General features: G+C 60.2%; 59 protein-coding genes and 2 tRNA genes (1 of these 61 running past the window's edge). 35 read left to right on the forward strand and 26 right to left on the reverse strand.

What is annotated here, in order from left to right:
- Nucleotides 1–54 precede the first annotated feature (54 nt).
- Complete coding sequence (locus JK208_RS07655; RefSeq protein WP_211575303.1) at nt 55–438, reverse strand: DUF6538 domain-containing protein; 384 nt, start codon at nt 436–438, stop codon at nt 55–57.
- Nucleotides 439–726: 288 nt separating this feature from the next.
- Between JK208_RS07655 and JK208_RS07660 the strand changes: the two genes are divergently transcribed.
- The 5 genes from JK208_RS07660 to JK208_RS07680 all read left to right on the forward strand — a co-directional run bounded on the left by JK208_RS07660 (nt 727) and on the right by JK208_RS07680 (nt 4479).
- Nucleotides 727–2052: a site-specific integrase gene (locus tag JK208_RS07660; RefSeq protein ID WP_211575304.1), complete on the forward strand. Its 1326-nt coding sequence runs from the start codon at nt 727–729 to the stop codon at nt 2050–2052.
- 5 nt (nt 2053–2057) lie between these two features.
- Nucleotides 2058–2447 (forward strand): hypothetical protein, encoded by a 390-nt coding sequence (locus JK208_RS07665; RefSeq protein WP_249202023.1) that lies wholly within the window; start codon nt 2058–2060, stop codon nt 2445–2447.
- Nucleotides 2448–2552: 105 nt separating this feature from the next.
- A complete protein-coding gene (locus JK208_RS07670) occupies nt 2553–2744 on the forward strand; it encodes a helix-turn-helix domain-containing protein (RefSeq protein ID WP_211575310.1) in 192 nt (63 codons plus the stop codon).
- Between the two features lie 93 nt (nt 2745–2837).
- Entirely contained in the window at nt 2838–3359 is a 522-nt protein-coding gene (locus tag JK208_RS07675) for a hypothetical protein (RefSeq protein ID WP_211575312.1), read from the forward strand.
- Between the two features lies 1 nt (nt 3360).
- Nucleotides 3361–4479 (forward strand): AAA family ATPase, encoded by a 1119-nt coding sequence (locus tag JK208_RS07680; protein WP_211575314.1) that lies wholly within the window; start codon nt 3361–3363, stop codon nt 4477–4479.
- Here JK208_RS07680 and JK208_RS07685 read toward each other — a convergent pair.
- The 11 genes from JK208_RS07685 to hisB form a co-directional block, all read right to left on the reverse strand.
- The gene (locus JK208_RS07685; RefSeq protein WP_211575316.1) at nt 4452–4610 is read right to left on the reverse strand and encodes a hypothetical protein; all 159 of its coding nucleotides are present in this window, start codon (nt 4608–4610) and stop codon (nt 4452–4454) included. The two genes, JK208_RS07680 and JK208_RS07685, sit on opposite strands and share 28 nt — an antisense overlap.
- An 808-nt stretch (nt 4611–5418) precedes the next feature.
- The gene (locus JK208_RS07690) at nt 5419–5805 is read right to left on the reverse strand and encodes a hypothetical protein (RefSeq protein ID WP_211575317.1); all 387 of its coding nucleotides are present in this window, start codon (nt 5803–5805) and stop codon (nt 5419–5421) included.
- Nucleotides 5786–6235, reverse strand: coding sequence for a Panacea domain-containing protein (locus tag JK208_RS07695; RefSeq protein ID WP_211575319.1), 450 nt, complete (start codon nt 6233–6235; stop codon nt 5786–5788). The genes JK208_RS07690 and JK208_RS07695 overlap by 20 nt, the downstream gene beginning before the upstream one ends.
- A gap of 279 nt (nt 6236–6514) precedes the next feature.
- Nucleotides 6515–6590: transfer RNA gene (locus tag JK208_RS07700), tRNA-Glu, on the reverse strand.
- 48 nt (nt 6591–6638) lie between these two features.
- Entirely contained in the window at nt 6639–7007 is a 369-nt protein-coding gene (locus JK208_RS07705; protein WP_211575321.1) for a histidine triad nucleotide-binding protein, read from the reverse strand.
- A gap of 14 nt (nt 7008–7021) precedes the next feature.
- Nucleotides 7022–7423 (reverse strand): phosphoribosyl-ATP diphosphatase, encoded by a 402-nt coding sequence (locus JK208_RS07710; protein ID WP_194262235.1) that lies wholly within the window; start codon nt 7421–7423, stop codon nt 7022–7024.
- Between the two features lie 4 nt (nt 7424–7427).
- Nucleotides 7428–8189, reverse strand: coding sequence for an imidazole glycerol phosphate synthase subunit HisF (hisF, locus tag JK208_RS07715; protein WP_211575323.1), 762 nt, complete (start codon nt 8187–8189; stop codon nt 7428–7430).
- Complete coding sequence (gene hisA / locus JK208_RS07720) at nt 8183–9541, reverse strand: 1-(5-phosphoribosyl)-5-[(5-phosphoribosylamino)methylideneamino]imidazole-4-carboxamide isomerase (RefSeq protein WP_211575326.1); 1359 nt, start codon at nt 9539–9541, stop codon at nt 8183–8185. The genes hisF and hisA overlap by 7 nt, the downstream gene beginning before the upstream one ends.
- Nucleotides 9538–10176: an imidazole glycerol phosphate synthase subunit HisH gene (gene hisH / locus JK208_RS07725; RefSeq protein ID WP_211575328.1), complete on the reverse strand. Its 639-nt coding sequence runs from the start codon at nt 10174–10176 to the stop codon at nt 9538–9540. The genes hisA and hisH overlap by 4 nt, the downstream gene beginning before the upstream one ends.
- Complete coding sequence (locus tag JK208_RS07730; RefSeq protein WP_211575329.1) at nt 10161–10562, reverse strand: hypothetical protein; 402 nt, start codon at nt 10560–10562, stop codon at nt 10161–10163. Before JK208_RS07730 ends, hisH begins: the two co-directional genes overlap by 16 nt.
- Nucleotides 10559–11155 carry an imidazoleglycerol-phosphate dehydratase HisB gene (gene hisB / locus JK208_RS07735; RefSeq protein ID WP_211575331.1) on the reverse strand — a complete coding sequence of 199 codons (597 nt, stop codon included), beginning with the start codon at nt 11153–11155 and terminating at the stop codon, nt 10559–10561. Before hisB ends, JK208_RS07730 begins: the two co-directional genes overlap by 4 nt.
- A gap of 211 nt (nt 11156–11366) precedes the next feature.
- On the opposite strand from hisB, the gene JK208_RS07740 reads away from it, so the two are divergent.
- Nucleotides 11367–11969, forward strand: coding sequence for a nitroreductase (locus tag JK208_RS07740; RefSeq protein WP_194267884.1), 603 nt, complete (start codon nt 11367–11369; stop codon nt 11967–11969).
- Between the two features lie 4 nt (nt 11970–11973).
- Nucleotides 11974–13158: a 5-demethoxyubiquinol-8 5-hydroxylase UbiM gene (gene ubiM / locus JK208_RS07745; RefSeq protein WP_211575332.1), complete on the forward strand. Its 1185-nt coding sequence runs from the start codon at nt 11974–11976 to the stop codon at nt 13156–13158.
- A 15-nt stretch (nt 13159–13173) separates the two neighbouring features.
- On the opposite strand, the gene JK208_RS07750 is transcribed toward ubiM, so the two are convergent.
- The 3 genes from JK208_RS07750 to JK208_RS07760 form a co-directional block, all read right to left on the reverse strand.
- Nucleotides 13174–13659: a hypothetical protein gene (locus JK208_RS07750; RefSeq protein WP_194262242.1), complete on the reverse strand. Its 486-nt coding sequence runs from the start codon at nt 13657–13659 to the stop codon at nt 13174–13176.
- 93 nt (nt 13660–13752) lie between these two features.
- Nucleotides 13753–16185 carry a DUF3772 domain-containing protein gene (locus JK208_RS07755; RefSeq protein WP_211575334.1) on the reverse strand — a complete coding sequence of 811 codons (2433 nt, stop codon included), beginning with the start codon at nt 16183–16185 and terminating at the stop codon, nt 13753–13755.
- A gap of 146 nt (nt 16186–16331) precedes the next feature.
- Nucleotides 16332–17405: a quinone-dependent dihydroorotate dehydrogenase gene (locus JK208_RS07760; protein WP_211575335.1), complete on the reverse strand. Its 1074-nt coding sequence runs from the start codon at nt 17403–17405 to the stop codon at nt 16332–16334.
- 113 nt (nt 17406–17518) lie between these two features.
- Between JK208_RS07760 and JK208_RS07765 the strand changes: the two genes are divergently transcribed.
- On the forward strand, nt 17519–17758 hold the full coding sequence (locus tag JK208_RS07765; RefSeq protein WP_211575336.1) for a hypothetical protein: 240 nt from the start codon (nt 17519–17521) through the stop codon (nt 17756–17758).
- A gap of 2 nt (nt 17759–17760) precedes the next feature.
- Here JK208_RS07765 and JK208_RS07770 read toward each other — a convergent pair whose 3' ends face one another.
- On the reverse strand, nt 17761–18705 hold the full coding sequence (locus JK208_RS07770; RefSeq protein WP_249202024.1) for an alpha/beta fold hydrolase: 945 nt from the start codon (nt 18703–18705) through the stop codon (nt 17761–17763).
- Here JK208_RS07770 and dusB point away from each other — a divergent pair.
- From dusB to hflX, 6 genes are read left to right on the forward strand one after another with little or no spacing between them, the layout of a single operon-like run.
- A complete protein-coding gene (gene dusB / locus JK208_RS07775) occupies nt 18704–19819 on the forward strand; it encodes a tRNA dihydrouridine synthase DusB (protein ID WP_211575340.1) in 1116 nt (371 codons plus the stop codon). The two genes, JK208_RS07770 and dusB, sit on opposite strands and share 2 nt — an antisense overlap.
- A gap of 15 nt (nt 19820–19834) precedes the next feature.
- Nucleotides 19835–20560, forward strand: coding sequence for a sigma 54-interacting transcriptional regulator (locus JK208_RS07780; RefSeq protein ID WP_211575344.1), 726 nt, complete (start codon nt 19835–19837; stop codon nt 20558–20560).
- On the forward strand, nt 20557–22956 hold the full coding sequence (locus JK208_RS07785; RefSeq protein ID WP_211575347.1) for a PAS domain-containing sensor histidine kinase: 2400 nt from the start codon (nt 20557–20559) through the stop codon (nt 22954–22956). The genes JK208_RS07780 and JK208_RS07785 overlap by 4 nt, the downstream gene beginning before the upstream one ends.
- Nucleotides 22946–24358 carry a sigma-54 dependent transcriptional regulator gene (locus JK208_RS07790; protein WP_194267891.1) on the forward strand — a complete coding sequence of 471 codons (1413 nt, stop codon included), beginning with the start codon at nt 22946–22948 and terminating at the stop codon, nt 24356–24358. The genes JK208_RS07785 and JK208_RS07790 overlap by 11 nt, the downstream gene beginning before the upstream one ends.
- Nucleotides 24359–24406: 48 nt before the next feature.
- Nucleotides 24407–24658: an RNA chaperone Hfq gene (hfq, locus tag JK208_RS07795; protein WP_211575348.1), complete on the forward strand. Its 252-nt coding sequence runs from the start codon at nt 24407–24409 to the stop codon at nt 24656–24658.
- A complete protein-coding gene (gene hflX, locus JK208_RS07800) occupies nt 24655–25968 on the forward strand; it encodes a GTPase HflX (protein ID WP_211575349.1) in 1314 nt (437 codons plus the stop codon). The genes hfq and hflX overlap by 4 nt, the downstream gene beginning before the upstream one ends.
- A gap of 6 nt (nt 25969–25974) precedes the next feature.
- On the opposite strand, the gene JK208_RS07805 is transcribed toward hflX, so the two are convergent.
- On the reverse strand, nt 25975–27138 hold the full coding sequence (locus JK208_RS07805; RefSeq protein WP_211575351.1) for an OpgC family protein: 1164 nt from the start codon (nt 27136–27138) through the stop codon (nt 25975–25977).
- A 106-nt stretch (nt 27139–27244) separates the two neighbouring features.
- Nucleotides 27245–28699, reverse strand: a complete 1455-nt coding sequence (locus JK208_RS07810; RefSeq protein ID WP_211575353.1) for a SulP family inorganic anion transporter — start codon at nt 28697–28699, stop codon at nt 27245–27247.
- A 232-nt stretch (nt 28700–28931) separates the two neighbouring features.
- Between JK208_RS07810 and JK208_RS07815 the strand changes: the two genes are divergently transcribed.
- A tRNA-His gene (locus tag JK208_RS07815) sits at nt 28932–29007 on the forward strand.
- A gap of 29 nt (nt 29008–29036) precedes the next feature.
- Here the strand turns inward: JK208_RS07815 and JK208_RS07820 are convergent.
- Nucleotides 29037–29972: a DMT family transporter gene (locus JK208_RS07820; RefSeq protein WP_211575355.1), complete on the reverse strand. Its 936-nt coding sequence runs from the start codon at nt 29970–29972 to the stop codon at nt 29037–29039.
- 252 nt (nt 29973–30224) lie between these two features.
- On the opposite strand from JK208_RS07820, the gene JK208_RS07825 reads away from it, so the two are divergent.
- Nucleotides 30225–31646: a mannose-1-phosphate guanylyltransferase/mannose-6-phosphate isomerase gene (locus JK208_RS07825; protein ID WP_194262255.1), complete on the forward strand. Its 1422-nt coding sequence runs from the start codon at nt 30225–30227 to the stop codon at nt 31644–31646.
- Nucleotides 31647–31676: 30 nt separating this feature from the next.
- Here the strand turns inward: JK208_RS07825 and JK208_RS07830 are convergent, their stop codons facing one another.
- Both JK208_RS07830 and JK208_RS07835 read right to left on the reverse strand, forming a co-directional pair.
- Nucleotides 31677–32600, reverse strand: a complete 924-nt coding sequence (locus JK208_RS07830) for an SDR family oxidoreductase (protein ID WP_211575356.1) — start codon at nt 32598–32600, stop codon at nt 31677–31679.
- The gene (locus JK208_RS07835) at nt 32597–34003 is read right to left on the reverse strand and encodes a hypothetical protein (protein WP_211575357.1); all 1407 of its coding nucleotides are present in this window, start codon (nt 34001–34003) and stop codon (nt 32597–32599) included. The genes JK208_RS07830 and JK208_RS07835 overlap by 4 nt, the downstream gene beginning before the upstream one ends.
- Nucleotides 34004–34329: 326 nt before the next feature.
- Here JK208_RS07835 and rplM point away from each other — a divergent pair, with 326 nt between their 5' ends.
- From rplM to JK208_RS07850, 3 genes are all read left to right on the forward strand, one after another.
- Complete coding sequence (rplM, locus tag JK208_RS07840) at nt 34330–34803, forward strand: 50S ribosomal protein L13 (protein ID WP_062028977.1); 474 nt, start codon at nt 34330–34332, stop codon at nt 34801–34803.
- 10 nt (nt 34804–34813) lie between these two features.
- Nucleotides 34814–35305, forward strand: a complete 492-nt coding sequence (rpsI, locus tag JK208_RS07845) for a 30S ribosomal protein S9 (protein ID WP_062028979.1) — start codon at nt 34814–34816, stop codon at nt 35303–35305.
- Nucleotides 35306–35505: 200 nt separating this feature from the next.
- On the forward strand, nt 35506–36585 hold the full coding sequence (locus tag JK208_RS07850) for a branched-chain amino acid aminotransferase (RefSeq protein WP_211575358.1): 1080 nt from the start codon (nt 35506–35508) through the stop codon (nt 36583–36585).
- A gap of 35 nt (nt 36586–36620) precedes the next feature.
- Here JK208_RS07850 and JK208_RS07855 read toward each other — a convergent pair whose 3' ends face one another.
- Both JK208_RS07855 and JK208_RS07860 read right to left on the reverse strand, forming a co-directional pair.
- Nucleotides 36621–37217: an NTP transferase domain-containing protein gene (locus JK208_RS07855; RefSeq protein ID WP_211575359.1), complete on the reverse strand. Its 597-nt coding sequence runs from the start codon at nt 37215–37217 to the stop codon at nt 36621–36623.
- Nucleotides 37214–38185, reverse strand: a complete 972-nt coding sequence (locus tag JK208_RS07860; protein WP_211575361.1) for an XdhC family protein — start codon at nt 38183–38185, stop codon at nt 37214–37216. The genes JK208_RS07855 and JK208_RS07860 overlap by 4 nt, the downstream gene beginning before the upstream one ends.
- Before the next feature lie 168 nt (nt 38186–38353).
- Here JK208_RS07860 and JK208_RS07865 point away from each other — a divergent pair, with 168 nt between their 5' ends.
- The 7 genes from JK208_RS07865 to JK208_RS07895 all read left to right on the forward strand — a co-directional run bounded on the left by JK208_RS07865 (nt 38354) and on the right by JK208_RS07895 (nt 43325).
- On the forward strand, nt 38354–39550 hold the full coding sequence (locus JK208_RS07865; RefSeq protein ID WP_211575363.1) for a molybdopterin molybdotransferase MoeA: 1197 nt from the start codon (nt 38354–38356) through the stop codon (nt 39548–39550).
- On the forward strand, nt 39540–40565 hold the full coding sequence (moaA, locus tag JK208_RS07870) for a GTP 3',8-cyclase MoaA (RefSeq protein WP_211575364.1): 1026 nt from the start codon (nt 39540–39542) through the stop codon (nt 40563–40565). Before JK208_RS07865 ends, moaA begins: the two co-directional genes overlap by 11 nt.
- Before the next feature lie 31 nt (nt 40566–40596).
- Nucleotides 40597–41079 carry a cyclic pyranopterin monophosphate synthase MoaC gene (gene moaC, locus JK208_RS07875; protein ID WP_194267904.1) on the forward strand — a complete coding sequence of 161 codons (483 nt, stop codon included), beginning with the start codon at nt 40597–40599 and terminating at the stop codon, nt 41077–41079.
- The gene (locus JK208_RS07880) at nt 41076–41915 is read left to right on the forward strand and encodes an NTP transferase domain-containing protein (protein ID WP_211575366.1); all 840 of its coding nucleotides are present in this window, start codon (nt 41076–41078) and stop codon (nt 41913–41915) included. Before moaC ends, JK208_RS07880 begins: the two co-directional genes overlap by 4 nt.
- Entirely contained in the window at nt 41912–42406 is a 495-nt protein-coding gene (locus JK208_RS07885) for a molybdenum cofactor biosynthesis protein MoaE (RefSeq protein ID WP_211575368.1), read from the forward strand. Before JK208_RS07880 ends, JK208_RS07885 begins: the two co-directional genes overlap by 4 nt.
- A gap of 113 nt (nt 42407–42519) precedes the next feature.
- Nucleotides 42520–43110, forward strand: coding sequence for a hypothetical protein (locus JK208_RS07890; protein ID WP_206034827.1), 591 nt, complete (start codon nt 42520–42522; stop codon nt 43108–43110).
- On the forward strand, nt 43110–43325 hold the full coding sequence (locus JK208_RS07895; protein ID WP_194262264.1) for a hypothetical protein: 216 nt from the start codon (nt 43110–43112) through the stop codon (nt 43323–43325). The genes JK208_RS07890 and JK208_RS07895 overlap by 1 nt, the downstream gene beginning before the upstream one ends.
- A gap of 39 nt (nt 43326–43364) precedes the next feature.
- Here JK208_RS07895 and JK208_RS07900 read toward each other — a convergent pair whose 3' ends face one another.
- Nucleotides 43365–44504 (reverse strand): type III PLP-dependent enzyme, encoded by a 1140-nt coding sequence (locus tag JK208_RS07900; protein WP_283092417.1) that lies wholly within the window; start codon nt 44502–44504, stop codon nt 43365–43367.
- A 384-nt stretch (nt 44505–44888) separates the two neighbouring features.
- On the opposite strand from JK208_RS07900, the gene JK208_RS07905 reads away from it, so the two are divergent.
- Nucleotides 44889–45938, forward strand: coding sequence for a YihY/virulence factor BrkB family protein (locus tag JK208_RS07905; RefSeq protein ID WP_349291971.1), 1050 nt, complete (start codon nt 44889–44891; stop codon nt 45936–45938).
- A 22-nt stretch (nt 45939–45960) separates the two neighbouring features.
- Here the strand turns inward: JK208_RS07905 and JK208_RS07910 are convergent, their stop codons facing one another.
- Entirely contained in the window at nt 45961–46611 is a 651-nt protein-coding gene (locus JK208_RS07910; RefSeq protein ID WP_211575372.1) for a septal ring lytic transglycosylase RlpA family protein, read from the reverse strand.
- Between the two features lie 153 nt (nt 46612–46764).
- Here JK208_RS07910 and aroQ point away from each other — a divergent pair, with 153 nt between their 5' ends.
- Genes aroQ through JK208_RS07930 form a run of 4 tightly spaced genes read left to right on the forward strand, consistent with a single transcriptional unit; the run spans nt 46765 to nt 49601 of the window.
- Nucleotides 46765–47214 (forward strand): type II 3-dehydroquinate dehydratase, encoded by a 450-nt coding sequence (aroQ, locus tag JK208_RS07915; protein WP_041112562.1) that lies wholly within the window; start codon nt 46765–46767, stop codon nt 47212–47214.
- Nucleotides 47211–47666 (forward strand): acetyl-CoA carboxylase biotin carboxyl carrier protein subunit, encoded by a 456-nt coding sequence (locus JK208_RS07920; RefSeq protein ID WP_211575374.1) that lies wholly within the window; start codon nt 47211–47213, stop codon nt 47664–47666. Before aroQ ends, JK208_RS07920 begins: the two co-directional genes overlap by 4 nt.
- Complete coding sequence (gene accC, locus JK208_RS07925) at nt 47666–49018, forward strand: acetyl-CoA carboxylase biotin carboxylase subunit (protein WP_211575376.1); 1353 nt, start codon at nt 47666–47668, stop codon at nt 49016–49018. Before JK208_RS07920 ends, accC begins: the two co-directional genes overlap by 1 nt.
- Before the next feature lie 13 nt (nt 49019–49031).
- The gene (locus tag JK208_RS07930) at nt 49032–49601 is read left to right on the forward strand and encodes an NIPSNAP family protein (protein ID WP_211575378.1); all 570 of its coding nucleotides are present in this window, start codon (nt 49032–49034) and stop codon (nt 49599–49601) included.
- A gap of 84 nt (nt 49602–49685) precedes the next feature.
- Here the strand turns inward: JK208_RS07930 and JK208_RS07935 are convergent, their stop codons facing one another.
- Nucleotides 49686–50369: a YfdX family protein gene (locus JK208_RS07935; protein ID WP_211575380.1), complete on the reverse strand. Its 684-nt coding sequence runs from the start codon at nt 50367–50369 to the stop codon at nt 49686–49688.
- Nucleotides 50370–50779: 410 nt separating this feature from the next.
- Here JK208_RS07935 and edd point away from each other — a divergent pair, with 410 nt between their 5' ends.
- The 4 genes from edd to purH all read left to right on the forward strand — a co-directional run.
- Entirely contained in the window at nt 50780–52627 is a 1848-nt protein-coding gene (gene edd, locus JK208_RS07940) for a phosphogluconate dehydratase (protein ID WP_211575381.1), read from the forward strand.
- A gap of 12 nt (nt 52628–52639) precedes the next feature.
- Nucleotides 52640–53263 carry a bifunctional 4-hydroxy-2-oxoglutarate aldolase/2-dehydro-3-deoxy-phosphogluconate aldolase gene (gene eda / locus JK208_RS07945; RefSeq protein WP_211575382.1) on the forward strand — a complete coding sequence of 208 codons (624 nt, stop codon included), beginning with the start codon at nt 52640–52642 and terminating at the stop codon, nt 53261–53263.
- Nucleotides 53264–53371: 108 nt separating this feature from the next.
- On the forward strand, nt 53372–53935 hold the full coding sequence (locus JK208_RS07950; protein ID WP_211575383.1) for a metal-dependent hydrolase: 564 nt from the start codon (nt 53372–53374) through the stop codon (nt 53933–53935).
- Nucleotides 53932–55196, forward strand: the 5' portion of a protein-coding gene (gene purH / locus JK208_RS07955) for a bifunctional phosphoribosylaminoimidazolecarboxamide formyltransferase/IMP cyclohydrolase (protein ID WP_211575385.1). The gene runs 313 nt beyond the window's last position; 1265 of the gene's 1578 nt are visible here — the first part of the coding sequence; the start codon lies at nt 53932–53934; its stop codon lies off the right edge, out of view. Before JK208_RS07950 ends, purH begins: the two co-directional genes overlap by 4 nt.

Below are 55196 nucleotides of genomic sequence, written 5' to 3' on the forward strand. Positions count from 1 at the left end.
GCGCTCATACATTCATGTCCGCAATCCACATCGCAGCAAGCGTCATCTTCTACCTCAAAGAATGAGTCCTGAGCCTAGCCAAAACTGGTCCTGGCGATTCTTGGTCGCCTCAAGCCCTCCAATACGGCGCAGGCTGCGAATGAAAGGCTCGGTGAATGAAGTCGGCTGTTTCACCAGCTCGTCCGCGTGGTCCTGCAAGAACTGCCGGAGTTCCGACAATGGCCTCTTGTCGTCCTTCACGCCTGTAATCAGTTCAAGAGCCTGGCGTCTGATGCTCATAAATATCCCGTCCAGTGATGCGGCCATCCCCAGCGCGCGGGCTTGGGCGGTGGATTTATCGCTGGTGCGGAGCGAACGGACAAGATGCTCACCCAGGATGGGGCGGATGTCGGACTGGATACGGATTTTCAGATACCAACCGGAGCCCCGGCGGGTCATGTAAGGCGTTGCCACGCAGTGTCGTCCCATGTGCCACGGTTATGTGCCACACGCCAGAAAACCTGCAAAAAATTGTCTGAAAAATCAATGACTTAGAGTCATGGTGTCCCATAGGGGATTCGAACCCCTGTTGCCGCCGTGAGAGGGACAAAACGTGGGGTTCCGGGGCGTTTGGCGGCGTGCATTTATGCTTTGTGTATCAGTTAGATAGGGCGTATATGCACGGAGGCAACCGTCACCGAACGGCCCCATATACTCCCGATTTGTTACCCTCCTAAGGCTTTGCTCATGGCTCGCACCGTCAAAGACGCCGCCCTTGAAAACCGCACCGCCCGGCAGCGTCTCGCCGTGCAGAAAGAACCTCATTGGAAGATGCTCGATACCGGGCTGGCGCTTGGCTATCGGCGCAATCAGCGGTGCGGTTCGTGGCTGGTCCGCCGGTGGGATGATGAAAGCCGCCGCTACAGGAAGCACCAGCTACCGGGGCAGGCGGATGACGTGCAGGACGCGGACGGCGAAGCGGTGCTTTCGTTCAGCCACGCCCAGACCAAAGCCCGCCAGTGGTGGCAGGACGAACAGCGCCGGGCGATGGGGCATGAACCCGCCCACAGAGGCGCGTATCTCGTTTCTGATGCGGTGCGGGACTATCTGGCAGCCAGAGAGCGGAGGGGATCGAAGGGCGTTGTGCGCGACCGGCAACAGGCGGAGACGCATATCCTGCCCAGTCTTGGCGATGCCGATATTCGGAAGCTGACCGCAAGACGCCTCCGGGCATGGCATGAGGGCCTGACGAAAGAGGCGCGGCGCTTGCGGACGGGGAAGGGCGCGACAAGTCGAAACGTGCTGCCCTTGCCGGAAGCCGGGGACACGGAGGCATGGCGTGCCCGGCGCTCCACGGCAAACCGCATCCTGACCATTCTCAAGGCCGCACTGAACCATGCGAGACATGAAGGCCATGTGACCGGCGATGACGCATGGGCTGCCGTCAAGCCGTTCCGTGCCGTGGATGCAGCGAAGCTGGTCTATCTCACCGCCGAGGAAGCCGCCCGGCTGGTGAACGCCTGCCCGCCTGACTTTCGGGAACTGGTGCGCGGTGCGTTGCTCACCGGCTGCCGGTATGGGGAACTCGCAACGGCAACGGTCGGGGACTTCAACAGGGACGCCGGAACGGTTCTTGTGCGGGAGAGCAAGGGTGGCAAGCCGCGCCATGTGACGTTGACCGATGAAGGCTTTGCCGTCTTTGAGGCGTTGTGTGCCGGACGGCCCAGCGGGGATCGCGTGTTCCTGCGGGCAGACGGCAAGCCGTGGGGCAAGTCGCACCAGCAACGCCCGCTGAAAGATGCCCTTGGCCGCGCCGGGATCGACAAGGCCGCGAACTTCCATGCGTTACGTCACACCCATGCGACGTTGCTTGCAATGGCCGGAACGCCGATGGCCGTCATTGCGGAACAGCTAGGCCACGCAGATACGCGCATGACCGAAAAGCACTACGCCCATTTTGCGCCGTCCTTTGTGTCGGAAACGATCCGGCGCAACATGCCAACGCTCGGCATCGGCGGGGGCAGCAACGTCACCCCGCTTTCCGTGCGGAAGGTGCAAGGGGCTGGACGGTGAGCGGGATGCCGCACTTTCCCTCGTTCTTTGCTCCACTGGCAAAGCTGTCCGAGTATCGGAACGGAAAGTTCATTGGGGGACGAGGCAGGAAAAAACCTTCTTATTTCGCTGGTGCCACATTGCTGGGCTTTCCGGGCATAGCTGCTAAACCCCCGAAGGAGCGTAAGAAGCAAGGCCGTCCGAATGAATGGCCTGACTGCCCGCGTTTATTTGAACTGGCCCGAAAGCACCCGGACAGGTCCATTTCATTTCTTCTCGGCTTGCTTTGGGATGAGAACCCCAACGGCGGCAGAGAAAAATACATCGAAAACCGCCGCTCTCGTCTACCGCCGGGCGTGTGGGAGCATGTGCGCATTATTCAGGAAATTGAGCGGGCCGAGCGGGAGCAGAAATAAACCCTGCCCGATTTTTGAGGGGTCGTTCCAACGGGATCATGCGTGGCAACAAATGCACGTCCCTGATCCATTAACGGACGGGGTTGATCCGTAAAGGAAACAGCCATGACCCCGCTTGCATATTCCATCGAAGAAGTTGCCGAAATGACCGCCATAGGTCGCTCCCGCATCTATGCCGCCATCCGTGAGGGCCGCCTTGTCGCCCACAAGTTTGGGCGGCGCACCGTGATCCGTTCCGAAAGCCTCCGGGCGTTTCTCGACAGTTTGGAACAGGTGCCGCCCTCCGTCGCCACGTGATCGCGCGTGCCGCTACCTGCCTGACAAACGAAAACCCGCCCGCGCTTTTGTCGCCAAACAGCACGCAGGCGGGTTCAAGCGAAAGCCATACTCATGCCTATATCAAAAAACGGCCATCATGTGCCAGCCGTTCCACGTTGCGAAGTCGGACCTTGGAAACCTTCGCCCGACATCCTCCCAAATCTGGACGGTCTCATCGCGCTTTGCCGTGATCTCGCCGCTACGGACCCGCGGACGGGAAAGCCTAACTTCTATCTCGACAATCGGGAGTTTTCACCTGAAAGCCGATATATCGCCTATGGGCGGTTCAACACCGGTTATAAGAATCATCTCGGGGGCACCGACGCACGTTGCCTGATCGAGCCCCTGTTGTGGTTTAACGTGGGCCACAATGGCGAGCCTAACGCCCGCGCTATCGATCTTCCCGAGTTACTTCGCCAAAAAGGCCACCGGAACGGCAAAGATATTCTATCTCGTGCGGAAGCGGTCGAATACGCGGAAAGCCTGTGTCTTCTCTACCGGGCGAAATACCCGTCTCCGTCGTCGCCGTGCGCGCCCATTGCGCCGGGGGCGTTGAAAATAGTTTCCGGTATGCTTGAGGGGCAGGCGTTCTAACATGCCCGAAATCGGCGGCCTCCGCTTCCTCTGGCCCGGCGAAGAACAGACGACGGAGGCCGTTGAGTGGCTCGTGGAAGGACTTATCCCCGCTCGTGGGGTCGGCCTGATGCTAGGCCGTTCCGGGGCAGGCAAGTCCTTCCTAGCCATGCGGCTGGTGTGCTGTGTCGCCTCCCGTGTGCCGTTCCTTGGCCGTGAGGTTCATCTTACGGGCGGCACCGCCATGCTCTTGGGTGAGGCGGCAGACACCTTCGCAGAGCGCCTAGAATGGGCGCTGGAAGGCTTGCGGCGTTCGGATGGTCACAATATGCGGCCCGACAACACCCCGATCCTACGGGCTTCCTGTGGACTCCCCAAGGCCGTTGACGATCTGCGAGCAATAGGGGCGGACCTCCGGCGGAAGATGGAAGCCAGAAACGTGGTCCCGCGCCTGGTGGTGGTGGACACGCTGACTTCCGCTTTCAGCTTCGCCAATGAGAACGACGCTTCGGAGGCGGCCCGCGTCATGAAAGGGCTTGCAGCACTCGGGGAGGCGATGGGTTGCTTCGTTCTGGTGCTGGCGCATCCCGGCAAGGCTGGGGGCAGAGAGATACGCGGGAGCAACGCCTTTACAGGACAAGCGGACGTGGTGCTTTCCGTGGAGCGCGATAGGGCAAAAGGCCACAGAGCCGCGCCCCTGCGAGGCAAGGTTGTGCTGACGAAATCCCGCCGGGCGCCGGAAGGTGACGCGGTGGCGTTCGCGCTCCATCCCACGGAGGACGGAGGCATGTTCGCGGCATTGCCCGATGACACGGCCCCGCCTTCGGGATCGCCTGATGGGGGCAGCGTAAAAGCGGAGAAGCCTCGCCGGGAGAAGCCTGCGGACGCCATAGCGCGGATTGTGGCGGGGCTTGATGAAATCGGGATGCGGTTCTTGCCGGGTAGCGTGCCCCCGCCTCCGGGAATGACCGCCGCGCCCGTGTGCCGCGTGCGGGAAGCCTTTGAGATCGAACGCCCGCCGGTATCGCGGGACGCCGGGCGCAAAGCATGGGAACGGGCGCTCAAAAGCGCGACCGAGGCCGGACGCCTGACGTTGTGGGGCACGGATGGGGCTTATCTGGCGCTTGTCGGCAACGCCTGATGGGAAGGCATGGCCGCCATTCTCGCCCGCGCGCGCGTGGCGCGTGACTGGCTTTCGGGAGTCACACGCCACGCCCGCAACGCCAGAACGTCAACCATGCCAGACAAGCCCACAAGGAAGCTGCCCGACAAGTGCTCATGCCAACGCCCCGGCGAAGCCCCGCCCGGTCTATTCCGACGCCAGAAGCAACGGCAGTTCCGGGCTACATGCAATGCGCCACGACGCATAGCATGTAACGTTATAACATACCATTTATTCCATCCATTCTGCCAAAAGCCATTGCGACGACATGGCGTGCCGTGGCCCCGCCTGTTTTTGGGCGGGCGCGGCGGCGGCGCGTCTCCATCACATGCACGCCATCACTTCCGATCTCTGGGGCACGCCATGTCGTGCCGTTTCGTGACAGACGACAAAACTGACAAAACGATCAAAACAACAGGCGGGGAAAATCTCCGGCACTATCCGAAGGCAAATGCGTGTCGTCTAGGATTTGGCGTATTTGTCGTTTTGGCAGGAATGTCGTTTTGTCCGACACGTCACAGCGAAAGCGCAGACGGCGGGTGTCGGACATTAGGACAGGACCCGCCCCCCTCCCTTTATTCCGGGGGGTGTGTCCGTCCATGTGTCCGTCCGCCTGTTTGATCTGCTTTTCGTGGCCCCGCTTGTATTTTGGCAGAATTGTCGTTTTGCTTTTTAGACGGCGTGACAATTTGCGAGGGCGACGGGATGGGTTTTCTGTCTGATTGCCAAAACGCAAAAAAGTCTGTGGGAATTTTGGCTGGGATTTTTCCGGGTGCTTCAAGGAATGATTGCACGCTGACAGGCGGGGACCGGCATACCCTACCCCCCGGAGGGCTTGGAGTTCGATCTAGGCAGGAATTTCTTTTCACAAGTGGGGCTGGCTTTTGAACACAGTGGCTCTGAAGCAAGCAGTGCGAATTATCCGCCTTTCCGCTTCATCCACCATTTTCCGACTTCGCTGAAGAACTTGGCTACTTTTTGGATACCGCACATCTCAGCGGCAGCTATCAGACCACCGATTTCAATGAGAAACGTGGCGGAATAGACGATGAAGCTTTCATCACACGTTTTATAAATTAAAGGCTGCGCAAATACTCCCAAGCCACAAATCCAAAGAAACCGCTCCTTTTTTCTATCAGCGATCTCTTTTTCAAGGCGCTCTTCCAGACTGACGGAGGTATCCGCCAGTTTTGGGGCTGGAGGCTTTGCGCCAACTTGAAACACCTTGGAAGGTGCCGGAGGTGAAGCGGAGGTGCTTAAGGGGGCGCCTGCCGGACTCGTAGAGTTAGGTGTCTGCGTGGACACGTGCACGGTATTCCTCAAGAATATCGTCTTGAGGAATTTCTATCCCTCGGACACCCGGAACATAGTGCTTAGCCCAAGCTCCGTTTTCCCAGTGTGTCATCGACACCAGTTCAGACGGTGAATAGGCAAGCAAAGCATCCACATATTCATCAAGTGCAGCGGCTTCCGGGGTGCCCTCTATGTCCTCGACATAACCAAAAATGTCTTGGATTGAGCTGCGACCGAAGAGTGACACCCGACGATACACGCAGGGCTCAACCGGGCCATAATCCCAAGCTTCGAAACGCCCATCAATCAAGTGCTGGCCGTTGTGTTCACCCATATAAGCTAGGTGCGCCATATAGAGGATTTTTTGTAGCTTTAGGTTGGTTATATTCCAGCCACTACGTTCGCAAACTCGTTTTGCCGCAGCCATCGAGCTAATCGTCATTGTGCCACTCCTCTCCGGTGAGGGGTAACATTGAGCACGATTAACATGGTCAATTCCTCCAGCTAGGGTTGGCACAAAAAAAGAACAAGAAGGCCGTGCAGGCTTTTCAGTTCGGTTGTCATCTTAAATATGACTGCACCAAATTCATTTTACAATCTGAAGATCATAAAAAGATTAAAAGCCCACAAGCGACGAGGTTTCTCAACCCGCTTACTCCCGATTTGTTACCCTACAAACCGTTTTTCGCTTCGGAGAATGTCGCTAAGGCATTGAAAAGATTGGCGTCCCATAGGGGATTCGAACCCCTGTTGCCGCCGTGAGAGGGCAGTGTCCTAGGCCTCTAGACGAATGGGACGAGGCGAAGGGCTTAATAGGGTGCCCTTCGGATCTTTGCAAGCGTTATTTAGGAGGTTTTTTGTGTCAGCAGAGGGCCGAGGCTTTTCCCGCCGAACAGATGAACATGGAAATGGGGGACTTCCTGTCCGGAATTAGGCCCGGAATTGCTGATGAGGCGGAAGCCTTCTTGGGTCAGGCCTTCGTCTTCGGCAATTTTTGAAACTGCGCGCCAGAAGCCTGTGATTTCCTCTGGAGAGGCTGTTGCGCCAAAATCTGCGATGGAGACGTAAGGACCTTTGGGGATGATCAGAACGTGAATCGGCGCCTGAGGGGCGATATCGTGAAAGGCGAGCACGAAATCATCTTCATAGACCGTGCGTGAGGGGATTTCCTTACGCAGGATGCGGGCGAAGATGTTGTTGGGATCGTATGCCATGGGCAGGCTCCTGTTCAGCCGATCTTTTCCTTGGGGCGGGCAGCTTTTTCTGCGATGCCGCTGGTGCCTTCGCGGCGCTTGAGTTCCGTCCAGACGTCTTCAGGAGAGACGCCGGCGTCCACCCACATGACGATCAGGTGGTACAGAACGTCCGCGCTTTCGCCGATCAGTTCCTTGCGGTTACCATTGACGGCTTCAATCAGACATTCGACCGCTTCCTCACCAAATTTCTGGGCGATTTTGTTGCGGCCGCGGGACATCAGGCGTGCGGAATGGCTGAGAGACGGGTCGGTACCGCGACGGGACTGGACCGTGTCATACAGGCGCTGGAGAATCTGTTCCTGCAGGAGGTCGGATTTCTTGTCATCCTGCTGTTTTGAGGGCTTCGGAGCCGGTTTGGTGGCGGGTTTACCCATGATCTTACTCTCCAAGCCTGACCGGCAGACCGGCCTTGTTCAGCGCGTTCTTGACTTCATCGATGCGGAACTGGCCGAAGTGGAACACACTTGCCGCCAGAAGGCCACTTGCGCCAACTTCCGCGCCCTCCACGAAATGCTGTAATTCGCCCACGCCGCCCGAGGCAACAACCGGAACAGTCACGGCGTTGCAGACCGCGCGCAGCAGATCGAGGTCAAAACCTGAGCGGGTGCCGTCGCGGTCCATGCTGGTGAGCAGGATTTCACCTGCGCCGAGATCCTGCATTTTCCGTGCCCATTCCACGACATCCAGACCTGTGGGTTCGCGGCCGCCCTTGGCATAGACTTCCCATCCACCCTGGCCATTGGAGCGCGCATCGATGGCAACGACGATGCACTGACTACCGAAACGTTCAGAGGCCTCACGGATCAGGTCCGGGTTTTTGATAGCAGCCGAGTTGACGGCGCATTTGTCGGCACCGGCGAGCAGCAGACGGCGCATGTCTTCGCAGGTGCGGACACCACCGCCCACGGTCAGGGGCAGGCAGATGGCTTCGGCCGTGCGGCGAACGACGTCGAGAATGGTGTCCCGGTTTTCAACGCTGGCAGTGATGTCCAGAAAGGTAAGTTCGTCGGCACCGGCAGCGTCGTAAAGTTTGGCCTGTTCGACCGGGTCGCCTGCGTCGCGCAGGGAAACGAAGTTTACCCCTTTGACGACGCGACCGTCCTTGACGTCCAGACAGGGGATGACGCGGAGTTTCAGCATGATCCGAGGACGTCCAGTGCATCTTTGAGCGCGATACGGCCGTCGTAAAGCGCGCGTCCGACGATCGCGCCGGAAATGCCCGGAACGTCGCGGGCGACGTCGCGCAGGGCTTTGAGATGCTCCAGAGTCCCGACACCGCCGCTGGCGATGACCGGAATGGACAGGCGGCGCGCCATATCCGCGGTCTGTTCGAGGTCGAGTCCGGCCAGCATGCCGTCACGGGTAATTTCGGTGAAGATCACGGCGGCGACGCCGGCATCTTCCATACGCAGGGCCAGATCGTTGGCTTCCAGTTCCGATACTTCGGCCCAGCCTTCGGTGGCGACGCGTCCCTGTCGGGCGTCGATGCCAGCAACGATACGGCCCGGGAAGGCACGGGCGGCCTGACGCACAAGTTCAGGGTCCTTGACGGCCACGGAACCCAGAATGACGCGTGAGACACCGGCTTCGAGCCAGCGTTCAATGGCCGCCATGTCTCGGATTCCGCCGCCGAGCTGTACGGGAAGGCTGGTGGCCTTTACGATGGATTCGATCGCCGGAATATTGGTCGAACGGCCTGCAAAAGCACCATTCAGGTCCACGACATGGATGTGATGGCATCCGGCTTCGGCGAACATGCGGGCCTGGGCACCGGGATCGTCAGAGTAATGGGTGGCGTCTTCCATTTCGCCGCGACGCAGGCGGACGCAGGCACCGTCCTTGAGGTCGATGGCAGGGTAGAGCGTCAGGCCGTGTGTCGCAGTCCGGGTTACGGGCTCGGGTGCCGCACCGGAGGCGGAACTGCCGGCGTCAGGCATGGCGATGCTGGACTGCCAGCGGGCGGCCTCGTTCTCGTTTGCCAGAAGTTTTGAGAGAAAAAGTCCGCGCACCGTCTGCCCTCCGATCCGTGCATAATAAGGATGCGTGCCCCAGTGTTCGAACTCGAATGACCGGAACAGCCCGATAGCGGCGACATGCGTTTCGCGGATGTCGCAGTTTACAACCTTGCAGCCAATGGCCTTTGCGCCCTTGAGCATGGCTTCCAGAAGCGCGCGTCCCAGACCGCGGCCTCGGGCATAGGGCGCCACGAAAAAGCCGGTCAGGTTGGCGGTTGCTGCGTGGGCTTCATAGCTTGCAGGCGGGCGGACAAGCTGGCCCGCCCCGCAGATCGTGCCATTGTCACGCACGACATACAGGCTGCGTTCCGGCACAAGCAGCAGGCCCTCGAAATAACGCGCCAATGCCTGATGGCCGGGAGGCTGGAGCCAGCCGAAGCCGCCACCGTCCAGGATACCCGCCGATGTGGCCTCGATCAGGGCGTCCAAATCTTCAGGCGACAGCGACGAAACGACCCGTTCGCAGGTGATCGTCATGAAGTCCACCGCAGGAAGTTGCCGAGGATGGTCAGGCCGACATCCTGGCTTTTTTCGACGTGGAACTGCGTGCCGCAGCGGTTTCCACGGGCGACGATGGCCGGAACCTGCGTGCCGTATTGTGCTGTGGCGACCAGATCGCTGTCCGCGCCGTCATGCAGGGCATAGGAATGAACAAAATATCCATGATTGCCGGGTGTGAGGCCGTCCGTCAGCAGATGTGCGCCGGGTGTGAAATCCAACGTGTTCCAGCCCATATGGGGCAGACGCAGACCGGCACTGGCGGCTTCATCCATGCGCCGGATATTGCCAGAGATCCAGCCCAGCCCCTCGGTCCGGCCATGTTCAAGGCCGTATTCGCTCATGAGCTGCATGCCGACGCAGATGCCGAGAAACGGCGTGCCATTGGAAGTTGCGGTTTCAAGCATGGCGCGCAGTTCGGGGCCAAGGCCTTGCGCGCAATCCGCGAATGCGCCCTGACCGGGGAGGATCAGACGGTCTGCGGTGAGGATATCGTCTGCGTCGCGGGAAATGACGACGTCGGCTTCGATCCCCTTGCGTGTCGCGGCCTTGCGGGCTGCCTGTGCGGCCGAGGCGAGATTTCCGCCATTGTAGTCAATTACGACGACGCGCATGGAAACTCCGGGGATGTGCCGTAGGAAAGGGTGTATTGCTGCTGGTCCATCCAGCGCAGGAGCGCGATGTCCCGACTGGGTGCGGCGATGGGCGTGCCGGGAATGCGGCCGTTCAGGCGCTGTTCCCACAGCCGGATCTCAGCCGTAAAGCTGGCGAGGACGGCGTGAATGGCTACGACCAGATCAAGCCGGGGCCAGAATCCTTTCAGGACATGCAGCACGATCATGGTGACGGCGGCAGCCAGAAGGGCGGAAATCCATGCGCCATAGGTCAGCAGGCCAAACCAGCCGAAAAACAGGACGCGCCATGAAAAGCCGTCCTGCACCATCACGGGGATCTGCGGGCCGGAGGCATCAGGCTTCGTGCAGGGAATATAGAGCTTCACAGCACGCCTTTGGTGGAAGGGATGGCACCGGCCGAGCGCGGATCATGTGAAACGGCAACTTTCAGCGCGCGGGCAACGGCCTTGAAGCCGCTTTCGGCGATATGGTGGGCATTGGTTCCGGCCTTGCAGGTCAGATGCAGGGCGATATGGGCGGACATGGCGAAGGCGCGGAAAAACTCTTCGAACAGTTCCGTGTCCATCGTGCCGATCTTTTCGCGTGGGAAGACGACATTCCACGCGAGATAAGGACGGCCGGAAATATCCACCACGGCTTCGCACAAGGCTTCGTCCAGCGGCACAAGCGCATGACCGAAACGTTCAATCCCACGCTTGTCTCCGATGGCCTGACGAAAGGCCTGTCCGAAAACGATGCCGACATCCTCGACGGTATGATGCCCGTCGATATGCAGGTCTCCCTTGGCCTTCAGGTCAAGGTTGAAGCCGCCATGTTTGGCCAGCGCCGTCAGCATGTGATCGAAAAAGCCAATGCCGCTGTCCACGTTGGAACGGCCTTCGCCGTCGAGTGTGAGGGCAAGGGTGATGTCGGTTTCGCTGGTGGCGCGATGCAGGCTGGCGTGGCGGATGTCGTTCATGACCTCTCTGCTACACCAGCATGGCGCGGATTTCCACGCTATCCGGCTAAGATGCGTACAAAATCCGTCCGTTTGCAGAAAGAAAAAGCCGGAGCGGGGAAAGCGTGTTCCCGGAGGAAACCGTGCGAAAGCACGTCACGTTTCCTTGAAGTGGACCGTGTCAGGAAATTGCCCTTGGCGAGGAGGAGAGATAGGCCCATATTTCTGGATTATGGCACATCATCATTCCCCCCTCGACGTCCTTCTCTCCCGCGCCTCGACGGACCATCTCGTCGAGCCTCCGCCGAAGGGGGATGATCTCCGCACCATTCTCTCTGCTGGCCTGCGGGCGCCAGATCACGGGAAAATGCGGCCCTGGCGCTATACGGTGATCAAGGGCAAGCATCGCGAGGCCTTCGCCGATCTCGTGGTGGAAGCGATGGGACGGCAGGAGCCCGATGCGCCTGAAGCCAAAAAGACCAAGCGTCATCATCGCTTTTCCAACATGCCAATGATCATCGCACTCGGGATGCATCTTAAGCCTGAAGGAAAAATCCCGGTCATCGAACAGGAAATGGCTGTGGCGGCAGGAGCGATGAATGTTCTGAATGCGCTGCACGCATCGGGTTTCGGCGGTATGTGGGTGACGGGGCCGTTCTGCGAAGACCGTATTCTGCTGACGGCTCTGGGGCTACCCGAGCCGCATCGTCTGGCAGGTTTCCTGTTCGTCGGAACGCCCGCAAAGCATTCGGATGAGCGCAAGCGTCCCGAAATCGACGATTACATGGCGGTCTGGAAGGGCGATGCCATCAAGTTCGCCGCGGATGCCGGCTGAACAGATGCGTTACGACGTTATCATCGCGGGTGGTGGTCCGGTCGGGTTGGCTGCTGCCATTTCGTTTGCGCGGGACGGACGTAAGGTCTGCCTTGTCGAGCGGTCCTCTGCGGATGTGCTGGCCGATCCGCCTTTTGATGGGCGGGAAATCGCGCTGACACATCATGCATCGGAATGGCTAAAAGCTGTCGGTGCGTGGGACGAGATCCCCGCCGGTAGCATCTGTCCGATGTATACGGCCCGGATTGAGACCGGGAAGACTGGAAATCCGCCACTTCTCTTTGATGCACCCGCCGATGGCCCTGATGCGCTGGGGCATATGGTGGCGAATCATCTGATCCGCCGGGCGCTTTATCGCGTGGTTTCGAGAACGCCGGGTATAGACCTCAAAGCCGGGGAAGGCATTGCCAGTTCGTGGCACGATACGCGGTCGGCAGGCGTCATTCTGGCCAATGGCGAGCGTCTTGAGGCCGATCTGCTCGTGGCGGCGGATGGGCGTTTTTCACGCCTGCGGACCGAAGCCGGGATCGGGGCGATCGTTCACGATTTCCAGCGGAACATCATGGTCTGCCGGATGCGGCATCCCGAGCCGCATGCCAATACGGCGCTTCAATGGTTCGATGAAGGGCAGACGATTGCTCTGCTTCCGGTCGCAGCGGATGATCGTCCGGGGTCCTGTTCATCGCTGGTTCTGACGTTGGAGCCTGACGAGATCGCGCGTCTCAAGGCGCTGGATGGGAAGGTGTTCAGCGAGGATATCACCGCCCGCACGCAGGGCCGTATGGGGCCGATGACGCTGGAGAGCGCGCGTTGCGTCTATCCCCTCAAGGCCGTTTACGCCCATCGCTTTCAGGCGCCGCGTTTGGCCCTGATCGGGGATGCCGCGGTGGGAATGCATCCGATTACGGCGCACGGGTTCAATCTTGGCCTCAAGGGACAGGAAGTTCTGGCCAAGGCGATTGCAGATGGTCCGGGTGATGCGGGTGATCCGTCCGTTCTGTCGCGTTTTGAACGGACGCACCGTCTGGCGACGGCGCCGCTCTTTGCGGCCACCAATGCCATTGCGACCGTCTATACCCGTGACGAAGCTCCGTTCCTGATGGCGCGTCGGGCCGGGCTGGCGGTAGCCAACCGGCTTCTGCCCTTCAAGGCAGCCGTGACAAATATGCTGATGGATCGTCAGGGCTGAGGCCCTGACCATTTTTCAGTTAAAATGTGCTCGCAGCAGCGGTGTTGACGAAATGCAGAGCATGATCAACCCGAACAGCGCCATGACCTTGATAATAAAAAAGCAGGCATGATGACGGGCATCCGCGCCGGTAGCCAGCATCATGAACGGGTCTGGATCGGGAAAGCCGGTTTTGCTGTTGATCTGCACGAGTTCTAGGGCCCGCTGACGGCTGGGTGCCGCCTGTGCCCGGCGGCGAGCCATTTCCGTCCCGGATATATCGGCTTTTTCGTGCAGGGCCGTAAGATAGAGTTCCAGATCTTCGCGGCGATACGCGATTTTGCCATCCGGGCCCTGCGTATGTGCAGGCCCCGTGCCGAGGAGGGACAGCAGTTTCATCCTGCGTTCAGGTAGCGCGAGATGTGCTGCTGCTTCCGCTCTTGAGAGCGTTTTTGAGCGCACAGGCAGATGAAAGACCTGTCCGCCTGACTTTTCACCGGGAATATGTGTCGGAGACGGCATTGGTCTGAATCCTGATTTCTCTGGACGGACTGACATTATGGTCAGTCCGTTCGGAAATCGAGCATTTCCCGGAGTCCCACTCCTTATTTTTGATCAGGCTGTCGTGATGGCGATGCCTTCGGAGCGGAACCGGCGGAAGACGTCAAAGAGAATGGCGTCCTGCACGCTGCTGGCGTCGCGCGCGGAAGTAAGGGCGACACTCAGGGTCACAGTCAGGCTGTCTGCGGTAATGGCACTGACGCGGACTTTGGGGGCGGGTGTTGCGAGGACATCGTCGCGATGTGCGGCAACTTCCAGCAGCATGGATTTTGCTTTTTCCGGATGGGTCGCCACCGGAACCTGAAATGTCAGGGTCAGGGTGCCCGTCGCACCGCTCAGCGTGGCGTTTTTGACGCTTGTGGTGATGAACTGTGAATTCGGAACGATCATGGTCGAACCGTCGCTCAACCCAATATCGGTCGCGCGGATGCTGATGCGCTTGATATCGCCCCGTGTACCGGCGATTTCGACCATGTCTCCAACGCGCACTGGCCGCTCGGCCATAAGAATAACGCCGGAGACGAAGTTCTGCACGATGGATTGCAGGCCAAAACCGATACCGACCGAGAGAGCGCTGACCACCCAGGTCAGGTTCTGCACGGACACCCCGGCGATGGAGAGAATGCCGAGGCCGACGAGGATCCACGAGCAATAGGTGAAAATGCTGAGGATCGACGTCCGGCTGCCGATGTCGAGGCGGGTGGTCGGGAAAAACCGGTCCCTGATCCAGCTTCGGGTCTGGCGGATGGCGTAATAGGCGACCACGGCCAGCACGATGACCAGGACGACCGTATCGAGAGAAATCTTCACGCCGTGAATGGTGTTGCCGACGAACAGCAGCCAGAGGCGTGTGGTGATATCCGTGACGCTGAAGCTGCCATCTGTCTGGGCAATGGAAAACAGCAGCAGAAGCAGTAGGATATTTCCAAGCCCGGAGAGGATCACTCCGATCTGCGACAGGCGGGGCTGGGGAAGGCCAAGCTGCATCAGGCGGAGGCTGAAGAAACTGCCTTCCGAAAACAGCCGCTCCAGAACATCGCGCCAGCACAGACCCAGAAGTGCCACGATGGCCACGCCCGTGCCCAGCGAGAGCAGCCAGCCATTGAGCGTGAAGGCGAAGGCCACATAGCCCAGCAGGATGGAAATGACCGTGACAGTCAGAAGCAAGCTGGACACACCCAGCGCAGACGGCGCAAAGCCGCGCGTATCGTTCTGGTTGCCCAGTCGGCGGAACGTATCCACGGCACACAGGCCAATGGCGATGGAGAACGCGATTTCCAGCAGGATCTGAAGCGTCTGCCCAAAAGCATCCTGAGCCTGAAACGCACGCAGCAGATCCAGAAGAAGAATGCTGATCGCTAGAATCCAGTCCACACCCCGAAGCGCCTTGCGCTCTCCGGGATTGCCCTGCGCCAGAACGCCGCTCCGTCCGAACACTGGCAGACCGGCGCCAATAATGAAGCCGCAGACAGGAACGGTCTCGCCGATGATCGCACCAATCGGGCCGCCGCCATCAGGCAGGGCTGCCGCAGCCCAGATGAACCATGTCAGGGTAGCGATCAAGGCTTCCAGCGCACCGTTCAGCGTAATGGCAATGACGCTGGCGGAGAGCGCCTCTTTCACGCTGTCTTCGGTAGCGGGCCGGAAATGGGCGCCACAGCGCTTGAGAAGACGCAGGATCAAAGGAGAACTGAGGCCGATGACCGCGAAAGTGATCGCGCAGCCGATCAGAAGGTGGAGCCAGTTCGCCAGAACGCCGCCTTCATGAAACGAAGAGTGGTTTTCGGCGCGCTCGGTCAGGAGCGTGTTCCAGAAGCGCGGAGCCAGCGGTGACACCGTATGTTCGGACAGAGCCGCGTGCTGAAGCTGTGTGCGGCGCGCGTTGATGGCCGTGTTGAGCTGCTGGGCCTGAAGATTATAGAGTCTGGCGCGGATCAGGGCCGATTTCACGGACTGCGCATTCTGTTGCATCCGCTGCCGCTGTGCCGTGACGGACGGGTCTTCATTTTCCGCCGCGCTGGTGCCCAGGATCTTCAGAAAAGATTCGGTGATGTTGTCGTAGGACTGGATCTGCGTGACGGCATCCTGCGTGTTCTGCTGGACCTTCTGGATCCGGGACGACAGGCTGTCGAGCTCGCTGTTGCCCGTATTTTCGTCTTTGCGGTTCAGAACGGCGAAGACCTGGCGCAGAGTGGTGGCGCTGTCGTCGAGTTGGTGAGCGATGGTGCTGGAAACCGCAGCCCAGCCAAGGCCGGATGTGGTGGGATCGGACTGCGCGTCGTTTCCAATGCCTTTCAGTATGGGCTTCGAAGGGGCCGTGTTCGTTTGGGCTGTGGCCTGAGGCGCAGCACGTGCAGCGGGAGGAACCAGTCCTGCAAAAACCAGCGTGAAAGCGACGGACAGAACACTCAGAACACGTCCGCAAACGGCTCCAGACCGCTGTTGTTTAAGAGATGAAGAGGCGCGCGCGGCAGGCCGTGTGGTCATGCGTCGGATGTTCCGTTCAGTGTCTTGATGGGTTTTCAACGGTTTGCAGGGACAGGGGTTCGATTGCGGCGGAGAACACGGATATGAAAAAGGCATCTTTCCCCAAAGAGAAAAGATGCCCGGGAGGCGTAAAGTGCTGCGGAGGATCAGTCCTTCCAGTCCACTCCATGCGCGTCCGCAATCGACTCGAAGCCGTCGCGACGCATGGCGTCCAGAAGTTCCTGTTTCATGCTGCTCAGGATGCCGGGGCCCTGAAGCACGAAGGAGGAATAGATCTGCACCATGTCCGCGCCCATGCGGATGCGGGCCAGAATGTCCTCGCCTGTTTCAATGCCGCCGCAGGAAATCAGCGCCAGCCGGCCCTTGTTCAGTCCGGAGACTATCCGCAGCACATCCCGCGAACGGGCCGCCAGAGGGCGCCCGGACAGGCCGCCGGTTTCGCGGGCTGCCGGATCGCGCAGGCTGCCGGGACGGGCGATGGTCGTGTTGGTCAGGATCAGGCCCTGCGCACCACCTTCGATGGCTGCTTCAAGGATTGGTTCGTAGGAGCTGTCATCCAGATCCGGTGCGAGCTTGACCAGAAGCGGCGGTCGTTCGGGGTTGCGCGTGTTGATCGCTGCCAGAAGCTCTTTCAGCATCGCCGCCGACTGAAGATCCCGTAGGCCCGGCGTATTGGGCGAGGACAGATTCATCGTGATGTAGTCGGCATACGGTCGCACGCGGGCCACGAGTTCCGGATAATCCCGAAGCGGGTCAGAACCGGTCTTGTTGATGCCGATATTCACGCCCAACGGAACGATCGGGCCGCGCGTCCTGCCATTGGGCATCGGACGGTGCAGACGGGCGAGACGTCGGCAGAAGCGGTTCACGCCGCAGCCATTGAACCCCATGCGGTTGATGATCGCGCCGTCCTCGACCAGCCGGAACAGGCGCGGGCCCGGATTGCCGGGCTGGGGGCGGGGCGTCACGGTTCCGGCCTCGATATGCCCGAAGCCCAGCTTTGCAAGCGGGCGAATGGCGCGGGCATCCTTGTCGAACCCGGCGGCCAGGCCGATCGGATTGGGAAAGCGCAGGCCGAGCACACGGGTCGAGAGGGCCGGGACGTCTTTCGGCGCCTGACCGCCGAGGCCAAGAGCGAGAGAGTGAATGGCAAGTTCATGCGCCGTTTCGGTGTCGAAGCGGTGCAGGAGAGGAGTGACGAGCGTTCCGAGATCGATCATGAGTCGTTTCCATACCCTAATCCGTGCTGTGAAGCATCCACCTCACAGCTTTGGGCGATGTCTGGTGGCGTTTTATCTTGGCGGTAACGCAGGGACACGATAGACGCGAATGCATGTCCGATGCCCCTGCTTCTGAATCCTATGACGAGCCTTACCTTGAGACGTGTTGCCGCTCGACGCTGCACCGGCTTCTGCTCTGTGGCGCGACGGGCCGCCCGACCGGATTGAAAGACCAGCCCTGTCTGGAGCGGCTGGAGCGGCTGGGCTTGTCCGAACTGCGTGATGACGGGCGCTTCGTGATTACGCAGGACGGTTTGAAGCGGCATAGTGAAGAAATCGGCCCAACAGGCTGAGGTCAGGTCTTCAGAAACTCCAGAACGGCACGGTTGAACTTTTCCGTTTCGTCCAGAAAAACCATGTGAGCACTGTCTTCGAAGTCCATGCTGGTACAGTTGGGCATGTGCTGTGCGACCCAGGCGGGACCTTCGGGGTTCAGTATCGTGTCTTTTCGGGCCACCATCATCAGGGCCGGAAGCGTGAGATGCGGCAGGACATCGCGCCAGTCCTGCGTGGTGTGATCGGCCATCATGGCGCTGCGGGCATGCGCGGGGCTTTGCGCCATCTCCCGAAGCAGGAAGGCCTTTTCTTCGTCTGGAAGTGGATGGCAGATGCAGTTTTCCAGATTGGCCCGGTCGAAGTCTTCCGGGGTGAGGGTTAGCTGCTGCTGTACGGCCGTCAGGCCCGCCTGATCGTAACAGTCGGCATGGCCGAGCTTCCAATCAGCAGAATAATACTGTTTCGGGGTCTGCTGGACGAATATGGCATTGCGGATGCGCTCTGATCCGAACAGTTCCAGATACGACCAGATGACCGGACAGCCGATCGACCAGCCCAGAACCGTGACGTCCCGCAGGTTCAGCGCCACCAGCAGATCCCGTAGATCGGCGGCCAGACGCGCGATCCTGTAACCGTGTGACGGTTTTTCCGAACGCCCATGGCCGCGCAGGTCCATAGTGATGACACGGGCCTGTTCGGAGATCGGGCCGACATTGCGATGAAAGAAGCGTCCCGAAAACGTCCAGCCATGAATCATGACGATGGGCCGTCCGTGTCCCTGTTCCTCGTAATGGATGCGGATTCCGTCACTGGTCGTGATATGCGGCATGGTCTTCTCCGTAAAAACACTGGCCGGATGGGGCGTGGACATTGTCGCAGGCCATAGCGCGCGGACCGTAAGGCGGGTTGCGTTCAAAGGAGCGTTTGCGCTTGCGGGGGCAGGGCGGTAAATTGGAAGGGCCATGACTGTTTCCTCACCTTCCGTCACGCCTGACGCGCCTGAAACCGCTCCTCCGAACCGTGTTCTGAAACCCATTGATCTGGGGCAGGGCGTGGTGATCGAGGACCCGGTGATCCTCGCCCCGCTCTCGGGGGTGACGGACCTGCCGTTCCGTCAGCTTGCGCGCGATCTGGGAGCAGGGCTTGTCGTGTCGGAAATGATCGCCTCATGGGCGATGATCCGTGAGAACGAAAACACCATGCGTATGGCGCGGATGGCCGAGCGCGGGCCCAATGCGGTCCAGCTTGCCGGGTGTGATCCCGAAGCCATGGCGCAGGCGGCGAAGATTTCGGTCGATGGAGGGGCAAACCTCATCGACATCAATTTTGGCTGTCCGGTGAAGAAAGTGGCGATCGGGCAAATGGCTGGCTCCGCACTGATGCGCGACGAGGTTCTGGCTGGGAAGCTGCTGGAAGCCACGGCGCGGGCCGTGAATGTGCCGGTGACGCTCAAGATGCGCATGGGCTGGGACCATAACTCCCTCAATGCGCCGCGTCTGGCAAAAATCGCGGAAGAGAGCGGCATCCGGCTTGTGACCGTCCATGGTCGTACCCGGCAGATGTTCTATAACGGCACCGCGGACTGGCGTTTCGTCAAAACGGTGAAGGACGCGGTCTCGCTGCCGGTCATCGTTAATGGTGACATCAACACCATCCGCGATGCGCGTGACGCGCTGCACCAGTCTCAGGCCGATGGTGTCATGATCGGACGCGGCTGCTACGGACGGCCTTGGTTCACGGCGCAGGTGGCGCAGTCCTTACGGACCGGCGAGGATGTGCCGGACCCGGATCTGGCGACCGAAAAAGAGATCGCCCTGCGTCATTACCGCATGATGCTTGACCATTTCGGCGAACGTCCGGGGCTGCGCCTCGCACGCAAACATGTCTCCTGGTATTCCGCGGGGCTGCCGGGGTCTGCGACGTTCCGCTCCACGATCAATAATGTAGATAATGCCGCTGAAGCCATTGCGCTGCTCGAAGGCTTCTATGACCGTCATATCGAAGCGGGTGTCGTCCGCAACCGCGAAGCCGGACCGGCAGGCAGTCTGAGCCGCGATGGCACGCGTGAGGCGGCCTGATATCATGCGCCCTTCATGACGGAAGTGTCCGTATCCGGTCTGGTCGAGCAGGGCTGTCATCCGGTTTTCCTTTACGGAGCCTCTCGGCTGGACCGGCAGGACGTGGCCCGCAGGCTGCACGGTCACAGCCCGCGCGCGCAGCATCCTTTCGTGGTTGCGGCCCTGACCGCCACCCCGCGCGCCCTGCGCGAGGCCGCACTGTTCGGAAGCGCCGAGGCGGGCTGGATCCAGCAGGCACAGGGCGGAACTCTTCTGCTGGATGAAATCGACTGTCTGTGTCCCACGATGCAGGACCGGTTCGTGGACTGTCTTGCGCAGACGGATCTGCGCGTCATCGCCGGAAGCCGTCACGATCCGCTCCTGCTTCTACGGCAGGGGGGGCTGGCGGCAGGGCTGCACCAGTGGCTTTCGGCGTTGCCGTCGGCGCAGCGGATGGGGCCTGAACGCATTGGCGCGGTCTGTCGTCTGGCGGCAGGTACGGGCACGGCGCGTCCTCGCGGACTGGAGCGGGCGCTGGAGCGGCCTTTGTCCGAATATCTTGAAGGTGATTTGGAAAACGGCGCGGGCGATCTGCATGCCTGTGTGGTGGGTGAAGTCGAACGGCCACTGATTACGATGGTCCTGCGCCGGACCTGCGGCAATCAGCTTCGGGCTGCTTCCATTCTGGGAGTGAACCGCAACACCCTGCGCAAACGTATCCGCGAACTGGACATCACGATCCCGAAAGGCATCGACGAGTGAAATTTCGTTCCCTGAGGCGCCTGTTTGCAAGGCTGACGAGTGCCAACGGAGCGGTTCTTCTGACAGTTCTGGCGCTCGTACTGGCCTTTGCGACGTTCGTCGTGCTGTCAGGTGGCATGTCTCTGGCGCACCGGCCGCAGGTTCAGGCAATCGTCTTCCTGCTCGATTTCATCACGCTCATGCTGATTGTGGCAGCGGCCGTGGTGCAGATCGGGCGGATGGTGGCCGAACGCAGGCTTGGTCTGGCGGGCGCACGTCTGCATGTGCGGCTTATTACACTGTTCGGCATCGTGGCGGTCGCCCCGACTATTGTCGTGGGGGCAGTCGCGACGCTCTTTTTCCATTATGGCGTGGAAATCTGGTTCTCCAACCGCGTAAACGATGCCCTGACAGAAGCCCGCTCGGTCGCGGTTGGCTATCTGCAGGAGCATAACGACAACGCCCGGACCGAAGCCTTTGCGCTCGCAAACACGCTGATCACGGTCCAGAATGACGAGCTTTTCTCACGCGGGACTGATCTTTTCCACGACCCGGCGCGCCTTCAGGAGTTTCTGGACGATGAAGTCACGGAACGCGGCCTGACGGATGCGGAGGTCTTCGACCCTCTGACTTCCAAAGTTCTGGCCGTCGGTGGCCTTCTGGGTAGCGATGCGGATATGTCCACGGCCCCGCCACTCCCGCCGAAATCGGTTGTGGAACTGGCCCGGCATGGCGAAGCCGTGATTCTTGATCGCCCGGATCAGCGCAAAGTGCGGGCCGTGGTGGCGCTGGGTGGCAATTCGGGGCTCATGCTGGTCATTACCCGGCCGGTCGATCCGGATGTGGTGGAGCACATGCGCCGGACGGACACTCTGGTTGCGGATTATCAGCGGCTGATTGCCAATCGCGGCAAGACGCAGGTTCTGTTTGCAGTCATTTTCGCGCTGATGGGCCTGCTGGTTTTGGCGGTGGGAATGCTGACGGGTCTGGCGCTGGCCAACCGGATCGCCAATCCGCTGGGGCTGCTCATTCTGGCGGCCCAGCGGATTTCCAAAGGCGATCTGGGCGTTCGGGTTCCTGTTCCGGAAGGCGCGGGGCAGGAAAAGGACGACGAGGTGACGGGGCTGTCGCGTGCGTTCAACAGCATGACGGATCAGCTGGAAAGCCAGCGCTCCGAACTGATGCAGGCCTACGACCAGATCAACGAGCGCCGCCGCTTTACCGAAACCGTGCTTGCAGGTGTCTCGGCGGGCGTGATCGGGCTGGACCAAGCGCAGGTGATCGAACTGCCGAACCGCGCAGCCTCCAGTGTGCTCCAGCGCGACCTCCAGCCCGCCATCGGCCGGAAACTGACGGAGCGTGTGCCGGAGTTCTCCGCCCTGCTGGACGCGGCCCGCATGGCGCCGGAGCGCGTCCACACCGCTGAAATTCAGGTGGATACCGAAGGCGCGCAGCGTCCGGGTGGGCCGGGCGAGGGCGCCGGTGCGGGGGCGGGGCGCACGCTTCTCGTGCGGGTCGTGGCGGAACTGCGCGGGCAGGATGTCGCGGGCTATGTCGTGACCTTCGATGACATTACGGATCTTCAGTCCGCTCAGCGCAAGGCTGCGTGGGCCGACGTTGCACGTCGTGTGGCGCATGAGATCAAGAATCCGCTGACCCCGATCCAGCTGGCGGCGGAGCGTCTGAAACGGCGCTTCCTCAAGGAAATCCACTCTGATCCCGAGACCTATACGCAGCTTGTCGATACGATCGTGCGACAGGTTGGGGATATCGGACGGATGGTTGACGAGTTCTCCGCCTTTGCGCGGATGCCACAGCCCGTCATGCAGCCGGAGGACTTCTCACGGCTGTGTCGGGAGGCGCTGGTGCTCCAGCGCAATGCCCATCCCGAAATTGTGTTCGAGACCACCGGATTGCCTCCGTCAGGGCCGATCGTGCGGTGTGACCGGCGACTCATCGGTCAGGCACTGACAAACCTTTTACAGAATGCAGCCGATGCCATCAGCATGGCAGGCCGCGGAAAACCGGGAGAAAATGCTTCCGGACAGCCCGCAGGACAGGCAGTGCAGCCAATAGGACACATTGTGGTGGGCTTGCACATTCGCGGCGGGCATGTCCTGCTAGACATAGAAGATGACGGGATCGGCCTGCCAACGGTGGAACGCCACCGGCTGACCGAGCCTTATGTAACCCACAAGGCGAAGGGCACCGGCCTCGGCCTTGCGATCGTCAAGAAGATCATGGAGGACCATTCCGGGATGCTTCAGCTCACTGATCGGGAACCAGACCTTTCCCGTGGCCCGACATCCGGGCAGCGGGGAACGCGCGTCACCCTGTCCCTGCCGTTATGGGAGCAGGAGAGCCATGTCCCCGGGGAAACGGACCTTCAGACTATGAGGACAGCAGATGGAACATGAGATCCTGATCGTCGATGACGAACCGGACATCCGGTTCCTCATCGAGGGTATTCTGAACGATGAGGGCTACAGAACCCGGACAGCCGGCAACTCGGATCAGGCGCTCGAACTCTTTCGCGCGCATCGTCCGTCGCTGGCAATTCTGGACATCTGGCTTCAGGGCTCCCGGCTGGATGGAATCGAACTGCTCAAGATTTTCCAGACCGAGGAACCCGGCCTGCCGACGCTCATGATCTCGGGTCACGGCACCATCGAGACGGCAGTGTCGAGCCTCAAACTGGGTGCTTATGACTTCATCGAAAAACCGTTCCAGTCGGATCGGCTTTTGGTTGTGGTGCGTCGCGCGCTGGAAGCCGCGCGACTGCGGCGGGAAAATGCCGAGTTGCGTTTGAGGGCAGGGCCGGAAACGACCCTTTCGGGAGAGGGTGCCGTCATTTCGGCCATTCGCGCCCAGATCGAGCGTGTCGCGCCCACCAATTCTCGTGTGCTGATCAGTGGTCCGGCCGGGGCGGGCAAGGAAGTGGCAGCGCGAATGATCCATGCGCGCTCCCGCCGCGCGGAGGGCCCGTTCATTGCCCTGAACTGTGCGACGCTCGCGCCCAACCGCTTCGAAGAGGAGCTGTTCGGTCTTGAGGGCGAAGACGGCCAGCCGATGCGTCGCGGCGTGCTGGAGCGTGCCCATCGCGGAACGCTTTTGCTCGACGAAGTCGCGGATATGCCGCCTGAAACGCAGGGCAAGATCGTCCGCGCGCTTCAGGATCAGACCTTCGAGCGTCTGGGCGGCAATACACGGGTAAAGGTGGATATCCGCGTCATCGCCACCACCAACCGCGATCTTCAGTCCGAGATCGCCGCACACCGGTTTCGGGAAGACCTGTATTACCGGCTTGCGGTCGTGCCGCTGCGGATTCCCTCCCTGCGTGAACGGCGCGAAGACATTCCGGGTCTTGCGCGGCACTTCCTTGACCGCTGCGCCGAGTCTTCGGGCCTGCCGGTGCGGGAACTTTCGGTGGACGCACTGGCCGCGCTGCAATCCTACGAGTGGCCGGGAAATGTGCGGGAGCTGCGCAACCTGATGGAGCGGCTGCTGATCATGATGCCGGGGACGGGCAACGATCCGATCCGCGCGGACATGCTGCCCTCCACCATCAGTCAGGGCGCACCGTCCATGACCCGCCTCAATTCGGGTGCGGATGTCATGAGCCTGCCGCTGCGTGAGGCGCGGGACCTGTTTGAGACGCAGTATCTGCAGGTGCAGCTCATGCGCTTTGGTGGCAACATCAGCCGGACGGCCAGCTTCGTCTGCATGGAACGCAGTGCGTTGCATCGCAAACTCAAGCAGCTTGGCGTGACAACCAATGAAGACCGCGCGCCCGCGTCATCCACGCCGGTGAGTGGCTGAAATGACGCGCCGGTTTTCCTTCTCTTTCCTCTGTCGACTGATAACAGCGTGACTTCAGAACATTCCTCTCCTGCCGGCCCTCGTGCTGTACAGGAGGTTTTCCTCGATCATCTGCGTCGGACGGAAGCCTCCGTGACGGTCTTTCTGGTCAATGGCGTGAAGCTTCAGGGAATCCTGGCCCAGTCGGACGCGCAGACCCTTTTGCTGCGGCGGGACGGCCATGTGCAGCTTGTTTACAAACATGCCGTCAGCACGATCATGCCGGTTACGGCGATGAATTTTGTGGAAGAAGAACTTTGAGCGGTTTCGACACCAAAAAACCCGCAACACGCGCCGCCGTCATTCTGCCGTGGGAAAAGTCGGGGCCGCAGGAAGAAATCCGTGCGGCCGATGCACGGCTTGAGGAAGCTGTCGGTCTAACGGCCTCCATCGGACTTGTCGTGGTGCGTCAGGCCGCAATCCTGCTGCGTGCCCGTCGCCCCGCGACCCTTCTGGGAAGCGGTCAGGTCGAACAGCTCGCCGAGGCGGTCAAGCTCGACGATGTGGATGTGGTCGTCATTGATGCGCGGCTGTCACCCGGTCAGCAGCGCAATCTTGAAAAGGCGCTGGCCTGCAAGGTTGTGGACCGGACGGGGCTGATCCTTGATATTTTTGGCGCGCGTGCCGCCACCCGTGAAGGTGTGTTGCAGGTCGAGCTGGCCCATCTGGAATACCAGCGTTCGCGCCTTGTGCGGCTCTGGACCCATCTTGAGCGCCAGCGGGGCGGCTTCGGCTTCCTTGGCGGTCCGGGTGAGACGCAGATGGAAGCCGACCGCCGGATGCTGGCCGAGCGGATTGGCAAGATTCGCAAAGAGCTGGAACAGGTACGCCGGACACGCGGCCTGCATCGTGAATCCCGCAAGCGCGTACCGTTCCCAGTCGTGGCCCTCGTCGGCTACACCAATGCGGGCAAGTCCACGCTGTTCAATGCCCTGACCGGGGCGTCTGTTCATGCGCAGGACCAGCTTTTCGCGACGCTGGATCCGACTATGCGCGGCATGCGTCTGCCGTCAGGGCGCAATGTGATCCTGTCCGATACGGTGGGGTTCATCAGCGAACTCCCAACCGAACTGATCGCGGCCTTCCGGGCAACGCTTGAGGAGGTGGCGCAGGCGGATGTGATCCTGCATGTCCGCGATATTTCGCATCCCGACAGCTTGGCCCAGCGGGCAGACGTTCTTAATGTGCTGGATGGCATGGTGCGGGACGGCGTGCTGGATTCACACTGGTCGGACCGCACGATCGAGGTTCTGAACAAGGCCGATCTGGTGGGTGGCGTCGAAGCGGTTCCGAAGCGTGAGAATGCCGTCGCGATTTCCGCCATCACAGGCGAAGGTCTGCCAGACCTGTTCGAGGTTCTGGATCAGTATCTGACGCGCTCCATGAAATCCGTTGATGTGCGTCTGCCCATTACGGATGGCGCGGCGCTGGCATGGCTCTACCAGCATGGCGAAGTGGTTGGCCGCACAGACCGGGATGACGGAATCGATGTGCAGGTCCGTCTGTTCTCGGCGGATCTGGAGCGTTTCGAACTGCTTCATCCAGACCGGATCGTGCAGCCGGACGTCTGAGTTTTTCTACTGGGACGCCGGTGTCGCCGGAGCCGCGCTGCGCGAAGAGGCGCGGGCGGCTCTGGCGCGCTGACGGACACGGTCCAGCGGTATGGCCAGCGCATAGGTCAGACCGAGGCCGACCACATTCATCACAAGCTGTTCCCATAGATTGATGCCGAAGCTGGCGAACATCAGCCGTCCCAGCAGGTCGAGCACCGTGCTACAGGCGAAAACTTCCAGTGAGTTCCGTCCAAGCAGGGCGAGGCTCTGGCCAATGCGGTCGGCGGAGATGCGGCGTAGCGCAGCAGAAGACTGCACCAGATAAAAGATCGCCATGATGTCCAGCAGCCGCCAGATGGCTAGCGTGGATTTGCCCGTATTGGGCGGGGCCGGAAAAATCCGCAGAAACGGGACGTGCCAGTATTCGTAGGGAAAGCACAGCACAAACGCGCCTGCGAGATAGGCCAGACACAGAGCTTTGGCCCAGAGGCGATACGGTAGATCGCCGTTATTTTTCGAGGCCCAGACAGCCCCCAGAATCCCGAGAATATAGAGAAACTGCCAGCCGAACGGATTGAGATACCATCCACTGGGATCGAGCCAGTTGGGAATGGTGAGGTGCGGGTCCAGATTGGCGATGGCCCAGATGCCGACGCTGAGCGCAACAAGCAGCCACAGGCTGCGTTTGAGAATCCAGTAAATCAGCGGAAACAGTGCCAGAAGCACCACATAAAGCGGCAGGATGTTCAGGTAGCTGGGGAGCGCATCGAATGTCAGGATACGCCACAGCCAACTATAGCCATGCGCGAGCTGGGGCTCGATCGTATATTCGGGCAACGGCTGATAGTGCCGCCACTGCCGAACTGTCCAGACGAACACCAGCGTCATGCCGGTCTGGTACAGGTACAGCTTCAGGCAGCGGGCCAGAATACGGTGAATACCGGTTTTCCAGCCTTCACGGTCGATCAGGCGCCCATAAGCCAGATAGGAGGCATAACCCGCCAGCATGACGAAAATCTCAGCGGCATCGGCAAATCCGAAATTGCGGATCGTGATGCGATTGAGCAGATCATCCGGAACATGGTCCACCAGCATCATCAGCAGCGCGAGACCGCGCAGGGCATCCACACGATGATCGCGGGGAATCTTTCGCGTTAAAGCTGATGGGGATGCTGGGGACGGCTCCATAATCTCTTCTTATCGTCAGAGCGTGGGCAGGGGTATGGGGCCAGATTACGGCCACATTAAAGATTGGACGGAATTCATCCTCAATCTGCCCCGCCCAGGCTGTATTTTACAGCGCGAGCAGGGCTTCGTTCGACTGGCTTGCCAGAATGCCATGCCGCTCGGGATGCAGCCCCATAACTTCGACGGTACGACCGCGCGCGCGCAGTTTGCCGATAATTTTTTCCAGAACCTGAACGGACGTGATGTCCCACAGACGGGCCTCAGTCAGGTCCAGAACAACACGAGAGGCATCGGTATGGTAATCGATTGCATCGGAGAAGCTGTCGGCAGATGCAAAGAAAACCTGACCGGAAGCGCTATATGTCAGCACATCGCCGGAACGCTTTTCCGTGACGCGCAGCAGGCTCGCGGCGTGCCAGGCGAAGAACACGCCTGAAAGCATGACGCCAACCGCAACGCCTGCGGCCAGATCGTGAGTCATCACGACCACGGCTACGGTGACGAGCATGGTCAGGCTGGACAGACGCGGATGGCGGGCCAGATCACGCAGGCTTCCCCAGGAGAACGTGCTGGCGGAAACCATGATCATGATGGCGACAAGAGCCGCCATCGGAACCTGCCCGACCCAGCGGTGCAGCAGTACCATGAGGGCCAGTAGGAACGCGCCTGCGGTGAAGGTGGACAGACGCCCGCGCCCGCCATAGCGCAGATTGCCAACGGTCTGGCCAATCATGCCACAGCCCGCGATGCCCCCGAAGGCGCCCACAAGAATGTTTGAAATGCCGAGGCCCGTGCATTCCATGCGCTGGTCGCCATGGGTATCGGTGATGTCATCCACGACGGAGGCCGTCATCATGGATTCCAGCAGGCCCACAGCGGCCATAGCCAGCGCATAAGGCAGCACAACGGACCATGTGGCCCAGTCCAGCGCGATATGAGGAAAGGTCAGGCTGGGAAGACCGGTTGGCAGGTCGCCGAGATCGGAGACGGTGTGAACCGGCATCGGATAAAACATCGTGATGGCAGTGAGAACCACGATGCAAATCAGTGGAGAGGGAATGGCATCGGACAGGCGGGGCAGCAGATAGATAATGATAAGGCCCAGCGCGATCAGCGCATAGGTGTGCCAGCTTACTCCAAGCATCTGCGGGACCTGTGCAGAGAAGATCATGATGGCCAGAGCGTTGACGAAGCCTGTCCGGACCTCTGCGGGGACAAAGCGCATGACGGCCTGAAGGCGCAACAGGCCGAACAGAACCTGAAATGCGCCTGCAACCAGTGTCGCGAGCAACATGGCCTGAACGCCGTGAGCATGAACCAGCGGCGCCGCCACCAGAGCGACAGATCCGGCAGCACCTGAAATCATTCCCGGTCGGCCGCCAAAAATGGCGATCGAAACGGAAATGACGAATGACGCGAACAGCGAGACCGCTGGAGAGACCCCCGCGATATAGGAAAAGGCGATGACCTCGGGAATGAGGGCAAAGGTTCCGACCATTCCGGCCAGCACTTCGCGCAGTGGGTTCTGTGTCCACTGGCGACGATAGAGAGCGGCAGTCATGAAAATCCTTGAGGACAGGGCGTGAACGGGGTGCGACGTATTCAGGCCCGGCGCGGCAATGATGCATGCAGTGTAACCCGGCTGGCCTCAGGATTGAAGAGATGGAATTGCCGGGAGAACCGACATGAGCGCGGGTGGAAGCGGCCAAAAAAAAATCAGGAGTGTGAAAAAAAATGCGTCAAAAGACTGGACGAATGCCCCAACCTTCCTCTAGAGAGTGCGTCGCTGTGTGGCGGATGTAGCTCAGTCGGTAGAGCGCCGGTTTGTGGTACCGGTTGTCGCGGGTTCGATCCCCGTCATTCGCCCCAGCACTTCTCCTGAAAATCTGAATGAACATTCATCTGGGCTTGGCAGTATCAGCCTGATGGTTGTGTCTGTGCTCCCAGCGTTCTTCCAGCGCCATGCGCTCGAAGCGTAGTTTCTGCCGGATCCAGTTCAGCATGCCCGACAGCGTCACGACGATGATTCCCATGAATGTCCAGTTGTCCAATGGCTGATGAAACAGCAGGTAACTGAACGCGACGGCCCAGACCATCTGGCTGTATTGCGGCAGCGCGACCCGGTTCGCGGGGGCGACGGCTGTGGCCATCATCATGAACAATTGTCCCAGAGCTGCCAGAAAACCGTATCCGAACAGAAGGGCCCAGACTCGCGGTCCATGTGGCCAGGAGGCGTGGGTGATCATGAGAAGGCCGTCGCCGATCAGCGGTCCGAAAAGGCTTGATCCGAACAGGGAAAGTCGCGCGCTTTTGTCCCCAGCCAGTCGATAAGCCACGACGCTGCTGGCATTGGCGAGCGCGGCGACGATGGCGCAGACATGGCCGAGATGGAACGCCCGGGCGCCGGGACGCAGGACAATCAACACGCCCAGAAAACCGATTCCAACGGAAAGCCACGTCCAGAACGAAACCTTTTCCTTCAGGATCGTGACGGAAATGATGGTGACGAAGAACGGCATCAGAAACATCAGCGACAGCGCTTCTGGCATGGGAAGCAGCATGAAAGCCATGACGCTGGCGGCTGTTGAGACGAATGTTGAAACAGCGCGCAGAATCCACATGCCCGGCCGGTTCGTCGCGAAAATATCAGAATAGGGTTCGTCTGGCCGGCGGATGAAGGGCAGCAGCAGAAAGCCAAAAACGCCACCTGAAAAAGCGACTTCGAAAGGATCGAGGTGCCCCGCAAGCCCTTTGGAGCAGGCATCGCTGATGGCAAAGGCGGCGTATCCGAGAAGTGCCAGCAGGATGCCTGAGGAGAAAATGTTCTGTCTCATGGATCTGTTTCTCCGCAGGCGAGGCTGTTTCCCGTGCGGAGACAAGAAGACCTGCTACTGTCGGTAGTCAATCTCTACCGCTTTCCGGACTCGTTTTTGTGCGTTGTAATCATTAATATTAAATCAATATTGGATTTGGCGAAAGTATCTGTAAAGCAAAATTGGAATAGCTCTCACCTTCATGTATGGTGCCGGTCATTCGGGTAGGCTGTATGGCCCCCATCTCCTGGATGAAAAAGCGTGAGCCCCCTTATGTCTCAGAAGATTGTTCCAGTCATTCTCTCCGGTGGATCAGGCAGCCGCCTCTGGCCAGTGTCGCGCAGCAGCTATCCCAAACAGTTCTGGCCCCTCCTGACGGAACGGACTCTGATTCAGGAAACCGCTCTGCGCGGTGTCCGTGCGGAACTCTCGGCACCGATCGTGATCTGTAATTCCGAGCATCGCTTTATCGTGGCGGAACAGTTGCGGGATGTCGGTGTCGATAATGCCCGGATCATGCTTGAACCCGTCGGCCGCAATTCCGCGCCCGCCATTGCGGCAGCAGCCTTTCTCGTGGCCGAAACCGATCCGGACGCTATTCTGTGGATCATGGCTGCGGATGCCGCGATTACCGACGAAGCTGCGCTTTATGCGTCTCTGGGACAGGCAGTCTCTGCGGCAGCCGAAGGGCGGATCGTGACATTTGGCATGAAGCCGACGCGCGTTGAAACCGGCTATGGCTATATTGAGAGCGGCGCGCCTCTTCCGGGGCTGGATGGTGTTTTCGAAGTGTCGCGCTTTGTCGAGAAGCCTGATGCCGCAACCGCAGAGGCTTTCTTCCGTGATGGCCGCTATCTGTGGAATTCCGGCATGTTCGTGACGCAGGCCAGCGTTTTCCTCTCCGAAATCAAGACGTTCGAGCCGGACATCTATGAGCATGTCGGACAGGCTGTGCAGGCCCGTCACAGCGATCTGGACTTCGACCGGCTGGATGATGCGAGCTTCCGTCAGGCTCCGGATATCTCCGTGGATTACGCCGTTGCCGAGCGCACCAAGCGTGCGGCTGTGGTGCCGGGCACGTTCGGATGGTCTGATATCGGAAGCTGGGATGCGCTCTGGGATCTGTCTTCCAAGGACGATGCGGGCAATGCCACGTTTGGGGATGTTTTCCTTGATGGCGCCAAGAACTGCTATGTCCGGTCGGACGGAATCGTTGCCACGGTCACTGGCGTTGAAGATCTGGTCGTCGTTGTGACGCAGGATGCCGTCATGGTGTCGCATCGTGATCGTGCGCAGGACGTCAAGCACATGGTCAACCGTCTGAAGAAGGCGGGCCGTAAGGAAGCGGTGGCGCATAACCGCATGTATCGCCCGTGGGGCTTCTATGAGAGCCTGATTCAGGCGGACCGTTTCCAGGTCAAGCGGATCGTGGTCGAGCCGGGACAGAAGCTCTCGCTGCAGAAGCACTTCCATCGTGCCGAGCACTGGGTCGTCGTTGGCGGTACGGCGCTCGTGACACGCGATACGGACCAGATCATGGTTCGTGAGAACGAGAGCGTCTATCTGCCGCTGGGCTGTGTGCACCGTCTTGAGAATCCGGGCCGCATTCCGCTGACGCTCATCGAAGTCCAGTCCGGACCCTATCTGGGCGAAGACGATATCGTGCGTATCGAAGACGTTTACGCCCGCAACTGAGGCAGGCCGTGAACCCTGATCTTCAACGGATCAGGGTTTACGCTTCTCCGGGGTGCGGCGCCCGAACAGATGATGAAGCCCGTTGGCAAGCGGGATGGGCGTCACCCCCAGACGATGTTCCATCGGGCCGATATCGAAGTTCTTGTCCTCCAGAAGTCTGCGGATTTCTTCCGGGGCAATCTGGGGCAGCCTGCGGATATGTCGCGTGACATGAGACAGCGCCATGAGCATCCATCCCGGTAGGGAAATGATGGGGCGTCCGCCAAGCTCAGCGAAATATAGAACCATTCGAACAAAGGTCCGGTATGCCACAGCGGTCGGGCCTGCGATGACGATACTCTCAGGGCCTGAGACATCTCCGCTCTGAATGAGGCGGATGGCTGCAACGACGCACCGTGTTACGTCGCGCTGGTCGATGGGCTGCACAAGGGCGCGCCCTCCGCCCGGCAGCGGAATGACCGGCAGACGTTCCAGCAGCTTGGCCAGCCTTTGCACGTTGTCTTCGCCCTGAGCACCGTAAATCATGGTCGGATGTAGCAGAATCGAGGGGCGACCATCTGCCTGGAGTGCAGCCTCACCGGCCAGAACGCCACGTCCGTGATCGTCCGGCCAGTTCGTGAACTTACGCGTACTGCCCAGAGCGACGATGGGCGCTGTCGTGGCTGCGAGAATGGCGGGCAGGTGGCGCGCGTGGGCGGTATTCACGACAATCGCGGCACCTTCGAAGGCCAGCGGCAGCGTGGCGGGGTTCGTCAGGTCGGCAATCCGGACGGCCTGACAGGCCTGTGCGATGTCCGGCGCCAGATTGCCCTGACTGCGGACGACGGCAATGATCTTCTGCCCTTGTGCCAGAAGAGTACGGCACAGGGCCGCTCCTGAGCGTCCGCTGGCGCCGATGATGCAGACCGGGCCGTTACTGAGTGGCGTGTGAGGTGTGATGTCTTCGGGCGTCATTGTGCAAAAGCCTTCAGATCGGGGGAGGCGAGGAACGTCAGCATTGCAGCGGGCGAAGACATGGCCGCATTGAGCGCCGTCAGGGACATCGGCGTTGCGGAAGCATAAGTGACCGTCAGAGTACGGCCTGCGGGATGTTCCACATAATCCGGAATCGCTGCGAGAGCCGGATTGGCGGAAAGGCCCGCCTGCAGGACCTGTGCGGTCTGTTCGCGGATCTGCTCTGCGGTGGTGCCGTTTCCGATCTGTCGCGCTGCAAGAAGGAAACCGGCATCAAGAAGCCGATCGCCTTGCAGAGAGATTGTGATGTTCTGCAGAGCCGTGGACTGAAGCAACTGCTGTTGCGACGGATGTCTTTCTGTGAAGTCCGTCTGGATGGTGCGCGCATCGGCGGTGAGGGTCATGAAACCCGGAACTGCCAGGGTGGCATTGGTTCGGGACGTGTGATCCGCGAGGTTTGAGACCTGTACATAATGCGCGGTCGAGCCCGCACCGTTGATGTGAAAAGGCAGTTTTTCGTCGCTCTGAAAGTGAAAGCCTTTCAGATCCTGCGTCACGGTCGCGATCTGGTTTTCCAGAGTGCCTGTCCCGTGCAGATCGTCCAGCCGGAACAGGCCAGAAGTCATGTTCAGTCTGAAATTATGGGCCGCAAAGCTCTGGGGAGGCGCCATTTGTGATGGGAGAGGAAGATGGTCCCAGAGCGCTGCGACCTGTGCTGCGAGATCGACCTGTTTCAGATCGAGCCGTTCCAGACTGGCCTGACCGCTGACAAGTTGCGGATCATGACCGGGAGCCTGAAGCGTGCGTTCGTAAGCCACTGTTGCAGCATCGGCCCGCAGGGTTGTGAGCAGGGCCGGTCCGTAATTGTCCACTATCAGGCGTCGGGTGAAGAGACTGTGAACGTTCACGGGGGCGGGGGGCGAGGACTGCGCGAGATTCTGGATCGAAAGCTGCTCAATCTGCCCGTGGGCAAGGGTGACATGCGCCAGATCGATGCGGGAATGTCCTTCTGCCGCCTCCCGTGCTTTTGGCAGGATCAGCTTCCGCAGGCTGAGCGTGCTGCCGTGAATGATCTGGGTCGGTGTCTGAAGAAAGGGTTCGCGGACTTCTACGCCGCGGATGGAAAGCCTGCCATCTGGCATCGGGCGGGGGTGCCCCAGTCGCATCCGGGAGGCGCGCAGGGTGATGGACCCGTCGCGCAGAGTGATATCCGTCAGGGTGGCGCCGAGAGCGAGGATGGACGGTGTGGCGGTTCCGTAAGTGAATGTGGTTCCGGGCGGAAGGGCCGCCCGGAAGCTCGACAGACCGCGGACCAGCTCCATATGGGCTTCGTGATGAACACCGGCCAGGCCGATCACAGCCGTTACTGAAATCAGGCTCGCCGCGAGCCAGGGTTTTTTCACGTTGATGTTCCTGTCTAAACGGCCCCGCACAGGCGTCGGGCGCGAACGTTCTGTGTGGCCGCAGGATACCATTGTCGTGACATGGAGCAATGCGGACCTCGTTTTTGTTGCGGTAATGGGGTACCATATTGCCAAAAATGGCTGAAAACTGCTGCGAATCACATAATTCAATGTGTGAACGGGGCTTGACGCGCGCGCCGCAGGCGGCAATAAGGCCCCACCTGATCCGCCTCGTGGGAAGGAGGATGTCTTCGGATATCGTTTTGACCGCAGGCGCCATCCACGGTGCGGCCTTTGTGGGCGCACCCCAAGCTGGAATGTCACTAATGAAGACCACACGTTCGCTGAAGCCAGCGGAGGTGACGAAGAACTGGGTGCTGATCGACGCCGAAGGGCTCGTTCTCGGCCGTCTCGCCACCATCATCGCCACCCGCCTGCGCGGAAAGCACAAGCCGCAGTTCACCCCGCACGTTGACTGCGGCGACAACATCGTCGTCATCAACGCCGAGAAGGTTGTCCTCACGGGCAACAAGGTCGGACAGAAGCTGTTCCACTACCACACGGGTCATCCGGGTGGAATCAAGGAGCGCACCATCACGCAGCGTCTCACGGGCAAGCACCCGGGTGAAGTTGTCGAGAAGGCTGTCGAGCGCATGATCACCCGTGGTCCTCTGCAGCGCGCCCAGATGAAGCACCTGTATGTCTATGCCGGTTCCGAGCACCCGCATGACGGCCAGAAGCCCGTCAAGCTGGACGTTGCTGCGATGAACCGCAAAAACACCGTAACCCACGAGTCGTAAGGCCTGTATCATGTCCGAGACCCAAGAGCGCACCGGCACGCTGCAGGACCTTGCGAGCGTTGCTCCTGCCGTTACCTCCAACGCTGCCCCGGTTCACGAAGTCAAGCGTGACGCCCAGGGCCGTTCCTACGCAACCGGCCGTCGTAAGGACGCCGTGGCCCGCGTATGGATCAAGCCTGGCAAGGGTGACATCATCGTCAATGGCCGTCCGGTCACGACGTATTTTGCCCGCCCGGTTCTGCGTATGCTTCTCACGCAGCCGTTCCTGATTTCCGATCGCTACAACCAGTTCGACGTGTATTGCACGGTCGCTGGTGGCGGTCTGTCCGGTCAGGCTGGCGCCGTCCGTCACGGCATCTCCCGTGCGCTGACGTATTACGAGCCGAGCCTGCGCGGCATCCTGAAGGCTGCTGGCTTCCTGACGCGTGACAGCCGTATCGTCGAGCGTAAGAAGTACGGCCGTGCAAAGGCACGTCGTTCCTTCCAGTTCTCGAAGCGCTGATTTTTCAGCCTTCCCGAACGACGAAAAGCCCGACCAGAAATGGTCGGGTTTTTTTTGTGCCTGATTTAGAGGGTAGCAGATATTTTAATTTCGTAAAAAAATCCAAAAAAGAAATAATCTTCCGTATCGCCAGCGTGAGCCATGTATGGCAGAGTGCGTCCGCTGTTTTAAAAGACCAGAATCTTCGGAAGTGTTTTCCCATGACGCCTTTCATCATCGAAAAGACCGAAACCCCGACCGATCCCGTGAAGCGGACGGAACTGCTGGCCAATCCCTCTTTTGGGCGCGTCTTTACCGACCACATGGCCATCATCCGCTATTCCGTGGACAAGGGCTGGCATGACGCGAAAATCACGCCGCGCTGCCCCTTGAGCATCGATCCGGCCTCGACGGTTTTGCATTACGGGCAGGAGATCTTCGAGGGCATGAAGGCCTATCGGGAAAAGGACGGCCATGTCGCCACGTTCCGCCCGGAAGCCAACGCAGCGCGCTTTGCCGAATCCGCACGTCGTATGGGAATGGCGGAACTGCCGGAAGATCTGTTTGTGCAGGCTGTTGATGAACTGGTGCGCGTGGACCAGGACTGGGTGCCGTCTGGAGAGGGGCAGAGCCTCTATCTGAGGCCGTTCATGATTTCCAACGAGGTCTTCCTCGGCGTGAAGCCAGCGAACGAATATCTGTTTATCGTTATCGCCTGTCCGGTCGGATCTTATTTCGGTTCCGGTTGTGTGTCCGTCTGGGTGTCCGAAAACTATACGCGGGCTGCGATCGGTGGCACGGGTGAAGCCAAGTGCGGCGGCAACTATGCGGGCAGCCTGATTGCTCAGGCTGAAGCCAAGGAGAAGGGCTGCGATCAGGTCCTCTTCCTTGATGCGCGTGAGCGTCGCTTCGTTGAGGAAATGGGCGGCATGAACGTGATGTTCGTTCGCAAGGACGGCAAGATCGTCACGCCGCCTCTGGGCGGGACCATCCTGCGCGGCATCACCCGCAACAGCCTGATCCAGCTTGCTGCGGATCAGGGGATTGAGGTGATTGAAGAGCCTGTCGACATCGACGAGCTTTTTGAAGGTGCGGCTTCGGGCAAATATACGGAAGCGTTTGCCTGCGGCACGGCGGCGGTTCTCTCGCCGATCGGCAAGTTTGTCCGTCCGTCGGGCGAGGCCGTGTTTGGGGATGGAACAACGCCAGGCCCGGTCTCCCAGAAGCTCAAGAAAACCCTGACGGATGTGCAGGGCGGCCGGACGAATGACGTCCATGGCTGGATTCATCGTATTTCCTGAAGTCTGCCAGCCGGGTTCATAACGAGCCCGGCTTTTCAGTCTCGATCAATCCATCCCGCCCGGATCGCAGCATCAAGCTGCTCGGGCGTGTCGATGTCGAAGCCGAGTTCGGGAGCGTGGAGGAAAGCCGGTGTGCTGGCGCCGTTTTTCCAGAGCTGGCGCAGGCCGGTATCACCGCGCAGATCGGCAAGGCGTAGTTGCGTTGCAGGGCTGAGCAGGACTGGGATGCCTCGACCTTCCTCTCCATAAGCTGTGACGACATCCGTATGATTGTTGCCCTGTCTGACAAGGGTGTTGAGATGCTCGCATGTCAGACATGGCTGATCCGTGCCGGCAATCAACAGGAGGCCCGGATCTGTTCCAAGCGCCCGGTATCCGCATTGGAGCGAAGACGCCATGCCGGTTTTCCAGTCGTCATTCTGCACAAGAACACTGTCGAGACCTGCGAGAGCCTGACGTGTCTCTGTGGCCGCGCCACCCGTCACGACAACAAGGCGCTCCGGCCCCGTTTCCAGAAGCAGTTCTGCGATATGGCGCACCAATGGCACCCCATGGGTAGTCAGAAGCTGCTTGGGCCGTCCGAGGCGCGTACTGCCCCCCGCGGCCAGAAGAAGAGCGGAGTGGCGGTTCATTGAGGCTGCTTTGCGATCATCTGGGCAAGGATGGAGAGAGCGATTTCCATGGGAGCTTGTGCGCCGATCTCCAGCCCGGCGGGCAGGTGCAGTCGATCAAAGGCTTCGGAAGGGACGCCCGCTGCCCTGAGAGCTTCCAAACGTCCGGGAATTTTGCGGCGACTGCCGAGAATACTGACGCAAAAAGCGTCTGATTTCAGCGCATATGCCGTCAGCATCAGATCGGAATGGGCATCATGGGTGAGGCTGTAAACCGCCGTCCATCGGTCCAGTGGCAGCGTCGGGAGGGCAGCCTCCAGATTTCCCCGCAAATAACGGGTCGGGGGCAGTCCCGGAGGAGGCTCGGGTGGTCCGTAGGGCCGGATCAGAATGGTTTCGAGTCCCATGGCAGCGGACAGGTTGAGGATCGCGAGCGTGACCGGATCTCCCCCTGCCAGAACCAGCTTTAAGGGCGGCAGGTAGGAACGGAAGAAACGGCCTGCTTCCTGTCCCGTAAAGCGCTCCTCATCCCGGAACGTCATGCTTCCGCTGTCGAGATCCGTGACAAGGGTGAGGGGGCGGCGGTTGTCCCGCGCGGTTCTGCGGATAGTAACATGAGCAGCGAGATCAGGGATTGGGCGTACGAAAATACCGATCCGCCCGCCGCAGGTAAGCTGGATGTCCAGAACCGGACTGCCCGCGCCATAATCCAGCGTTCGCGGTTGTCCATCCTTCAGACATTCCAGCGCCTCGACGCGCACGGCTGCTTCTACACAGCCGCCCGAAACATAGCCCTGAACCTCCCCGTCCTCGCAGATCGCCATTTCGCTTCCCAGCGGGCGGGGCGAAGAACCCGTGATGCTGACCAGTGTCGCCAGAGCCGCCTTTTTCCCCTCAGCGGCCCAGCGTTCCAGTGTGGGAAGCAGGTCGTCTGTCAGGCCATAGTCCGGCCACTGGGGAAGGGGAGAGAGCTGTGCCGCGTCCGTCATGGGGGTCCCTGATGCGCTTTGAAGGCGTCAGGGTAACGCCAAAGACGATTATGACATACCCTTTCACCCACAGACTGTTGATCCGTGGGCCATGAGGTCTATATCGGCAGGAAACGCGGCGTCGGCATTTCAGCCAGCGCAACACACGCGCCAGCGACCGGAGCGGAAATGAGTGATCTCCTGAGCGTTACACGGGCCATGGAACTGGTGCTGGATTATGCCGGCAGCTTCGGGACCGAGACGGTGGATCTGCCGATGGCGGCCGGTCGCGTGCTTCAGCAGACGATCCATGCCGAGCGCGCCCAGCCGCCTTATGACCGTGTGATGATGGACGGCATTGCCTATCGTCACGGCAGCGGCCAGACGCTGGTTTCGCATGGAATCCAGCGCGCCGGTGCGCCGGGGCAGGTCTTGCCGGACGGTCCTGTCTGTCTGGAAGTGATGACGGGCGCGGTCCTGCCGGAAGGGGCGGACACTGTGGTGCCGGTCGAACGTCTTGTCCGCGAAGGACGGCTGATCCGTTTTGAAGAGGGCTATGAGCCGCGCAAGGGCCAGTTCATCCATCGCCGGGGTTCCGATTGTGCCGCCGGAACGGAGCTTTTGGCGCCGGGGCGTCGTCTGGACGGTCCGGCGCTTGCGGTTCTTGCGGGCAATGGGCATGCGCAGGTCAGCGTGTCGCGGATTCCTTCCATCGGGATCGTGGCGACGGGCGACGAACTCGTGGATGTGGGCGCTCCTGTGCGCGAGTGGGAAATCCGCCGGTCCAACGAATTCGCCCTGACTGGCGCGCTCCTGTCACGCGGCTTAAACTGCATTGAACGCTCCGTCGTGCCCGACGATCTCGCGGAGACGATCGTGGCGCTGCGCGAACAGCTTTCGCGGCACGATGTTCTGATCCTGAGTGGGGGCGTTTCGATGGGGGCCTTCGATCACGTTCCTAAAGCGCTGTCGAAAATCGGGGTCGAGCGGGTGTTCCACAAGGTGGCGCAGCGTCCGGGCAAGCCGTTATGGTTCGGGGTCGGGCCGGAGGGGCAGCGCGTGTTCGGGCTACCGGGCAATCCGGTCTCCGCCACGACCTGCGGAGTGCGTTACGTCATGCCGATGCTTCTGGCCGGGCAGGGACTGAGCCGCCCCGAACCCTACACGGTCATGCTGGACGCCGATGCCGAACTGATCCCGACCCTGACGCGTTTTCTGCCTGTAAAACTCCATCACGATGCGACTGGGCAGGCGCGCGCAACGCCGTGTCCAATGCCAACATCTGGGGATTTCAGCTTTCTGGCCTCAACGGACGGGTTTGTGGAACTGTCGCGTGGGGATGGTGTGTCGCCCCGTGGAACGGCCGTGTTGTTTCATGGCTGGTAACGCCCTGACCGATCGCTTCAGCCGTCCGTTGCATGATCTGCGGATTTCCGTGATGGATCGGTGCAATTTCCGTTGCCCGTACTGCATGCCGGAAGCGACCTATCATGAGCATTTCCGCTTTCTGGAACCCAAAGAGCGTCTGAGCTTCGAGGAAATCGAACGCGTGGCGCGCGTGGCCGTATCGCTCGGGGTGCGCAAACTGCGCCTGACAGGCGGCGAGCCACTTCTGCGTCCGAAGCTGCCGGACCTCATAGCACGTCTGGCGTCCATCCCGGGCGTGGAAGATGTTGCTCTGACCACGAACGGCGTTCTGCTGGAGCGGCATGTTCGGGAATTGAAAGCGGCGGGGCTGAATCGTGTAACGGTCAGTCTCGACAGTCTGGACCCGGCGGTTTTTGCGCGGATGAGCGGAGGCCGCGCGCAGCTTGAGCCGGTTCTGGAGGCCATCGATAGCGCTGCGCAGGCAGGTTTTTCAGGCGGCGTGAAACTGAACACCGTCATCCAGCGCGGCCTGAACGATACAGGCGTCGAAGCACTGGCCGAACGCTTCCGCCACAGTGGCGTCGTGCTGCGGTTCATCGAATACATGGATGTCGGAACGCGTAATCACTGGGAGCGGGCGGAAGTGGTTCCGTCGCGTGAACTGCTGGAACGGCTTGACGCCCGCTGGCCGCTCGAACCGGTCGACGCGCACTATCGTGGGGAAGTGGCACAACGATACCGCTACTGCGACGGGGGCGGAGAAGTCGGGTTTATTTCTTCCGTCACTGCGCCGTTCTGTGGAGACTGTTCCCGCGCGCGCCTCTCGTCGGAGGGGCAGATTTATACCTGCCTGTTCGCGTCGGAAGGGACAGATCTGCGAACACTTTTGCGTAGCGACGAAGACGATACGGCCCTGCGTGCGCTGCTGGCCGGGGTGTGGCGCCAGCGGACGGACAGGTATAGTGAGGAGCGGGCTGCGTCTACGGACGCACCAGCACGTCGCCGCATTGAGATGAACTATATCGGCGGTTAGAAACGGTAGTCGGATCGGGAGATCGAACACGATGAAAACGCTCACCCATGTCAACGAGCACGGCGAAGATCCGCGCATGGTCGATATCAGCGGCAAAGACGTGACCGAGCGCAGCGCCCATGCGCAGGCCCGTCTGGTTTTCCCGTCCGACATGGCGCAGACGCTGTCTGACGCCGGGTTCATGACGGCCAAGGGTGCTGTTCTGACCGTGGCGCAGATTGCAGGCGTGATGGGTGTGAAATCGACATCGCAGCTCATTCCACTGTGCCATCCGCTATCTCTCAGCGGCTGCCGGGTAGACATCACGATTGAGGGCGACGAGGCGGTGATCGACTGTCGGGTGTCGTGCAAGGGGCGGACAGGTGTGGAAATGGAAGCCCTGACCGGCGCGTCCGTAGCGGCACTCACGATCTACGACATGTGCAAGGCCATGTCCCACGACATGGTCATCCGCGAGGTCCGGCTGATGGGCAAGGCAGGCGGCAAGCGCGACTTCCAGAGGATCGAATCGTGAAGCCACTCTACGGCCTGATCCTTGCAGGAGGGGCCAGCAAACGCATGGGGACGGACAAGGCCGCGCTCACCTATCACGGCAAGCCGCAGCTTCAGGCGGCTTTCGACGTCCTGTCGCCTCTGGTGGAAAAATGTTTCGTCTCGGTGCGTCCGGACCAGACGGAAAATCCTCTTCGGGCCGATTTCCCCCAGATCGTCGATTCAGTGGAAATCGACGGCCCGGCGGCCGGTCTGCTGTCCGCGCATCTGGCACATCCTGATGTCGCCTGGCTGGTGCTGGCCTGCGATCTGCCGATGCTGGATCGGGGCACGTTGGAGAATCTGATCGCAAGGCGGGAGGCCACAGACGTCGCAGTTGCCTATCGCAGCGAACATGACGGTCTGCCGGAGCCGCTTTGTGCCATCTGGGAACCCGAAGCGCTCGATCGTCTGGAACAGCAGGTTCTGGATGGCCGGACCTGCCCGCGCAAGCTGCTGATCAACAGTCCGACCAAGCTGCTGGAGCCTTATGCCCGTGGCGCGCTCGACAATATCAACACGCCCGAGGAACGCGAGGATGCGTCCCGGCGTCTGGAACACCCGACAGGAGGGCCGATGATGCGCCTGAAACTGGAATATTTCGCACAGCTCCGGGAGTTGGCCGGAAGGCGCGAGCAGACGCTTGAGACTACATTCGCAACCGTCGGGCCGCTTTATGAGGAACTGCGTGCGACATACGCCTTTCCTTTCGACGCCTCGAAGCTCCGTGTGGCGATTAACGGCGATTTCGCGCCCTGGACGCAGCCCTTGAAGGACGGAGACCACATTGTGTTCATTCCGCCGGTGACGGGAGGATGAGCCGCTTTCGGATGGCGTCTGCGCCCGTGGATCTGAACCTGCTGCGTGAGGATCTGCATCTGGCAGAGGCAGGCGGCTTCTGCACCTTTGAGGGTTGGGTCCGTAACAGGAATGATGGCCGCCCCGTGGACGGTCTGGAATATGAATCCTACGAAGCACTGGCGCAGCTTGAAGGCGAACGGATCGTCGCTGAAGCGCTGGAACGCTTTGAGATCAGCGAGGCCGTGGCTATGCACCGGACGGGTAGTCTGAAGGTCGGGGAGGTCGCCGTCTGGATCGGTGTTTCAGCCCCGCATCGCGATGCGGCGTTCCGGGCCTGCCGCTACATCATCGACGAGATCAAGCACCGGGTTCCTGTCTGGAAGAAGGAATATTATCTGGATGGGGATGCCGAATGGGTGGCGTGCCACCACTGCCAGACGGCGCCCCGTGCCTCCGAGACGGATGCTCATGACCATGATCATGGACTGTGTGGCCATCATCATCACTGACTGAACCTGACTGCGGAGCAGAAGCTTTCTGTTCCGCAGCGTCTTTTTGAGTTGTAATTGCAAATCATTCTCAATTAGGATGAGTCCGGTCCTGCTGATTCGGAGTTATCCCCATGACACGGCTGTCGCTTTCTCTGTCCGATCTCTGCTGCTGTGAACGGCTGGCGCTGTGGAGCATCCGCTGCCTCATCAGCCATTACCGTTTGCCAAACTGTCCTGAGACAAAAACGACCGACGGCCTGTTCCCGGTCTGCTTCCGCCCGGCGCTCGATGCTGCGGAGGGGGCTTTTTCGGACGCCGTCCATCTTCTGAATGTTGCGGGACAGCCGGGGCTCGCGGTGAATGCGCCGGGCATGCAGTCCCTGACGGTGCTGGAGGAGCGTTTTCTGCGCGGGATCGTCGCGGCCCAGAATGAAGGCCAGCGTGACGTTTTCGTCCTGCTGGCGGAAGTCTTTCCCGATCGTTTCGTACAGGGCTGTCTTGCCACGGCCCTGACGCTCCTGGCGGATTGCCTCGCCGGAGCAGGGCATTGGCTCCCCAAGACCTTGTTGAAAGACGAGACGACGATTTCAGGCGGCGGAGCATTGTCGTCAATCAGCCGCTGGCGCTCCGTCAGCCCGTCGCGGATGCGCGTCCTGTGGCCGCAGGATAGCGGCCCTCTCCAGCGTGAGAGAGCGCCCGAAGCGAACCGGGTGATGCACTGATGATGTCGCTGGGCAGGCGCACTGCCCGGAACGGCGTTGCATCACGCATTCCGGGCTTTGAGGAGCTGGAACATATGACGGTCTGTCTGTTGCTGCTGCTCGCAGGCGTGGTTGGTTTCTGCTGGCTGGCCTGCGTCAATCTTGAAATTTCCGCCGACGACCTCCTGTCCGCACTGGGGTACCAGTCTGGTCTGGAAGAGACGTTCAGGGGGTAAATCCTTCTCCGGCCCACGGATGGACCGGAGACAGTGCTTTCAGATGTAGTATTCGGTCAGCGGCGGAAAGCCGTTGAAACCGACGGAGCAGTACGTCGAGACATACGCGCCGGTAGCAAGAATCTCGACGCGATCGCCACATTCGAGCGAATCCGGCATCGGGATGCGGTTCTTCTCGTACATAATGTCGACACCATCGCAACTCGGACCGGCCACGACACATGGCGAACGGGTGCTGTCTTCTGAATCGCGGGAGGTGCGGAACGTGTAACGGATGGCCTCGCCTTCTGTCTCCGCCAGTCCACCAAAACGGCCGATATCGAGATAGACCCAGCGCGGATCGGTGATGGCACCGCCACGTCGGCTGACGAGAATGACCTCGCTCGACACGACCCCCGACTGTCCGACCATATAGCGGCCCGGCTCCAGCAGGATTTCCGGCGCACCATCCGGGAAATGCATCTTGAGGGACGCGTGGATCGTGTCGGCGAAATCCTGAACGGAAGGCACGTTCTCGCGGTAATGCGTCGGGAAGCCACCACCCAGATTGAGCATCTGAAGGTCCACGCCCTGCGCGCGCAGATCATGATACAGGCCAGCCGCCTTGGCGATGGCGTGATCATAAGCCGCAACGCCGGTTTGCTGGCTGCCAACATGGAAGGACAGGCCATAAGGCTTCAGGCCGAGTTCGCGTGCGCGCAGCATGAGCGTGCGGGCATTGTTCAGCGTGGTGCCGAACTTGCGGGACAGGGGCCAGTCGGCACCTTCGTTCTCGACCGCAAGGCGGCAGAAAACGCGTGCGCCGGGCGCATGTTTGCCAAGCTTTTCCAGCTCTTCGATGCTGTCGAACACGAACAGGCTGATGCCCAGATCATGCGCTTCACGGATCCATTCCGGCTTCTTCAGCGTGTTGCCGTAAGAGATCCGGTCCGGCGTTGCACCGGCATCGAGGCACATGCGGATTTCCGCAATGGAAGCAGCATCGAAGGAAGAGCCCAGCCCGACGAGGCGTTCGAGAATGGCCGGGGCCGGGTTGGCCTTGATGGCGTAATAGATTTTCGCTTCCCCAAGCGCGTCGTGCAGGGCACGGTAATGCGCGCCCACGACGTCGAGATCGACGACGAGGCAAGGGGTTGCCGGCTTCTGCTCGGCAAGGAAGCGTGAGATTTTGGGAGTCATGACACTCAATTCCCAGAACCGGACTCGTCAGGGAACGATATCGCCCTGCGAGTGTGTTGCGAAACGGTCGAACGGACCGGCGAATAGCGGGAATCCGTAACGGGTGGATTCCTGAAGGCCAGAACGCTTGACGTCGTTGCGTAACCTCGAGTGGGCCAGTGGCACGTGCGTTGCTGCGTGAGGCGGGCATATGGGACCAAATGCCCCGTCGTGCAACCGCTAATTTTGCATTGTGATGCTTTTGCCAATATTGGTGAACTGAATCAGGGCGAATTCGGAACGCTGAAGGCATCTTCCGCGTAGGTACATGCTCATGTCGTTCGCTCCGGACTGTCATGAGCGCGACCGCTGCCCCAACAGGACACTGCCGAGGAAAAACCCTGCGTGAGTTTGACATCCGAATCTGCGACCCTTTCCGGCTCCCGGGTCATGCCGGAACAAGCCGTATCTTCGGAGTCGGGACAATCACCTGCTGCTACGGATGCGGCTGATCCGAATGTGGTATCATCCCAGAACAGACTTCATCATGCTGCTTGGCGGGTTGTCGCCAAGCATCTCTTCGCCGAAGTCGGCTCCAGCCAGACTTCGCTTTCTGCGGCGGGATGTGCGTTTTACGCCACGCTGTCGCTTTTCCCGGCCATCTCCAGCCTGATTTCCCTTTATGGTCTGGCCTTTGATCTCCAGTCAGTCGAACCTCAACTCGAAGTGCTGAGGCATCTCCTGCCGCCATCGGCCTATGCCCTGATCGGTGACCGGATTCACGAACTGATTTCCCAGCCTCACTCGTCGCTGACAATCGGGCTGATCTTCTCGCTGGCGGTGGCCCTGTGGTCCGCTTCGGCCAGTACGAAGTCGATCCTCTCCGCGTTGAATATGGCCTATAATGCGCAGGAAACACGGAGTTTTCTGAAGTTTCAGGCTGTCGCGCTCTCAACCACGCTCACGGCTATCGTGGGCGCTGCGCTCACTCTGGCGCTCATGGTGGCGGCCCCCGCACTCGTGGATTACCTGCCGCGCCACGTCAGTTTCCTCAGCGATCCGCCATTCCCGGTGAATTTTCTGCTGTCCTACGGCGCGCCAATGATCGTGCATACGCTTGCGCCGGTTCTGATGCTGCTGTTCGTCTTTATTGCCGTGACGCTGCTGTACCGCTTTGCGCCGTGCCGCGTGCATACAGAATGGCGCTGGATCTTTCCGGGCTCGATCCTTGCGACGATCCTGTGGGTCGCAACGTCTCTTGGCTTTTCATGGTATGTCGCGCATTTCGCCAGCTATGGCGCGACCTATGGGCCCCTCGGCGCTGTCGCGGCCATTATGATGTGGCTTTTCGTGAGCGCGTATGTCGTGCTGTTCGGAGCAGAGCTGAACGCCAGCCTTGAGGCCCGGGCCGGTAAAAGTCAGGCCGTGCCCCCGGAAGAAACAAGTCTGGCCTGAAGATCAGACCAGACGTTCAGCGTCAGTGGTGATGGTGCGGGATACGCTGTGATGCGCTGCCCCGCGGAGAGGCAGGGGCTGTATTGGTACCTGAGGCTTCAATCGCCTGTGCGCTGGTATCTGACGGATCGGCTTCCGCCACTTCAGGCTCGGAGCTGGACTGCGGGGAGGGAACTGCTTCCGTCATTTTCGCGATCGTGACATGCGCCGTTCCTGCGCCCAGCATGCCGATTTTCGCGGCCGCAGCGTGGGACAGATCAATGATGCGGCTGTTGAAAGGGCCACGGTCATTGACCGTTACCACGACCGACCGTCCCGTATCCTGTGACGTCACGAGCAGCTTCGTCCCGATGGGGAGGGAAGGGTGTGCGGCGGTCAGATCATTGGTGTTGAATGTCGCGCCGCTTGCGGTGCGCCGTCCGTGGAAATGCCGTCCGTACCAGCTTGCCATGCCATGCTGGGACCACGCATGTGCGGCCTGATGGGCCCGGTTGGAGAGTGCCGCCCGAACGGAGTCTGCCCAGCTTGTTCTCGGCGTTCCATCAATGGCGGACTCGTCACTCGCATGTGCGGTGTGATGACCGGCCAGACCTGCAAGCGCTACGGCAAATGTCATGCTGCGCAGGGGGATGAAGCCTAGGGGATTGCGAAGGGCAGACAGGTTGAAGCGCACTATATCAGGTTCTTCTCCAGTGGACGGGACGGGCTCAGATTGCACCTGATAGCACAAAAATGCTGCCCTGTCGCCTTTTGGACACCCTGAAGACGGCAGCAATAGGGCAATGACGCTTTCATGACAGCTTCGAAAGTGCTATCGCGCGGCCAGATGAAACGCCCTCTGATTACCGTTCTCAACGGTCCGAATCTCAATATGCTGGGTCTTCGCCAGCCCGGAATCTATGGTCACGCCACGCTCGACGATGTCGAGCAGGTGTGCATTCAGGCTGCCGAACGGCTTGATGTTGCCATTGATTTCCGCCAGACGAACGGAGAGGGTGAGCTTGTGTCCTGGGTTCAGGAGTGTCGCGGCCGTGCAGACGGAATCGTGATCAATCCCGCAGCTTACGGACACACCTCGATTGCCCTGCTCGATGCGCTTCTGGCGGTCGAGCTGCCGGTGGTTGAGGTTCATATTTCCAATATTCATCGCAGGGAGCCGTTCCGTCATCACACCTACGTCTCGCAGGCCGCCATCGGCGTGATCTGTGGCCTCGGCGTCAGGGGATATGCGCACGCGCTTCAGGCAATAACCGACATGATCGAAGACGAAGGATGAGCCGTATGCTCGTGGACAAGGATGCCATCCGGGCATTGGCCGATATTCTGACACAGACCGGCCTGACCGAAATCGAGATTTCCGAAGCGGACAGCCGTATCCGCGTGGCGCGCAACGTGAACGTGGTGCAGGCTGCTGCTCCGGTGCAGGCTGCTGCGGCACCCGCGGCTCCGGCTGTTGCCGCCGCTGTTGCGGCTCCGGCCGATCCGGCCAAGCACCCGGGCATGGTGCCAAGCCCTATGGTGGGCGTTGCCTATCTGACGCCCGATCCGGCTTCCCCGCAGTTTGCGACGGAAGGTCAGACGGTGACTGCGGGTCAGACGATCATGCTCATCGAAGCCATGAAGACCTTCAACCAGATCAAGGCCCCCCGCGCCGGCACCCTGACGAAGTTCCTTGTCGAATCCGGTCAGCCGGTCGAGTTCGGCGAAGCACTGGCGATCATCGAGTAATGATTTCCAAGGTCCTCATTGCCAACCGGGGTGAGATCGCGCTGCGGATCCAGCGCGCCTGCCGCGAGATGGGCATCAAAACCGTTGCCGTGCATTCGACGGCAGACGCCGATGCGATGCATGTGCGCCTTGCGGACGAAGCCGTCTGCATCGGTCCGCCGAGCGCGCGCGACTCCTATCTAAATGTTGCCGCCATCCTTTCGGCTGCGATGATCACGGGAGCAGATGCCATTCATCCCGGTTATGGCTTCCTGTCGGAAAATGCCGAGTTTGCCGAGACCGTGGAAGAACACGGTCTCGCGTTCATCGGTCCGACTGCTGAACATATTCGCACGATGGGCGACAAGATTGCCGCCAAGACGACCATGCGCGCGCTTGGTGTGCCGCTGGTGCCGGGGTCCGATGGCGGTCTGGCTGACTTGCAGGCCGCGCGTGAAGTTGCGGACAAAGTCGGCTATCCGGTCCTCATCAAGGCTGCTGCCGGTGGTGGCGGGCGCGGGATGAAGGTCGCGATGACGGCGGACGACATCGAAGAGGCCTGGTCGGTGGCCCGTGCCGAAGCCCGGGCGGCTTTCGGCAATGACGAGGTCTATCTCGAAAAGTATCTCAACCGTCCGCGTCATATCGAGCTTCAGATCCTTGGCGACGCGCATGGCAATGTCGTGCATTTCGGAGAGCGTGACTGTTCGCTCCAGCGTCGTCACCAGAAACTGCTGGAAGAAGCCGGTTCACCGGCCCTGACGGACGCCGAACGTGAGGAAATTGGCCGCACCGCGACCGAGGCCCTTTCGCGCATGGGCTATCGCAATGCGGGCACGCTGGAGTTCCTGTATCAGGACGGCCAGTTCTGCTTCATTGAGATGAACACGCGTCTTCAGGTTGAGCACCCGGTGACGGAGATGGTCTGCAACGTGGATCTCGTGCGTGAGCAGATTCGGATCGCCTCTGGTGAATCGCTTGGTTACACGCAGTCGGACATCAAAATGTCCGGTCATGCGATCGAGTGCCGCATCAATGCGGAAGATCCGGAAACCTTCATGCCGAGCCCCGGCACGATCAAGGTGTTCCATGCTCCGGGTGGGTTGGGTGTGAGGATGGACAGCGCGATTTACGCTGGCTATCGCATCCCACCTTATTACGACAGCATGATCGCCAAGCTGATCGTGCATGCCCCCACGCGCGCCGAAGCCATTGCCCGCATGCAGCGTGCTCTGGACGAATGTGTGGTGGATGGCGTGAAAACGGTCATTCCGCTCCATCAGAAAATTCTGGCTGATCCTTCTTTCCAGAAAGGGGATTACACCATCCACTGGCTGGAAAATTTCGTCGCTGCCCAGCAGGCAGGAAAGTAAACCGGAGTCACCTATGAGTTACGCGGAAACCATTATCCTTGATATCCGGATCGGGCAGCTGCCTGTGGTGGTTTCTGCGCTCACGGGGCGTGATGGACTTGGCGTCTGGGTGAGCGAGATCGGTGTGCTCAACCGGGTTGTCCTGTTCCGGACCGCCGACACCTATGCCGGTCTTCTGGATGGGCGACCCGAGCTTCTTGCTGCGATCCCCAAAGACGCGATTCAGAGCGTCGATGTCACAAGCTGGCGTCTCATTTCGCCTCTGCTTCCCGCCGGGGCGCACGGTGGCGTTTATGAATGGCGCTGCTACGAGCTGAAACTGGGGCAGGTGGGGGATGTGGAGGAAGCCTTTGTGGCCTCTCTCCCGCCACGGCTGGAGTTGTCTGGGCTAGTCTGCGGGATGATTTCTCTCGAAGGGACACCACGCCTTGCTCATATCTGGCCCTATGCCGATATGAATGCACGGATGGAAATCAGGGCGCAGGCTGTGGCGAGTGGGATCTGGCCGCCGAAAATCGGAAGTGGCTTGAACATGATGGAAAATGCGATTCTGCTTCCGGCCAAAGATTCCGCTTGGCGCTAAGACGCTCCGAATAACATAGAAAAAAAGCGGTGAGGCTGGAGCCTGCACCGCTTTTTTTATGCCTTAGATCCGTGCTTCGAAAAATTACTTCTTGGCGGAAGCCGGAGCAGCAGGGGCCAGTGTTTCGATTGTGCTTTCGGAAACGAATACAACCGACTCCAAGGCCTGTGTCAGCGCAGCGACAGCCTCTTGAGGGTTATGCCCTTCGGTGAAGACGGTTGCCCGATAAACTGCACCCTGCACCGGTGTAAGTGGGGCCAGCGCCATAATGAAATCTGCATCGGCTCCGACGACCTGCATGGTCTGGGCAGCCTGATCCGTATTGCCAGACTTCAACTGCGCATTTGCGGTGGCGACCGCAGCTTTCTTTTCAGGAGCCAACGTCTCGCTTACGACGAACTCACCGCCGACCGGAAGCCAGTCCGTCTGTCCGACGACAGGCTGATGGTTGGCGATAACGGGATGCTGCGGAGCAGGATGGAGATCGTTTTCGGCAGCCTGAAACTTTTTGTCAGCCTTTTGCGCGGCGGCAAGACGCTTCTGGGCATCATAAAGCGCCGGAATGGCGGCTTCGGTCTTGCCGGTCGTCTGGAGAATGTCACGAGCCTTCAGAATATCCTGAAAGGCGCGTTGTCCGTCAGCAGAAAGATGATGGAAAGCGCGGTGAGCCTTGAATTTTTCCCAATGGGTATGAAGTGAATCAGCACTGGCAAAGGGCGTTGCGCAAAGGATGGATGAAATCGCGGCGACGGCGGGAATGAATTTCATGATATTATCTCCGTGAATATTCTGTTCTGACCCTTAGCGGTATTTCATCAGGATAGATCAGACAAATTACCGATCATTTAATGACTGTCGGTCCATTTTGATATTTTTCAGAATCCTCTCCCGTCAGGCAGGGTTTTCTCGCTGCGCGCTGACAGGTCTTGGGGATTGTGACTAACAGATGCAATTCTCTTTATTGCGCAAGGAGTTTAATTTTTAGAACTTATCGACACCATGAAATGATTTATTGAAATAAAAATGAGAATATTGGGGTTTTCATTTGGAGAATGGCTTGCCCTGAAGGAGGGCTTTCCGTATGAACGGGGCCTCAATCACGATACCGTGCCTTGCACCGTAAAGTCGGCCTTTCCGGAGCGCATCGCAGGCATCAGCCGAGTAGCGAGTATTTCCAGATGTCTCTGAATCCCGTCGTCGAGAGTGTGACTGCCCGTATCATCGAGCGTTCGAAAATCTCCCGGCGCCGGTATCTTGCTCTGATGGAGCGCAACCGGGCCAAAGGCGTGCTCCGGCCCAGACTCGCCTGCGGAAATCTGGCTCATGCGATCGCGGCTTCCAGCCCCGACAAGCCGGAGCTGATGCGTCCCACCGGGACCAATATCGGCATCATCACGACCTATAACGACATGCTCTCGGCGCATCAGCCCTATGGGCGCTACCCTGAGCAGATCAAGCTGTTTGCCCGTGAAGTCGGTGCGACGGCGCAGGTAGCGGGCGGTGCGCCGGCCATGTGTGATGGTGTGACGCAGGGGCAGGAGGGGATGGAACTGTCCCTGTTCTCCCGCGACGTGATCGCCATGTCCACGGCGGTCGGTCTGAGTCATGGCATGTTCGAAAGCGTGGCGCTGCTCGGGATCTGCGACAAGATCGTGCCGGGGCTTCTGATGGGCGCCCTGCGTTTTGGTCACCTGCCGACCATGCTGATCCCGGCCGGTCCGATGCCATCCGGCCTTCCGAACAAGGAAAAGCAGCGCATCCGCCAGCTCTACGTTCAGGGCAAGGTCGGCCAGGCCGAACTGATGGAAGCGGAAAACGCCTCCTACCACAGCGCCGGAACCTGCACGTTCTATGGAACCGCCAATACGAACCAGATGATGGTCGAAATCATGGGATTAATGATGCCGGATTCGGCATTCATCAATCCCAATACGAAGCTGCGTCAGGCCATGACGCGCTCCGGAATCCATCGTCTGGCAGAGATCGGTCTGAACGGGGAAGATGCGCGCCCGCTCGCGCAGTGCGTCGATGAAAAGGCGATCGTGAACGCTGCTGTCGGACTGTTGGCAACGGGTGGGTCGACCAACCACGCGATCCATCTCCCCGCGATTGCTCGCGCTGCCGGTATTCTGATCGACTGGGAAGACATCAGCCGCCTGTCTTCCGCTGTTCCGTTGATCACCCGCGTTTATCCGAGCGGCTCTGAAGACGTGAATGCGTTCAATCGCGTGGGGGGAATGCCAACGGTCATCGCCGAACTGTCGAGCGCCGGAATGCTGCATCAGGACATTCTCACGGTCTCGCGCGGCGGCTTTTCCGACTATGCGCGTCGTGCTTCTCTTGAAGGCGACGACCTTGTTTACAGCCGCGCAAAGCCGTCCACCGACACCGATATCCTGCGTGATGTGGCAACGCCGTTCCGTCCGGATGGCGGCATGCGCCTGATGACGGGCAATCTGGGACGCGCGATTTACAAGAGCAGCGCCATTGCGGCGGAACACCTGACGGTCGAAGCGCCTGCGCGGGTGTTTCAGGACCAGCATGACGTCATCACCGCCTATCAGAACGGCGAACTTGAACGTGACGTTGTAGTGGTGGTCCGTTTTCAGGGGCCGGAAGCCAATGGCATGCCGGAACTGCACAAGCTGACCCCGACGTTGGGCGTGTTGCAGGACCGAGGCTTCAAGGTGGCGCTTCTGACGGATGGTCGTATGTCGGGCGCCAGTGGCAAGGTGCCAGCTGCCATTCATGTCGGCCCTGAAGCGCAGGTCGGTGGTCCGATCGCCCGCGTGCGGGACGGCGACATGATCCGCGTCTGCGCCGTGAGCGGCCAGATCGAGGTATTGGTTGACGCCGCCGAATGGGACAGCCGCACGCCAGTCGCCCCGCCGCTCCCGGCATTGGGAACGGGTCGGGAGCTGTTCGCGCTGCTGCGTTCGGTGCATGATCCGGCCGAAGCAGGCGGGTCCGCGATGCTGGCCCAGATGGATCGCGTGATCGAAGCCGTCGGCGACGATATTCACTAAGGAAGATTTCTCATGATCGATACTGCCAAACTTGATGCCGTCATAAGCCGCTGTCCGGTCATGCCGGTGCTGGTGGTCAATGACGTGGCGCAGGCCCGTCCGATGGCCGAGGCTCTGGTGGCGGGTGGCCTGTCCACGCTGGAAGTCACGCTGCGTACGCCCTGTGCGCTCGAGGTCATTGAAGAAATGTCCAAGGTGCCGGGTGCCCTCGTTGGTGCGGGGACCGTTCTGAACCCGTCCGATATGGACCGTGCCGTGAAAGCGGGCGCGCGCTTCATCGTCAGCCCGGGCATGACCGAGGCTCTCGTCAAGGCTTCCGTCGAGCATGACGTCCCGTTCCTGCCGGGTGTCGCCAATGCGGGTGATATCATGCGCGGTCTTGATCTGGGCCTGTCGCGCTTCAAGTTCTTCCCGGCTGTGACGAATGGCGGCATTCCCGCGCTGAAGAGCCTTGCCAGTGTTTTCGGCAGCAATGTCCGTTTCTGCCCGACGGGCGGCATTACGGAAGAGAGCGCCCCGGACTGGCTGGCCCTTCCGACCGTTTCCTGCGTCGGTGGCTCCTGGGTGACGGCGGGCGCGTTCGACGCGGACAAGATCCGTCAGCGCGCAACGGCCGCGGCCCTCTTGAAGGTCTGAACGCGCGCCAATAAACGGTTCACGGGGGCAGTGTTATGCTGCGGCTTCCCGTGAACGTTTTATGAACAAATGGTTTGCGGGACGGCCTGAACCAGATCATAAGGGCGCGTGACTGGACGTTCCCATTTATTGATCGGCGGCTTTGCCGTGTTGTGTGCCATGCGCTGGCATGTGCTTTCCCCTGAGCCACTTTCCGTCTGCACGGGCCTGCTGGGTAGTCTTCTGCCTGACATTGATACCGAGCGCTCCATGCTCGGGAGTCGGGTGAAGATCCTTTCCCGCTTTCTGGCGAAAGCCTTCGGCCATCGTGGTCTAACGCATTCTGGCCTGATGCTGCTCGTGGCTGCGGCTGTCATGAATGGCCTGATGGGCCCTGAAAGTCTCCGCGGACCGTGGGGTGCCCTGCTGTTGGGAGCTGCGACGCATATCACCGCCGATCTTCCGACAGGAGGGTGCCAGGTTTTTGCCCCCCTCAGCCGTTCGCGACTTTCGCTCTGGCCTTATGTCCGGACTGGCGGCATCGGGGAAATCATGCTTCTTGTGCCTATCCTCTGCCTTCTGGGCTGGGCAGGATTTTTCGGTAATGGCCCTGTTCCGGGCCATGTCCCTCCATCTGCGCATCACTCGCGGTTGCGCGGACATGTTTTGAAGGATATTTCATTCTCATCATGACACAGACCCGACTCCCCGTCCGCCGTGCCCTTCTCTCCGTTTCTGACAAAACGGGACTGATCGAACTGGGGCGTGCGCTCGCCGCCCACGGTGCGGAACTGCTTTCGACCGGGGGGTCCGCCAAGGCTCTTCGTGACGCCGGTCTGACAGTCAAGGATGTCTCGGACCATACCGGTTTTCCGGAAATTCTGGACGGGCGGGTCAAAACCCTCGTGCCTCAGGTCCATGGTGGCATTCTCGGTCGTCGCGATCTGGCCGACCATGTTGCGCAGATGGCAAAGCATGACATTGCTCCGATCGATCTGGTCTGTGTAAATCTCTACCCGTTCGCGGCAACCGTTGCCTCGGGTGCTGGTGACGAAGACTGCATCGAGAATATCGATATCGGTGGTCCCGCCATGATCCGTGCGGCTGCCAAGAACTTCGATCACGTCGCAATCTTGACGGATCCGCAGCAATATGCGGCGGTCATCGCATCGCTGGAGCAGGGCGGTACGGTTCTGGTCGAACGACGCAGCTACGCGGCCTCCGCCTATGCCCATACGGCGGCCTATGACAGTATGATCTCTCGCTGGTTTGCCAAACAGGCAGGCGAAATTCTGCCCCCTGTCCTGACCCTGAGCGGGACACGGGACAATCTGCTGCGCTACGGCGAAAACCCGCATCAGAAGGCGGCCTTTTATCGTGACGGCAGCCAGCGCCCCGGCGTGGCGAGCGCACGACAGCTGCAGGGCAAGGCGCTGAGCTATAACAACATCAACGACACGGACGCAGCGTTCGAAGCTGTCGCCGAGTTTGACGAACCAACTGTGGTCATCGTCAAACATGCCAATCCATGCGGCGTGGCATCTGCCGCAACGCTGGAGCAGGCCTGGATTGCGGCTCTGCGCTGCGACCCCGTTTCGGCTTTCGGCGGTATCGTCGCCCTCAACCGGACGCTGGATGGCGCAACGGCCCAGAGGATCAGCAAGATCTTCACGGAAGTGATCGTGGCTCCCGATGCCGATGCGGAGGCCATTGAGGTCTTGGCAAAGAAAAAGAATCTGCGTCTGCTGCTCACCCAGGGCGTGCCCGATCCGACGGCCGAGGGGCTGTCGTTTCGTTCCGTCTCTGGTGGTTTTCTGGCCCAGAGCCGTGATGCAGGCCGGGTGACGCAATCCGATCTCAAGGTCGTCACCAAGCGTGCGCCGACGGATCAGGAAATGAAGGATCTGCTGTTCGCGTTCCGCGTCGCAAAGCATGTGAAATCAAACGCCGTCAT

This window comes from Gluconobacter sp. Dm-74 (assembly GCF_018256135.1).
GTDB classification, from domain to species: domain Bacteria; phylum Pseudomonadota; class Alphaproteobacteria; order Acetobacterales; family Acetobacteraceae; genus Gluconobacter; species Gluconobacter cadivus.

What these genes read in the sequence shown, in the direction of transcription:
- JK208_RS07825 (WP_194262255.1), top strand. Translation starts at nt 30,225, where the DNA reads ATGTCTCAGAAGATTGTTCCAGTCATTCTCTCCGGTGGATCAGGCAGC.
- JK208_RS07695 (WP_211575319.1), bottom strand. Translation starts at nt 6,235, where the DNA reads ATGACGATTAGCTCGATGGCTGCGGCAAAACGAGTTTGCGAACGTAGT.
- moaC (WP_194267904.1), top strand. Translation starts at nt 40,597, where the DNA reads ATGAAAACGCTCACCCATGTCAACGAGCACGGCGAAGATCCGCGCATG.
- JK208_RS07755 (WP_211575334.1), bottom strand. Translation starts at nt 16,185, where the DNA reads ATGACCACACGGCCTGCCGCGCGCGCCTCTTCATCTCTTAAACAACAG.
- JK208_RS07850 (WP_211575358.1), top strand. Translation starts at nt 35,506, where the DNA reads ATGACGCCTTTCATCATCGAAAAGACCGAAACCCCGACCGATCCCGTG.
- JK208_RS07930 (WP_211575378.1), top strand. Translation starts at nt 49,032, where the DNA reads ATGAGTTACGCGGAAACCATTATCCTTGATATCCGGATCGGGCAGCTG.
- edd (WP_211575381.1), top strand. Translation starts at nt 50,780, where the DNA reads ATGTCTCTGAATCCCGTCGTCGAGAGTGTGACTGCCCGTATCATCGAG.
- JK208_RS07680 (WP_211575314.1), top strand. Translation starts at nt 3,361, where the DNA reads ATGCCCGAAATCGGCGGCCTCCGCTTCCTCTGGCCCGGCGAAGAACAG.
- JK208_RS07895 (WP_194262264.1), top strand. Translation starts at nt 43,110, where the DNA reads ATGATGTCGCTGGGCAGGCGCACTGCCCGGAACGGCGTTGCATCACGC.
- JK208_RS07810 (WP_211575353.1), bottom strand. Translation starts at nt 28,699, where the DNA reads ATGACTGCCGCTCTCTATCGTCGCCAGTGGACACAGAACCCACTGCGC.
- hisA (WP_211575326.1), bottom strand. Translation starts at nt 9,541, where the DNA reads ATGACGATCACCTGCGAACGGGTCGTTTCGTCGCTGTCGCCTGAAGAT.
- JK208_RS07860 (WP_211575361.1), bottom strand. Translation starts at nt 38,185, where the DNA reads ATGACGGACGCGGCACAGCTCTCTCCCCTTCCCCAGTGGCCGGACTAT.
- JK208_RS07740 (WP_194267884.1), top strand. Translation starts at nt 11,367, where the DNA reads ATGGCACATCATCATTCCCCCCTCGACGTCCTTCTCTCCCGCGCCTCG.
- JK208_RS07935 (WP_211575380.1), bottom strand. Translation starts at nt 50,369, where the DNA reads ATGAAATTCATTCCCGCCGTCGCCGCGATTTCATCCATCCTTTGCGCA.
- ubiM (WP_211575332.1), top strand. Translation starts at nt 11,974, where the DNA reads ATGCGTTACGACGTTATCATCGCGGGTGGTGGTCCGGTCGGGTTGGCT.
- JK208_RS07665 (WP_249202023.1), top strand. Translation starts at nt 2,058, where the DNA reads ATGCCGCACTTTCCCTCGTTCTTTGCTCCACTGGCAAAGCTGTCCGAG.
- hisH (WP_211575328.1), bottom strand. Translation starts at nt 10,176, where the DNA reads ATGCGCGTCGTCGTAATTGACTACAATGGCGGAAATCTCGCCTCGGCC.
- JK208_RS07820 (WP_211575355.1), bottom strand. Translation starts at nt 29,972, where the DNA reads ATGAGACAGAACATTTTCTCCTCAGGCATCCTGCTGGCACTTCTCGGA.
- hisF (WP_211575323.1), bottom strand. Translation starts at nt 8,189, where the DNA reads ATGCTGAAACTCCGCGTCATCCCCTGTCTGGACGTCAAGGACGGTCGC.
- JK208_RS07670 (WP_211575310.1), top strand. Translation starts at nt 2,553, where the DNA reads ATGACCCCGCTTGCATATTCCATCGAAGAAGTTGCCGAAATGACCGCC.
- eda (WP_211575382.1), top strand. Translation starts at nt 52,640, where the DNA reads ATGATCGATACTGCCAAACTTGATGCCGTCATAAGCCGCTGTCCGGTC.
- JK208_RS07830 (WP_211575356.1), bottom strand. Translation starts at nt 32,600, where the DNA reads ATGACGCCCGAAGACATCACACCTCACACGCCACTCAGTAACGGCCCG.
- JK208_RS07760 (WP_211575335.1), bottom strand. Translation starts at nt 17,405, where the DNA reads ATGATCGATCTCGGAACGCTCGTCACTCCTCTCCTGCACCGCTTCGAC.
- JK208_RS07660 (WP_211575304.1), top strand. Translation starts at nt 727, where the DNA reads ATGGCTCGCACCGTCAAAGACGCCGCCCTTGAAAACCGCACCGCCCGG.
- dusB (WP_211575340.1), top strand. Translation starts at nt 18,704, where the DNA reads ATGACTGTTTCCTCACCTTCCGTCACGCCTGACGCGCCTGAAACCGCT.
- JK208_RS07890 (WP_206034827.1), top strand. Translation starts at nt 42,520, where the DNA reads ATGACACGGCTGTCGCTTTCTCTGTCCGATCTCTGCTGCTGTGAACGG.
- JK208_RS07750 (WP_194262242.1), bottom strand. Translation starts at nt 13,659, where the DNA reads ATGCCGTCTCCGACACATATTCCCGGTGAAAAGTCAGGCGGACAGGTC.
- JK208_RS07655 (WP_211575303.1), bottom strand. Translation starts at nt 438, where the DNA reads ATGACCCGCCGGGGCTCCGGTTGGTATCTGAAAATCCGTATCCAGTCC.
- JK208_RS07865 (WP_211575363.1), top strand. Translation starts at nt 38,354, where the DNA reads ATGAGTGATCTCCTGAGCGTTACACGGGCCATGGAACTGGTGCTGGAT.
- rpsI (WP_062028979.1), top strand. Translation starts at nt 34,814, where the DNA reads ATGTCCGAGACCCAAGAGCGCACCGGCACGCTGCAGGACCTTGCGAGC.
- rplM (WP_062028977.1), top strand. Translation starts at nt 34,330, where the DNA reads ATGAAGACCACACGTTCGCTGAAGCCAGCGGAGGTGACGAAGAACTGG.
- hisB (WP_211575331.1), bottom strand. Translation starts at nt 11,155, where the DNA reads ATGAACGACATCCGCCACGCCAGCCTGCATCGCGCCACCAGCGAAACC.
- JK208_RS07855 (WP_211575359.1), bottom strand. Translation starts at nt 37,217, where the DNA reads ATGAACCGCCACTCCGCTCTTCTTCTGGCCGCGGGGGGCAGTACGCGC.
- JK208_RS07780 (WP_211575344.1), top strand. Translation starts at nt 19,835, where the DNA reads ATGACGGAAGTGTCCGTATCCGGTCTGGTCGAGCAGGGCTGTCATCCG.
- accC (WP_211575376.1), top strand. Translation starts at nt 47,666, where the DNA reads ATGATTTCCAAGGTCCTCATTGCCAACCGGGGTGAGATCGCGCTGCGG.
- JK208_RS07885 (WP_211575368.1), top strand. Translation starts at nt 41,912, where the DNA reads ATGAGCCGCTTTCGGATGGCGTCTGCGCCCGTGGATCTGAACCTGCTG.
- JK208_RS07765 (WP_211575336.1), top strand. Translation starts at nt 17,519, where the DNA reads ATGTCCGATGCCCCTGCTTCTGAATCCTATGACGAGCCTTACCTTGAG.
- moaA (WP_211575364.1), top strand. Translation starts at nt 39,540, where the DNA reads ATGGCTGGTAACGCCCTGACCGATCGCTTCAGCCGTCCGTTGCATGAT.
- JK208_RS07920 (WP_211575374.1), top strand. Translation starts at nt 47,211, where the DNA reads ATGAGCCGTATGCTCGTGGACAAGGATGCCATCCGGGCATTGGCCGAT.
- JK208_RS07790 (WP_194267891.1), top strand. Translation starts at nt 22,946, where the DNA reads ATGGAACATGAGATCCTGATCGTCGATGACGAACCGGACATCCGGTTC.
- JK208_RS07710 (WP_194262235.1), bottom strand. Translation starts at nt 7,423, where the DNA reads ATGGGTAAACCCGCCACCAAACCGGCTCCGAAGCCCTCAAAACAGCAG.
- JK208_RS07675 (WP_211575312.1), top strand. Translation starts at nt 2,838, where the DNA reads ATGCCTATATCAAAAAACGGCCATCATGTGCCAGCCGTTCCACGTTGC.
- JK208_RS07770 (WP_249202024.1), bottom strand. Translation starts at nt 18,705, where the DNA reads ATGGCCCTTCCAATTTACCGCCCTGCCCCCGCAAGCGCAAACGCTCCT.
- aroQ (WP_041112562.1), top strand. Translation starts at nt 46,765, where the DNA reads ATGAAACGCCCTCTGATTACCGTTCTCAACGGTCCGAATCTCAATATG.
- JK208_RS07705 (WP_211575321.1), bottom strand. Translation starts at nt 7,007, where the DNA reads ATGGCATACGATCCCAACAACATCTTCGCCCGCATCCTGCGTAAGGAA.
- JK208_RS07900 (WP_283092417.1), bottom strand. Translation starts at nt 44,504, where the DNA reads ATGACTCCCAAAATCTCACGCTTCCTTGCCGAGCAGAAGCCGGCAACC.
- JK208_RS07805 (WP_211575351.1), bottom strand. Translation starts at nt 27,138, where the DNA reads ATGGAGCCGTCCCCAGCATCCCCATCAGCTTTAACGCGAAAGATTCCC.